The organism is Corynebacterium sp. NML130628, from assembly GCF_001875665.1.
GTDB lineage: Bacteria > Actinomycetota > Actinomycetes > Mycobacteriales > Mycobacteriaceae > Corynebacterium.
The window spans coordinates 1-56,957 of sequence record NZ_MLAL01000023.1; the positions used below are offsets into that span (position 1 = coordinate 1).

General features: G+C 63.7%; 49 protein-coding genes, 4 tRNA genes and 4 pseudogenes (1 of these 57 running past the window's edge). 31 read left to right on the forward strand and 26 right to left on the reverse strand.

Going from position 1 to position 56,957, the window contains the following annotated elements; genetic code table 11:
• A pseudogene (locus BJP07_RS06375) lies at positions 1-245 on the forward strand (IS481 family transposase); the annotation flags it as partial.
• Positions 246-339: 94 nt separating this feature from the next.
• On the opposite strand, the gene BJP07_RS06380 reads toward BJP07_RS06375, so the two are convergent.
• The 3 genes from BJP07_RS06380 to BJP07_RS06390 all read right to left on the reverse strand — a co-directional run bounded on the left by BJP07_RS06380 (position 340) and on the right by BJP07_RS06390 (position 674).
• Positions 340-415 (reverse strand) — tRNA-Arg (locus tag BJP07_RS06380).
• Between the two features lies 1 nt (position 416).
• A tRNA-Ser gene (locus BJP07_RS06385) sits at positions 417-508 on the reverse strand.
• Between the two features lie 81 nt (positions 509-589).
• Positions 590-674, reverse strand: a tRNA-Ser gene (locus BJP07_RS06390).
• Positions 675-736: 62 nt separating this feature from the next.
• Here BJP07_RS06390 and BJP07_RS06395 point away from each other — a divergent pair.
• Positions 737-1,726, forward strand: coding sequence for an NAD(P)H-quinone oxidoreductase (locus BJP07_RS06395; protein WP_071566676.1), 990 nt, complete (start codon positions 737-739; stop codon positions 1,724-1,726).
• Here the strand turns inward: BJP07_RS06395 and BJP07_RS06400 are convergent.
• Positions 1,723-2,952: an aminotransferase class V-fold PLP-dependent enzyme gene (locus BJP07_RS06400; RefSeq protein WP_071566677.1), complete on the reverse strand. Its 1,230-nt coding sequence runs from the start codon at positions 2,950-2,952 to the stop codon at positions 1,723-1,725. The two genes, BJP07_RS06395 and BJP07_RS06400, sit on opposite strands and share 4 nt — an antisense overlap.
• Positions 2,953-3,107: 155 nt before the next feature.
• Here BJP07_RS06400 and BJP07_RS06405 point away from each other — a divergent pair, with 155 nt between their 5' ends.
• The 3 genes from BJP07_RS06405 (at position 3,108) to BJP07_RS06415 (ending at position 6,082) form a co-directional block, all read left to right on the forward strand.
• The gene (locus tag BJP07_RS06405; RefSeq protein ID WP_083584128.1) at positions 3,108-3,959 is read left to right on the forward strand and encodes an ABC transporter permease; all 852 of its coding nucleotides are present in this window, start codon (positions 3,108-3,110) and stop codon (positions 3,957-3,959) included.
• Positions 3,960-3,975: 16 nt separating this feature from the next.
• On the forward strand, positions 3,976-4,764 hold the full coding sequence (locus BJP07_RS06410) for an ABC transporter ATP-binding protein (protein ID WP_071566679.1): 789 nt from the start codon (positions 3,976-3,978) through the stop codon (positions 4,762-4,764).
• Between the two features lie 400 nt (positions 4,765-5,164).
• Positions 5,165-6,082 (forward strand): glycosyltransferase, encoded by a 918-nt coding sequence (locus BJP07_RS06415; RefSeq protein WP_071566680.1) that lies wholly within the window; start codon positions 5,165-5,167, stop codon positions 6,080-6,082.
• Here the strand turns inward: BJP07_RS06415 and BJP07_RS06420 are convergent.
• Together BJP07_RS06420 and BJP07_RS06425 are read right to left on the reverse strand one after the other, a co-directional pair.
• A complete protein-coding gene (locus BJP07_RS06420) occupies positions 6,069-6,461 on the reverse strand; it encodes a GtrA family protein (RefSeq protein WP_071566681.1) in 393 nt (130 codons plus the stop codon). The two genes, BJP07_RS06415 and BJP07_RS06420, sit on opposite strands and share 14 nt — an antisense overlap.
• 5 nt (positions 6,462-6,466) lie before the next feature.
• Positions 6,467-6,910, reverse strand: a complete 444-nt coding sequence (locus tag BJP07_RS06425; protein ID WP_071566778.1) for a hypothetical protein — start codon at positions 6,908-6,910, stop codon at positions 6,467-6,469.
• Positions 6,911-6,941: 31 nt separating this feature from the next.
• Here BJP07_RS06425 and BJP07_RS06430 point away from each other — a divergent pair, with 31 nt between their 5' ends.
• From BJP07_RS06430 to BJP07_RS06465, 8 genes are all read left to right on the forward strand, one after another.
• Positions 6,942-7,160 (forward strand): hypothetical protein, encoded by a 219-nt coding sequence (locus BJP07_RS06430; protein ID WP_071566682.1) that lies wholly within the window; start codon positions 6,942-6,944, stop codon positions 7,158-7,160.
• A 99-nt stretch (positions 7,161-7,259) separates the two neighbouring features.
• Positions 7,260-8,675 carry an FAD-binding oxidoreductase gene (locus BJP07_RS06435; RefSeq protein WP_071566683.1) on the forward strand — a complete coding sequence of 472 codons (1,416 nt, stop codon included), beginning with the start codon at positions 7,260-7,262 and terminating at the stop codon, positions 8,673-8,675.
• 27 nt (positions 8,676-8,702) lie between these two features.
• Entirely contained in the window at positions 8,703-9,467 is a 765-nt protein-coding gene (locus BJP07_RS06440) for a decaprenylphospho-beta-D-erythro-pentofuranosid-2-ulose 2-reductase (RefSeq protein ID WP_071566684.1), read from the forward strand.
• Positions 9,468-9,517: 50 nt separating this feature from the next.
• A complete protein-coding gene (locus tag BJP07_RS06445; RefSeq protein WP_071566685.1) occupies positions 9,518-11,512 on the forward strand; it encodes a galactan 5-O-arabinofuranosyltransferase in 1,995 nt (664 codons plus the stop codon).
• Between the two features lie 11 nt (positions 11,513-11,523).
• Positions 11,524-14,886, forward strand: a complete 3,363-nt coding sequence (locus tag BJP07_RS06450) for an arabinosyltransferase domain-containing protein (RefSeq protein ID WP_369822328.1) — start codon at positions 11,524-11,526, stop codon at positions 14,884-14,886.
• Between the two features lie 97 nt (positions 14,887-14,983).
• Positions 14,984-15,607, forward strand: coding sequence for a cutinase family protein (locus BJP07_RS06455; RefSeq protein ID WP_177222533.1), 624 nt, complete (start codon positions 14,984-14,986; stop codon positions 15,605-15,607).
• Positions 15,608-15,651: 44 nt separating this feature from the next.
• Positions 15,652-17,502, forward strand: a complete 1,851-nt coding sequence (locus BJP07_RS06460) for a M13 family metallopeptidase (protein ID WP_071566687.1) — start codon at positions 15,652-15,654, stop codon at positions 17,500-17,502.
• Positions 17,496-18,293, forward strand: coding sequence for a hypothetical protein (locus BJP07_RS06465; RefSeq protein ID WP_071566688.1), 798 nt, complete (start codon positions 17,496-17,498; stop codon positions 18,291-18,293). The genes BJP07_RS06460 and BJP07_RS06465 overlap by 7 nt, the downstream gene beginning before the upstream one ends.
• 706 nt (positions 18,294-18,999) lie before the next feature.
• On the opposite strand, the gene BJP07_RS06470 is transcribed toward BJP07_RS06465, so the two are convergent.
• Genes BJP07_RS06470 through BJP07_RS06485 form a run of 4 tightly spaced genes read right to left on the reverse strand, consistent with a single transcriptional unit; the run spans position 19,000 to position 21,142 of the window.
• Entirely contained in the window at positions 19,000-19,764 is a 765-nt protein-coding gene (locus BJP07_RS06470) for a VOC family protein (protein WP_071566689.1), read from the reverse strand.
• Positions 19,765-20,052: an RNA-binding S4 domain-containing protein gene (locus BJP07_RS06475; RefSeq protein ID WP_070477226.1), complete on the reverse strand. Its 288-nt coding sequence runs from the start codon at positions 20,050-20,052 to the stop codon at positions 19,765-19,767. It abuts the gene before it with no gap.
• Positions 20,053-20,054: 2 nt separating this feature from the next.
• Positions 20,055-20,387, reverse strand: a complete 333-nt coding sequence (locus tag BJP07_RS06480) for a heavy metal-binding domain-containing protein (RefSeq protein WP_071566690.1) — start codon at positions 20,385-20,387, stop codon at positions 20,055-20,057.
• Between the two features lie 29 nt (positions 20,388-20,416).
• Positions 20,417-21,142 (reverse strand): SDR family oxidoreductase, encoded by a 726-nt coding sequence (locus tag BJP07_RS06485; protein ID WP_071566691.1) that lies wholly within the window; start codon positions 21,140-21,142, stop codon positions 20,417-20,419.
• A 254-nt stretch (positions 21,143-21,396) separates the two neighbouring features.
• Here BJP07_RS06485 and BJP07_RS06490 point away from each other — a divergent pair, with 254 nt between their 5' ends.
• Together BJP07_RS06490 and BJP07_RS06495 are read left to right on the forward strand one after the other, a co-directional pair.
• Complete coding sequence (locus BJP07_RS06490; RefSeq protein WP_071566692.1) at positions 21,397-21,963, forward strand: sugar O-acetyltransferase; 567 nt, start codon at positions 21,397-21,399, stop codon at positions 21,961-21,963.
• Entirely contained in the window at positions 21,956-24,148 is a 2,193-nt protein-coding gene (locus BJP07_RS06495; protein WP_071566693.1) for an ATP-dependent RNA helicase, read from the forward strand. Before BJP07_RS06490 ends, BJP07_RS06495 begins: the two co-directional genes overlap by 8 nt.
• Here the strand turns inward: BJP07_RS06495 and BJP07_RS06500 are convergent.
• Positions 24,114-24,797, reverse strand: a complete 684-nt coding sequence (locus BJP07_RS06500; RefSeq protein ID WP_071566694.1) for a Rib/alpha-like domain-containing protein — start codon at positions 24,795-24,797, stop codon at positions 24,114-24,116. The two genes, BJP07_RS06495 and BJP07_RS06500, sit on opposite strands and share 35 nt — an antisense overlap.
• 53 nt (positions 24,798-24,850) lie before the next feature.
• On the opposite strand from BJP07_RS06500, the gene BJP07_RS06505 reads away from it, so the two are divergent.
• Positions 24,851-26,314: a basic amino acid/polyamine antiporter gene (locus BJP07_RS06505; RefSeq protein ID WP_071566695.1), complete on the forward strand. Its 1,464-nt coding sequence runs from the start codon at positions 24,851-24,853 to the stop codon at positions 26,312-26,314.
• Between the two features lie 16 nt (positions 26,315-26,330).
• Here BJP07_RS06505 and BJP07_RS06510 read toward each other — a convergent pair whose 3' ends face one another.
• Positions 26,331-26,921, reverse strand: a complete 591-nt coding sequence (locus BJP07_RS06510; RefSeq protein ID WP_177222534.1) for a TetR/AcrR family transcriptional regulator — start codon at positions 26,919-26,921, stop codon at positions 26,331-26,333.
• 7 nt (positions 26,922-26,928) lie between these two features.
• Positions 26,929-27,675: a TSUP family transporter gene (locus BJP07_RS06515; protein WP_071566696.1), complete on the reverse strand. Its 747-nt coding sequence runs from the start codon at positions 27,673-27,675 to the stop codon at positions 26,929-26,931.
• A gap of 25 nt (positions 27,676-27,700) precedes the next feature.
• Between BJP07_RS06515 and BJP07_RS06520 the strand changes: the two genes are divergently transcribed.
• Positions 27,701-28,726 carry an AbrB family transcriptional regulator gene (locus BJP07_RS06520; protein WP_071566697.1) on the forward strand — a complete coding sequence of 342 codons (1,026 nt, stop codon included), beginning with the start codon at positions 27,701-27,703 and terminating at the stop codon, positions 28,724-28,726.
• A gap of 13 nt (positions 28,727-28,739) precedes the next feature.
• On the opposite strand, the gene BJP07_RS06525 is transcribed toward BJP07_RS06520, so the two are convergent.
• A complete protein-coding gene (locus BJP07_RS06525) occupies positions 28,740-30,431 on the reverse strand; it encodes a DUF885 domain-containing protein (RefSeq protein WP_071566698.1) in 1,692 nt (563 codons plus the stop codon).
• Positions 30,432-30,574: 143 nt separating this feature from the next.
• Here BJP07_RS06525 and BJP07_RS06530 point away from each other — a divergent pair, with 143 nt between their 5' ends.
• Together BJP07_RS06530 and BJP07_RS06535 are read left to right on the forward strand one after the other, a co-directional pair.
• Positions 30,575-31,645 carry an ROK family transcriptional regulator gene (locus BJP07_RS06530; protein WP_071566699.1) on the forward strand — a complete coding sequence of 357 codons (1,071 nt, stop codon included), beginning with the start codon at positions 30,575-30,577 and terminating at the stop codon, positions 31,643-31,645.
• Between the two features lie 84 nt (positions 31,646-31,729).
• Entirely contained in the window at positions 31,730-33,022 is a 1,293-nt protein-coding gene (locus tag BJP07_RS06535) for a dicarboxylate/amino acid:cation symporter (RefSeq protein ID WP_071566700.1), read from the forward strand.
• Positions 33,023-33,027: 5 nt separating this feature from the next.
• Here BJP07_RS06535 and BJP07_RS06540 read toward each other — a convergent pair whose 3' ends face one another.
• Entirely contained in the window at positions 33,028-33,651 is a 624-nt protein-coding gene (locus BJP07_RS06540) for a TetR/AcrR family transcriptional regulator (RefSeq protein ID WP_083584130.1), read from the reverse strand.
• 14 nt (positions 33,652-33,665) lie between these two features.
• Entirely contained in the window at positions 33,666-34,253 is a 588-nt protein-coding gene (locus BJP07_RS06545) for a TetR/AcrR family transcriptional regulator (RefSeq protein ID WP_177222535.1), read from the reverse strand.
• A 51-nt stretch (positions 34,254-34,304) separates the two neighbouring features.
• Between BJP07_RS06545 and BJP07_RS06550 the strand changes: the two genes are divergently transcribed.
• Both BJP07_RS06550 and BJP07_RS06555 read left to right on the forward strand, forming a co-directional pair.
• Entirely contained in the window at positions 34,305-35,624 is a 1,320-nt protein-coding gene (locus BJP07_RS06550; protein ID WP_071566781.1) for a M20/M25/M40 family metallo-hydrolase, read from the forward strand.
• A 41-nt stretch (positions 35,625-35,665) separates the two neighbouring features.
• Entirely contained in the window at positions 35,666-36,196 is a 531-nt protein-coding gene (locus tag BJP07_RS06555) for a hypothetical protein (RefSeq protein WP_071566703.1), read from the forward strand.
• Positions 36,197-36,199: 3 nt separating this feature from the next.
• Here the strand turns inward: BJP07_RS06555 and BJP07_RS06560 are convergent, their stop codons facing one another.
• A complete protein-coding gene (locus BJP07_RS06560; protein WP_071566704.1) occupies positions 36,200-37,369 on the reverse strand; it encodes an alpha-amylase family protein in 1,170 nt (389 codons plus the stop codon).
• 50 nt (positions 37,370-37,419) lie between these two features.
• Here BJP07_RS06560 and BJP07_RS06565 point away from each other — a divergent pair, with 50 nt between their 5' ends.
• Together BJP07_RS06565 and BJP07_RS06570 are read left to right on the forward strand one after the other, a co-directional pair.
• On the forward strand, positions 37,420-37,995 hold the full coding sequence (locus BJP07_RS06565) for a TetR/AcrR family transcriptional regulator (RefSeq protein WP_071566705.1): 576 nt from the start codon (positions 37,420-37,422) through the stop codon (positions 37,993-37,995).
• 33 nt (positions 37,996-38,028) lie between these two features.
• On the forward strand, positions 38,029-40,116 hold the full coding sequence (locus BJP07_RS06570; protein ID WP_071566706.1) for a hypothetical protein: 2,088 nt from the start codon (positions 38,029-38,031) through the stop codon (positions 40,114-40,116).
• A 189-nt stretch (positions 40,117-40,305) separates the two neighbouring features.
• On the opposite strand, the pseudogene BJP07_RS11485 reads toward BJP07_RS06570, so the two are convergent.
• Positions 40,306-40,683 (reverse strand): annotated as a pseudogene (locus BJP07_RS11485) (SRPBCC domain-containing protein); the annotation flags it as partial.
• A 36-nt stretch (positions 40,684-40,719) separates the two neighbouring features.
• Positions 40,720-41,961: pseudogene (locus BJP07_RS06575) on the reverse strand (glutaminase); the annotation flags it as partial.
• 318 nt (positions 41,962-42,279) lie between these two features.
• Here BJP07_RS06575 and BJP07_RS06585 point away from each other — a divergent pair.
• Positions 42,280-43,440, forward strand: coding sequence for a globin domain-containing protein (locus BJP07_RS06585; protein WP_071566708.1), 1,161 nt, complete (start codon positions 42,280-42,282; stop codon positions 43,438-43,440).
• Here BJP07_RS06585 and BJP07_RS06590 read toward each other — a convergent pair.
• Positions 43,412-44,110 carry a metalloregulator ArsR/SmtB family transcription factor gene (locus BJP07_RS06590; RefSeq protein WP_083584132.1) on the reverse strand — a complete coding sequence of 233 codons (699 nt, stop codon included), beginning with the start codon at positions 44,108-44,110 and terminating at the stop codon, positions 43,412-43,414. The genes BJP07_RS06585 and BJP07_RS06590 overlap by 29 nt on opposite strands.
• Positions 44,107-44,763, reverse strand: a complete 657-nt coding sequence (locus BJP07_RS06595) for a metalloregulator ArsR/SmtB family transcription factor (protein WP_083584133.1) — start codon at positions 44,761-44,763, stop codon at positions 44,107-44,109. The genes BJP07_RS06590 and BJP07_RS06595 overlap by 4 nt, the downstream gene beginning before the upstream one ends.
• 553 nt (positions 44,764-45,316) lie before the next feature.
• Here BJP07_RS06595 and BJP07_RS06600 point away from each other — a divergent pair.
• Entirely contained in the window at positions 45,317-46,621 is a 1,305-nt protein-coding gene (locus BJP07_RS06600; protein ID WP_255365937.1) for a multicopper oxidase domain-containing protein, read from the forward strand.
• Between the two features lie 24 nt (positions 46,622-46,645).
• Here the strand turns inward: BJP07_RS06600 and BJP07_RS06605 are convergent, their stop codons facing one another.
• Genes BJP07_RS06605 through BJP07_RS06620 form a run of 4 tightly spaced genes read right to left on the reverse strand, consistent with a single transcriptional unit; the run spans position 46,646 to position 51,039 of the window.
• On the reverse strand, positions 46,646-47,956 hold the full coding sequence (locus tag BJP07_RS06605) for a hypothetical protein (RefSeq protein ID WP_083584135.1): 1,311 nt from the start codon (positions 47,954-47,956) through the stop codon (positions 46,646-46,648).
• Positions 47,957-49,423: an MFS transporter gene (locus BJP07_RS06610; protein ID WP_071566710.1), complete on the reverse strand. Its 1,467-nt coding sequence runs from the start codon at positions 49,421-49,423 to the stop codon at positions 47,957-47,959.
• A 9-nt stretch (positions 49,424-49,432) separates the two neighbouring features.
• The gene (locus tag BJP07_RS06615) at positions 49,433-50,431 is read right to left on the reverse strand and encodes a S66 peptidase family protein (protein ID WP_071566711.1); all 999 of its coding nucleotides are present in this window, start codon (positions 50,429-50,431) and stop codon (positions 49,433-49,435) included.
• The gene (locus tag BJP07_RS06620; RefSeq protein ID WP_071566712.1) at positions 50,431-51,039 is read right to left on the reverse strand and encodes a hypothetical protein; all 609 of its coding nucleotides are present in this window, start codon (positions 51,037-51,039) and stop codon (positions 50,431-50,433) included. The genes BJP07_RS06615 and BJP07_RS06620 overlap by 1 nt, the downstream gene beginning before the upstream one ends.
• A gap of 467 nt (positions 51,040-51,506) precedes the next feature.
• Between BJP07_RS06620 and BJP07_RS06625 the strand changes: the two are divergent.
• Positions 51,507-52,451 (forward strand): annotated as a pseudogene (locus BJP07_RS06625) (IS256-like element IS1249 family transposase); the annotation flags it as partial.
• Between the two features lie 160 nt (positions 52,452-52,611).
• Positions 52,612-53,790 (forward strand): IS1249 family transposase, encoded by a 1,179-nt coding sequence (locus BJP07_RS06630; RefSeq protein WP_071566713.1) that lies wholly within the window; start codon positions 52,612-52,614, stop codon positions 53,788-53,790.
• A 107-nt stretch (positions 53,791-53,897) separates the two neighbouring features.
• Here BJP07_RS06630 and BJP07_RS06635 read toward each other — a convergent pair.
• A tRNA-Leu gene (locus tag BJP07_RS06635) sits at positions 53,898-53,981 on the reverse strand.
• Between the two features lie 137 nt (positions 53,982-54,118).
• On the opposite strand from BJP07_RS06635, the gene BJP07_RS06640 reads away from it, so the two are divergent.
• The 4 genes in view from BJP07_RS06640 to BJP07_RS06655 are tightly spaced (at most 45 nt apart) and all read left to right on the forward strand, a layout consistent with a single transcriptional unit that may run on beyond the window.
• Positions 54,119-55,024, forward strand: coding sequence for a DUF3662 and FHA domain-containing protein (locus BJP07_RS06640; RefSeq protein WP_083584137.1), 906 nt, complete (start codon positions 54,119-54,121; stop codon positions 55,022-55,024).
• Positions 55,025-55,069: 45 nt separating this feature from the next.
• On the forward strand, positions 55,070-55,525 hold the full coding sequence (locus BJP07_RS06645; RefSeq protein ID WP_071566786.1) for an FHA domain-containing protein: 456 nt from the start codon (positions 55,070-55,072) through the stop codon (positions 55,523-55,525).
• Entirely contained in the window at positions 55,522-56,910 is a 1,389-nt protein-coding gene (locus BJP07_RS06650; protein ID WP_071566714.1) for a PP2C family serine/threonine-protein phosphatase, read from the forward strand. The genes BJP07_RS06645 and BJP07_RS06650 overlap by 4 nt, the downstream gene beginning before the upstream one ends.
• A 2-nt stretch (positions 56,911-56,912) precedes the next feature.
• Positions 56,913-56,957 carry the beginning of an FtsW/RodA/SpoVE family cell cycle protein gene (locus BJP07_RS06655; RefSeq protein ID WP_071566787.1) on the forward strand. It continues 1,308 nt past the right edge of the window, so the window shows 45 of its 1,353 coding nt (coding positions 1-45); it begins with the start codon at positions 56,913-56,915; its stop codon lies off the right edge, out of view.

Consider the following 56,957-nt stretch of genomic DNA (forward strand, 5'->3'; position numbering starts at 1 on the left):
AATGGCGCATCCGCCAAGACATCGTCGGAACCAACGGCAAAGTCACCATCCGCTACGCCGGAAGGCTCTACCACTTAGGAATTGGACGCGCCTACGGCGGCAAACACATCCTGATGGTCATCACCGATAACCACGTCACCACATCGCTAAAAGAGACCGGCGAAATCATCACCGAGCACTACATCGACACGTCTCGCAATTACCAAAAACCATACTGGCGAAAAGGCCAACCCCCACTGGCCTAAAAACAAAACCGGTGCCTCGGAAAAATAAAAACCAAGGCACCGGTTTGTCCACCATGTCGCGACTGAGTTGTCAACTATGTCGCGACTGAGGACATGGTGCGCCCGGAGGGATTCGAACCCCCAACCTTCTGATCCGTAGTCAGATGCTCTATCCGTTGAGCCACGGGCGCGTGGCGGAGACGACAGGATTTGAACCTGCGGCCCTCCGCAAAGAGGGCAACTCCTTAGCAGGGAGCCCCATTCGGCCACTCTGGCACGTCTCCAGACCTTCGCCTATAGTACACACTCCTCGAACGGGGAACAAAACGAAGGCCCCTCACCAACCAGTAAGGGGCCTTCACTTGCGGAGACGAGGGGATTTGAACCCCTGGAGGTGTGACCCTCGCTGGTTTTCAAGACCAGTGCATTCGGCCGCTCTGCCACGTCTCCAATGTTGCGTGATTCTACCGCACCCTCTTGCTGAACGCGAAAATTCAGTACGCTGGCCCGGTATGAGCACACAGGACACGAAAACTATGCAGGCCATTGTCCAGACCGACACCTCGGACCCGCGAGCCCTCGAACTCGCAACCGTTCCCCTCCCGGAGCTTCAAGAGGGTGAGGTGCTGGTGAAGGTACGCGCCGCGGGTGTGAATCGTGGGGATCTGATGCAGGCGAAGGGGATGTATCCGCCGCCGAAGGGTGAGTCGGAAATTATGGGGTTGGAGTGCGCGGGCACTATCGCTGACTCGGGCACGACGGGCCGCCAGCCGGGCGAAGAGGTGGGCTGCCTGCTGGCGGGCGGTGGCTACGCCGAGTACGTGGCGGTGCCGGAGGGCCAGCTTACGCCGAAGCCGTCCAACCTCACCCTGACAGCAACCGCCGGCGTTGTGGAGGCGGCCGCCACGGTGTGGTCGAACCTTGGGATGGTCGCCGGCCTACAGCCCGGGGACAAGGTGCTCATCCAGGGCGGCGCGGGCGGCATCGGCTCCTTCGCGATCCAGCTGTGCAAAGCCATGGGCTGCGAGGTCGCCGTGACCGCTGGTAGTGCCGAGAAGCTTGAGTACTGCGGGGAACTCGGCGCTGACAGGCTCATCAATTACAAGGAGCAGCGCTTCGAGGAGGAGCTCGCTGGCTGGGCGGACATCATCCTGGACGTCATGGGAGGCTCCTACTTGGAGGCCAACATCAAGGCACTGGCGGTGGATGGCAGGCTCGTCGTCATTGGGCTGCAGGGTGGACCGAAGGGCACGCTCAGCCTGGGCCGCATGCTCACGCGCCGCCAGTCAGTCCACGCGACCACGCTGCGCGCCCGCCCTCGCCCCATGAAAGCTGCGATCGTGGCAAGCACGGTGGAGCACGTGTGGCCACTCATTGAGGCAGGCCACATCAAGGCAAACATCTCCCGGACCTTCCCCCTTATCGACGCCCCCTCCGCCCACTTACACCTCGACTCCGGCGAGCACACCGGCAAGGTTGTCCTGGAGGTCGAAACCGCTTAGGCCAGGGAGGCCACGGTGCGGATCAGCTGCTCGATGTCCACTTCCGTATTGAAGGGACCGAGGCCGACGGCGACCGCGCCGCCCATCTCGGCCACGCCCATGTCCTGGAGGAGCGGGGTGGTCGGGGCGAGCGTCGATACGATGCCGTTGGCGAACAGCCGCTGGTGCACCGTTTCCGCAGGCACGCCATGTACCCCAAAGACCAGGCGCGGAGTGCGCTCCATGTGTGCGCCCTCGGCGGCCTCGCCGGACACACCCACGATGTGCACCGACGGCAGGGTGCCCAGGAAGGTGTGCAGGTCGTCGCGAAGCCCGCGCATGTAGCGCTGCGTCAGCCCCATCGAGAACTCCAGCCGGTTGCGGCGCGTCTTGCGGCGCCCCGGCTCCTCCACCAGGCGCGCATAATGGTCGACGATGGCGGACACCCCGCCGGCCAGGCCCGTCGACACCTCAAGGCGCAACGCCGACATATCCAGCCTGCCGAACATCGCCTCATCCCGGAACACCAGCGCCGCCACCTGCGGGCCACCCAGCTCCGCGACATCAATGCCCAAAATATCCGCACCGAAACTGTCGAAATCCATCAGGTGATACGGCGCGTACGCCGAGACGTCCGCAAGCACCCACGCCCGGGAACGCTCCCGCACCGTGTCCGCAATATCGGCAACGCCCACCACCGTGCCCAGCACCTCGTGCGCCGCCGGCACCGCCACCAGACGCGTCGAGCCGTCCACCAACTCGCCGAACTGCCAAGCAGGCACATCGCCAGTTGCCAAATCGGTCTGCGCCCAACGCAACTGCGCATCCCCCGCACAACGCGCCAACGCGTCCGTCAACACCGGGCGGTCAGCATTGCACACCACCACCGACGAACGATGCCGGAACAGCGGACGCATCGCCAACACCAACGCCGAATACAGCACCGGCAACGACGGCCCCAACACCACACGCTCAGGCGACACATTGCACAGGTCGGCGATGGCGGAGCGGGCGTCGAAAAGAAAACTTTGCCCCTCGGGCACACCGACAGCCGGGCGAGCATGCGAACCGACCCGCGGCTCCGGGCGCGCCACCGCCGTCGACATACGGAACGAACGCGCAACCGCCGCCGACACCCGCTCCGGGATCTGCGGACAATCATGCGCATTCATGTACGTCCAGCCGTCAGAAAGAGAGGTGTACAGCCCACGCACACTAGCAACGTCATACGACTGCAACGACACCATGACCTCCTCCAGGCAACACTTCCAATCATTATGCACTCCCAAACACCGCAGCGCACGCTACCCGCAGCATGCTGCCAAAACACCGCCAACCGCCCGTGCAAGCTAGGGTATGAACCGTGCACAATACAAACCAGCTCCGAAACGACGTCGCCAGGATGACCTCCGAGCCACACCACGACGACGCTCCGAAATCACAGTCGAAAACACTGAAGCTGGCATTCCGCGACCTCATCCGCGGATGGGGCCAGCACGAACTCTGGCTCCAACTAGGCTGGCAGGACATCAAACAGCGCTACCGACGCTCCACCCTCGGACCGCTCTGGATCACCATCGCCACCGGCGTGATGGCGCTCGCCCTCGGCCTCCTCTACTCCATGCTGTTCCAAATCAGCGTGCGCGAATTCCTCCCGCACGTCACCGTCGGCTTCATCATCTGGGGATTCATCTCCGGCTGCATCAAAGACGGCGCGGAAGTCTTCATCGAAAACGAAGGCCTCATCAAACAGCTGCCGTCGGCTCTGTCTGTCCACGTGTACCGGCTCGTATGGCGCCAACTCCTCTTCCTGGCGCACAACCTGGTCATCTGGGTCATCCTGGTCCTCGCGTTCCGCATCGACCTCGGCTGGCAAGTCCTCCTCGCCATCCCGGCGATGGCGCTCCTCGTGGTCAACGGCGTGTGGGTGACCATGCTCTTCGGCATCATCGCCACCCGGTTCAGGGACGTCGCCCCACTCCTGGAAGCGCTTGTGCAACTGCTGTTCTACGTCACCCCGATCGTCTGGACCACCCACACGCTCAAAGTGCAAGGCGGCGACGTCGCTAAACGAGCCATGCTCGCCGAAATCAACCCCCTCTACCACTACCTCGAGATCGTGCGAGCCCCCATGATTGGCCAGGAACTCGCCGGCTACCACTGGATCGTCGTCGGCGTCTGCACCATCATCGGCCTGCTGCTCGCACTGCTCGCCATGCGCCAAATGCGCTTCCGCGTGCCGTACTGGGTCTAAGGAGAAGAAGTCACACATGGTTTCCATCGATACTTACAACGCCTGCGTCGACTTCCCAATTTTCGACGCCAAGTCCCGCTCACTCAAAAAGGCAGTCATGTCCTCCGCCGGAGGCAAGATCGGCAAGAACGCCTCCAACACCGTGGTCGTCGAAGCACTCAAAGACATCAACCTACATTTGCGCGAAGGCGACCGCGTGGGCCTGGTCGGCCACAACGGCGCCGGCAAATCGACGTTGCTCCGTTTGCTCTCCGGCATCTACGAACCAACCCGCGGCGTCGCCGACGTCCGCGGCCGCGTCGCCCCCGTCTTCGACCTCGGCGTCGGCATGGACCCCGAAATCTCCGGCTACGAAAACATCATCATCCGCGGCCTCTTCCTCGGCCAGACCCGCAAACAGATGAAAGCCAAAATGGACGAAATCGCCGAATTCTCCGAACTCGGTGACTACCTCTCCATGCCACTACGCACTTACTCCACCGGCATGCGCGTGAGGCTAGCGTTGGGCGTGGTCACCTCCATCGAACCCGAAATCCTGCTCCTCGACGAAGGCATCGGCGCCGTCGACTCCGCCTTCATGGCAAAAGCCCGCGTCCGACTCGCCGAACTCGTCGAACGCTCCGGCATCCTCGTCTTCGCCTCCCACTCCAACGACTTCCTGGCACAGCTCTGCAACACCGCCCTGTGGGTGGATAAGGGCGAAATCAGGAAGGCCGGCCTGGTCTCCGAGGTCGTCGGCGCCTACGAAGGCCCCGAAGCCGGCCAATACGTCGAAGACCTGGTCACGCGGTTCCAGACGGAGTAGGCCGGCGGGCGGCGGGTTCTGCGGCGGCCTCCGCCCTCCTCCCCTCCTCGTCCACCCGGAACGGGCCAGAAACCCCAAAAAGTTCCCCACTGCACAACAAGGCGCTGTCTTTTGCCTGTGAAGGCGGGCGGGTTAGACACCAAATTCCTTTGTGCCGGGGTTGCGACCTGGGCAAACGCGGGGTTGTTTTCCCTAAAACAAGGAATTTGGTGCAGCCCCTGGATTAGCACGCACCAAATTCCGGCCCGGGCCTCTGGCGACCTGGGCTTTTGCAACCCACCCTGCTGAAAACAAGGAATTTGGTGCAGCACCCTGGGCGTGGGAACTTTTTCACGCCACCAACCACACCAAAACCCCGCGAACCACCACCCCGCCCTGCCGATGGTGCACAATATGAGGCATGACTGGAACTGGAACGGCACACCTGGCAAGTAGTGGTTCGACGGCGGCGGTGATCGTGACGCATAGGCGTGTCGAGATGCTGCGGCATTCCTTGGAGCAGGTGGTGAACCAGACGCACCCGGTGCAGTGGGTGATCGTGGTGGATAACGGCGCTGAGCAGGCTGTTCGTGAACTACTAGAGGAGTTGGCTGGGGATCGGGCGGTGTATTTGCCGTCGAAGACGAATCTGGGCGGAGCTGGCGGGTTCGCGTATGGCTTCTTGACGGCGCTTGCGTTGGGGGCGGACGCGATTTGGTGCGCGGACGATGATGGTCGTCCGGCGGATCACGGTGTGTTGGAGGAGCTGTATCGGGTGGCTGAGCAGCACCGGCTGCATGAGGTGAGCCCGGTGGTGGCGAATATTGGAGACCCGGCGAGGTTGGCGTTTCCGTTGCGGCAGGGCTTGGAGTGGAAGCGGACGACGGCTGAGTTGGAGGGGGATTTCTTGCCGGATTATGCGTCCTTGTTTAATGGGGCGTTGATTTCGGCGGAGGCGATGGAGCGGATTGGTGTGCCGGATTATCGCCTGTTTATTCGGGGTGATGAGGTGGAGTATCACCGGCGTTTGTCGCAGTCGGGGCTGCGGTATGGCACCGCGTTGACGACGAAGTATTTGCACCCGGACGGGTCGGGCGAGTTCCACCCGATTATGGGTGGTCGGGCGCATGCGCAGTGGCCGGATAATGAATCGAAGCGGTATTTCACATACCGGAATCGCGGGTACATCATTAATCAGCAGGGGATGCGGAAGATGAAGCTGCAGGAGGTGGTGCGCTTCGGGTGGTTCTTCTTGGTGGAGCGGAAGGATCCGAAGGGCTTCCTGCAGTGGTTGCGTTTGCTGAGGATGGGGGCGCGGGAGGACTTTAGGCGTCCTTGAAGATGACTTTGCTTTGGAGGACGAAGTTGGTCACGGTGGCGACGCCTTGGGCGATGACGAAGCTGATGCCGTCTTTCCAGGGGTTGTGGAGTCCGAGTGCGATGAGTGGCGGTTCGGTCCATTTGTAGAGCAGGACTTGGACGGCGAAGGTGCAGGCGTAGAGCACGAAGACGGCGCCGGCTTTCTTGGCGCTGACTTCGGATTTGAAGGCGTAGCGCGAGTTGAGCACGTAGGCGGTGGCGGTGCCGAAGACCCAGCCGATCATTTTGGCGAGGTCGCGTTGGAGCTCGGCACCTTCGGTGAGGGTGTAGGTGATGCCGAAGTCGATGACGGCGCAGCCGATGCCGATGATGAGGAATGGCAGCACCTGCTGCTTCATTGCGCTCACAGTTGTTTCGCCCCGAGGTACGCGAGGGCTGCGACGGTGCCGATCGCCACGTTGGGCTTTGCGACGCCCCTCCGGCCCAGCCAGCCTGCCAGGTGCTTCTGCGCCTGCACCCCGGCGGCGAAAGCGCCGACGGCAGCTACAGCGATGCCGCCGATGGTGAACCAGGTGGTGGCGATGGATTCGGCTTCGCCCTGTTCGGATTCGAGGACGGCTGTGAGGTCGTTGCGTGGGTCCTCGTCGAAGGCGTTGAAGGCGGCGATGGTGGCGAGGTTGGCGGCGCCGAGGAGGGTCCAGGCCAGCGCTTTGCGCTGGGTGAAGTCTGGTACGGAGGCTGTGGCGAGGATGTAGGCGGCTTGGATGCACTGGCCGCCGAAGGTGTCGTCGAGGGCGTTGTAGTCGATGGTGGGCTCGTCGACAAGTGATTGAATCGTGTCAGTCATGGTGTCCAATGCTACTAGTAGGGTGAAAAGCATGAGTAAGCACGAGGAGATTCATGAGGCGGCGCAGCGTGTTGAGGTGCCCCTGTCTGATTACATGGTGAGGCTGTTCGCGGAGGAGCTGCCGTTTGTGGATTCGATGTCGCGTGGGCGCATCTATGAGCTGCTGCGGGAGCATAAGGCGGCGGGGAAGCCGGAAATTACCTCGCAGGAGGAGTTGCCTGCAGAAATCAGGGAGCTTATGGACCTTTAGTATGATACTTTTATAGGTTTTTCGACTTACATCATTTAGACTCGAACCAAATGTCTTCGCACCTCGGCGAAGCTACGACGACAAGAAGAAGCGAAAGAGATGGAACTACACACCAATCTTAAGTCACTCTATGGCTGGGGCCGCACCGCTCCGTCGACCGCGCATGTCCTGTCTACGCCTGACGTGGAGGTCATCAAGGAAGCCGTCGCGCAGGTTGCACACGATAACGAGAGCCTGCCGGAGCACGCTCGCCGCGGCATCATTGCCCGCGGCCTGGGACGCTCCTACGGCGACCCGGCACAGAACGGTGGCGGCCTGGTCATCGACATCAACGCGCTGAACAAGATTCACTCGATCGATCCGGAGTCCGGCATCGTCGACGTGGACTCGGGCGTCAACCTGGACCAGCTGATGAAGGCAGCCCTGCCGTACGGCCTGTGGGTTCCGGTCCTGCCTGGCACCCGCCAGGTCACCATCGGTGGCGCGATCGGTCCGGACATCCACGGCAAGAACCACCACTCCGCGGGTTCCTTCGGCGACCACGTGGTCTCCATGGAGCTGCTGGTGGCGGACGGCCGCATCCTGCACCTTGAGCCGGAAGGCAGCGCTGACGACCCGGACGGCACGCTGTTCTGGGCGACGGTCGGCGGCATGGGCCTGACCGGCATCATCCTGCGCGCCCGCATCCAGATGACGAAGACGGAGACCGCGTACTTCCTGTCTGACACGGATCGCACCAGCACCCTGGATGAGACGATCGCGCTGCACTCGGACGGTTCCGAGGTGAACTACACCTACTCCTCCGCATGGTTCGACGCTATCTCCGCACCGCCGAAGACGGGCCGTTCCACCATCTCCCGTGGCTCGCTGGCGACGCTGGCGCAGCTGGAGGAGTACGCGCCGAAGCTGGCGAAGGATCCGCTGCGCTTCAAGGCGCCTCAGCTGATGACGGTGCCGGACATCTTCCCGTCCTGGACCATGAACAAGCTGACGCTCTCCGCCATCGGCGAGGCCTATTACATGATGGGTGCGCCGAGCAAGAACGACATCAAGAACTTGACGCAGTTCTACCAGCCGCTCGACTTGATTGGTGAGTGGAACCGTGGCTACGGCAGCGCGGGCTTCCTGCAGTACCAGTTCGTGGTGCCGACGGATGCTGTGGAGCCGTTCAAGGACATCATCTACCAGATCCAGTCCTCCGGCCACTACACGGCACTGAACGTGTTCAAGCTGTTCGGCGAGGGCAACCGCGCACCGCTTTCCTACCCGATGAAGGGTTGGAACGTCTGCGTGGACTTCCCGATCCGCCCAGGCCTCAACGAGTTCCTGGACCGCCTGGACGACCAGGTGATGGAGTTCGGTGGCCGTCTCTACCTGGCGAAGGAGTCCCGCACCACGGCGGAGAAGTTCCACAAGATGTACCCAGGCCTGGAGGGCTGGCTGAAGACCCGCCGTGAGATCGACCCGACCGGCGTCTTCGCATCCGACATGTCCCGCCGCCTCGAGCTGAACTAGCTGAACTACCTGAAGGAGAATTTTCACATGTTGAATGCAGTAGGCCAAGCGCAAAACATTCTGCTCGTGGGTGGCACCTCGGATATCGGTCTCGCCATCGTGCGCGAGTTCGTCACCCGCGGCGGCAACCCGAATGTCACCCTCGCAGCTCGCAAGAGCTCCCCGCGTATCGACGCCGCCGTCGCCGAGATCACCAACGCAGGTGCAGCCTCCGTTGAGGTTGTGGACTTCGACGCAACCGACTTCGCTTCCCACCCGGACGTGATCAAGCAGGCGTTCTCTGGTGGCGACGTGGATGTCGCCGTGGTTGCCTTCGGCACCCTGGGTGACCAGGAGCAGCTATGGCAGGACCAGGCGGCGGCCGTTGAGTCGGCGCAGGTGAACTACACCGCGTTCGTGTCCGTCGGTGTGCTGCTGGGCCAGGAGATGAAGCGCCAGGGCCACGGCACCATCATCGCGATGAGCTCCGTTGCGGGCCAGCGCGTGCGTCGTTCCAACTTTGTGTACGGCGCGTCGAAGTCCGGCATGGACGCCTTCTACCTCCAGTTGGGTGAGGCGCTACGTGACTCCGGCGTGAAGGTGACTGTGGTTCGCCCAGGCCAGGTACGTACCAAGATGACGGACGGGCTGGAGGAGGCTCCGCTGACCGTCGATAAGGAAGAGGTGGCGCAGACTGCCGTTGAGGCGGCGCTGAAGGGTGAGTCGAGCGTGTTCGTGCACAAGCTGTTCGGCCCGATTTCTTTGGTGCTGCAGCACATCCCAGCGGGGATTATGCGCAAGCTGAACTTCTAGTTCCCGGCGGGGAACATGGTGGATGCGCCGCGATGTGCCAAACTGTGTGCATGACAGATACATCCATCCAACCCACGCTGGAGTTTAAGACCGTCGACTACGGGCCTGACGCTGTGTCATGGACGTCGGCGGTCTTTCGCATGCTTGCGGTCGGGGCCAGCGCGGCGCTGGTCACCTTGGCAGTGTGGTACGTGCTGCACTCCACGTCGCTGCCTGCGTTTAATACCTCGATGGTGACGCGCGCCCTGTCCACGGGTGGCTCCTTCGTCGTGGTTGTGTGTGCGGCGGTGGCGTGTTGGGGCTGGGCGCGCGGGCGCCTGTCACGGCCGCTACGTGTTCTGTGCCAGGCTGTCTGCGGGCTGGCCCCGGCGGGTCTGGTGATGACGGCGTTGGGGATCCCTTTGGCGTCGACACGCCTGTGGTTGGACGGCATCCAGGTGGACCAGGGATTCCGTACTCAGTTCTTGAGCCGGATGACTGAGGTGGCCACCAACCAGGACATGAACTACCTGGACCTTCCCACCTTCTACCCGATTGGTTGGTTCTGGCTCGGCGGGCGCCTCGCCCACCTGCTGGGCATGGAGGGCTGGGAGGTGTACCAGCCGTGGGCGCTGGTGTCGCTGGCTGCGGCGGCGTGCGCGCTGGTGCCGATTTGGCGCAAGCTGTGCGGCTCGCTGCCGGTGGCGACGCTGGTCGCTTTAGTATCGACGGGCATCGTGCTCACCGAGACGCCTGATGAGCCGTACGCGGCGATCGTCGCGCTCTTCGCCCCCGCGGCCGCTGTCACCGCGTACAAGGCGTTGACGGGCTCCTGGCAGGCCACGGTGGTGCTGGCGCTCTACCTGGGCGTGTCCGCCCTGTTCTACACCCTATTCACCGCGATTGCGGCGCTGACCGTTGTGGTGATCGCGTTGCTGTTGTGGATCCGGCGTCGATTTGCGCGTGGCCCGGTGGTGCACCTGCTGGCCTCCGGCGTGGGCGCGCTGTGCATCGCGGCGGTTGGCTGGGCTCCGTACCTGTACCAGTCAGCCTTCGGCGGTTTCGACGTCCGCCACACCGCGAACCACTTCCTGCCAGAGCAAGGCACGATCATTCCCCTGCCGTTCTTCTCCCTGTCCATCATCGGCGTGCTGTCCGTGCTGGGCCTGATCTTCATGGTTGGGCGCCTCCACGTGCCTGAGGTGGCGGCGCTCGCCGTGATGGCGGTGGTCTGCTACGGCTGGGTGCTCATCTCCATGTTTGCGTCCCTGCTGGGGACGTCTCTGCTGGGGTTCCGCATCGAGGTGCTGTTGATGCTGCTGTTTTCCACCGTCGGTATTTTCGCGGTGGCGGACTTGCGCACTGCTGGCGTCGATTATTACTACCCGGGCCATTTCAAGGAGCGCACGCAGCGCGTCATCACCGTGGTGCTCATCATCGTGTTGGCAGCGGGCACACTGTCCTTCGTGCAGCGCATCCCGGCGGTCAACGAGGCGCACATTGACCAGGCGTATTCGGACACCGACGGCTTCGGTGAGCGCGCCGACCGCTTCCCGCCCGACCCGGGCCGCTACTACGGCGACATCGACGAGTTCATCCAATCCCACGGCTACACCCCGGGGGAAACCGTGGTGTACACGGATGAGATCAACTTCATGGCGTTCAAGCCCTACCACGGCTTCAACGCGTTCACCAGCCACTACGCCAACCCGCTGGGTGAGTTCCACCTGCGCAACGAGGCGCTGTCGCAGTGGGCGAAGCTCTCCTTCGACGCCCCCGAGGAGCTCGACGCCGCGATGCAGGACGCGAAGTGGACGGCGCCGCAGGCGTTCATTTTCCGTGGAACCATGAGCGAGGACCCGCGCGAAGACCGTGCTGATGCCACCGAGAACCGGGATGCAGCGTGGAAGACGCACATCGGCCACAACATCTTCCCGAGCGAGCCGAACGTGCGCTACGAAGGCTTGTTCTTTAATCCGAAGGCGTTCCCGCGCTCGACGTGGGACGCGAAGCAGATTGGTCCGTTTGTCGTGGTGGTTCGCAATTCCGCCACGCCTGAGAAGTAGAGTATGCCCCTGTGACAACTGAGACATCCGTGACATCCGTGAATCCCGTGAACCCCCAGAGCACGCCGAGCACACCACAGCCCCGGCGCGCCCCGCGCCAGCTGGTGCTGACGACCGTCGTGTCCGGCTTCATCGCCTTCGTGTTGCTGCTACTGACTCCGCTGCTGCCTGTGACCCAGGTGCAGTCGTCGGTGCAGTGGCCCCAGGGCGGCTCGGTGGGGTCGGTGAACGCCCCGCTGATTTCGCTGGCGCCGCAGGAGATTGACATGACGGTGCCGCTGGAGGCGACGCGTCACCTGCGTGAGGGCCAGAGCATCATTGTGTCGACGCTGCCTGCCTCCTCGGAGGAAGCGACCGACCGCGGCCTGTTTGTATCCGCGCCCGATGGTGGGCTGGTGGTCAGCTCGGTAAATAAGGTGCTCTTCGAGTTGAGCCCTGGCGAGCTAGCGGGCCTTGGCCCGGATAAGCAGCTGCGGGTGCATATCACGGATGAGCAGGCGGAGATTTCGGTGCCGGGCACCAGCTTCGAGGAAGTCCTCGACGACGATGATTATCGCCCGCAGCTCAGTGGCCTGTACTCGGAGCTGAAGGAGGAGGCATCGGCGCAGCTTATCGACGCCGGGCTCGCCGCCAACATCGAGATCAACTCGCGGTTTACGTCTAGTCCTACCCTGGTGAAGTCGCTGGCGATGTGGCTGGGGCTGGCTGCGATGGCGGTGAGCCTGTGGGGGCTGTGGCGCCTGGATCAGCTGGATGGGCGTCGTATCCCGCTATTCAACCGGCGTTGGCGCACGTTCAAGCCGCTGGACGCGGTGGTGCTGGCGGTGCTGGGGTTCTGGCACGTGTTCGGCGCGAACACCTCGGATGATGGCTTCTTGCTGACGATGGCGCGGGTGGCGAACGATTCCGACTACATGGCGAACTACTACCGCTGGTACGGCGTGCCAGAGGCGCCGTTCGGTTCCCCGTTCTACGACGTGTTGGCGTTGCTGGCGAAGGTGACGACGGCGTCGATGTGGATGCGTCTGCCGACGCTGCTGGCCGCTATTTTGGTGTGGTGGCTGATTTCGCGTGAGCTGCTGCCGCGCTTCGGCTCGGTGATTGCGGACCGCCGCATGGCGTACTGGACGGCGGCATTCGTGTTCCTGGCGTTCTGGTTGCCGTACAACAACGGCACTCGCCCGGAGCCGATTATCGCGATGGGGTTGACGCTGACGTGGGCACTGTTTGAGCGCACGATTGCGACGAAGCGGCTCGCCCCGGCGGCGCTGGGCACGGTGGTGGCGGCGTTCACGCTGGCGTGTGGCCCGACTGGTCTGGCGGCGGTGGGCGTGTTCTTGATCTGCCTGCCTGAGGTGTTCCGCATTATGAATAAGCGGCGCGCGATTGCCCCTGGGATCGCGTACGTGGCGGCGTTTCTGGCGGCGGGCTTCGCCGTGATGGTGCCTGTGTTCAAGGACCAGACGCTAGCGACTGTCCTGGAGGCCACCAAGGTGCGTGGCGAGGTCGGCCCGGCGCTGTCCTGGTACTCGGAGTGGGTACGTTACGGCACGCTGTTCCAGGAAGCTGTAGACGGCTCGCTGTCGCGCCGCTTCCCGATGCTTGTCTTCGCGTTCTGCGTCGCCCTCATCCTGTTTTCGATGGCACGCCACGGCGCGATCCCTGGCACCCCGGCGAAGCCGACGCAGCGCCTGATGCTGATTATCGGGCTGTCCACGTTTTTCCTGATGTTCACCCCAACGAAGTGGACGCACCACTTTGGTATCTACGCGGGCATCGGCGGCGTGGTCGCGGCGCTCGGCGCCGTGGTACTGTCCCACTTCGCGCTGCAGTCGGCGCGGAACCGCTCGTTTGCGATCGCCGCTGTGCTCTTCCTGCTGTCTCTGAGCCTGGCGGGCTGGAACGCTTGGTGGTACGTGTCCTCCTTCGGTGTGCCGTGGTGGGACAAGAACATGCAGGTCAACGGCATCGAGGCGAATACGGTGCTGCTGGGGGTCACGCTGGTGGTTGCCCTGGTGGGCGTCGTCCAATGGCTGCGGCCGCGCTCCGGCTCCCCTGATTCTGTGCCGGCTGTGTCTTCTGTGTCAGAGCGCGCGGCGGCGTCGCGCTGGGCGGGCGTGATGTCCGCGCCGATCGCCGTCGCCGCGATCCTCATGGTGGCGTTTTCCTGCCTGACCTTCGTGAAAGCGTTTGCGGACCAGGCCCCAAATTACTCGGTGGGCATGGGCAACGTGAAGACAATTAAGGGCGATATCTGCGCCCTGGGCGGCGAGATCTTGCTGGAGACCGACACGAACGATTCCTTCCTCACCCCTGTCGACGGGGTGCCGCTGGGCCGCTCGCTGGACTCCGGCGTGAACCGCGCCTTCCACCCGGACGGCGTGCCGGCCACGATCGCGGACGACAACGCGGATACCACGGATACCAAGTCGGGCGATGACACCGCCATCGAGACGGTCCAGTCGGACGCGAACGAGGAGCAAACGCTCTCCTCAGATGCCCGCAGCACGGAGGGCAACCGTCCATACACGCTGCGCGGCGTCAACGGCTCGACGGTGCGCCTTCCGTTTAATCTGGATTACAACCGCATTCCGGTGCTCGGCACGTTCGACGAGCGCGCAACACGCACGGCGTACCTGGAAACCACCTGGTTCGAGCTACCGCAGCAGCGTGACGACGCCCCCCTGCTTGTCACGTCCGTGGCCGGCAAGATCGCGCACCACGACATCAACGGTGTGGAAGAGGACGGCGCCGATCTGGTGCTGGAGTACGGCGTCCGCAGCGACGACGGCTCCATCACCACCCTCGGCGAGGCGGAAATGCTGGACCAGGGACCGACGCCGAAGTGGCGCAACCTGCGCTACCCCATCGCCGACTTGCCGGAGGAAGCGAACGTGGTGCGCCTCGTCGCCGAGGACGCCTCCCTCGCGGAGGATGACTGGATGGCGCTGACCCCGCTGCGCAACCCAACGCTGCAACCGCTGAACGAGATGTTCAGCTCGGACACCCCGGGCCTGCTCGACTGGTCGGTGGCGTTCCAGTACCCGTGCCAGCGCACGTTCAACCACTTCGCCGGCGTCACCGAAATCCCAGAGTTCCGCATCATGCCTGACGCACCGGGTAAGCAGCAGCTCTCCGGCTTCATGGACTTCTTGGGCGGTGGCGCGCTGTCCACCGCAGAGGCTGTGAACTACTCCTACCAGGTGCCGGGCTACATGAAGGGCGACTGGCAGCGCGACTGGGGTTCCCTGTCGCGCTACCAGCTGCGCACGAACTCCGTCGGCGAGGTGCCAGCGCTCGCTGAGATCCAGCTGGAGGAGGTCACCCGTTCAGGGTGGTGGACCCCAGGACCTATGAAAATTCGGGAGGTCTAGGGGCTAAGATGAGGCGCCATGCGCGCTTGCTCATCCCTCCGCTCCGTTCTTGCTGCCGCGCACCCTGCCGCACGGCGGAAATGTGTGGCTCACAGGCGTGCCCCAGCTGTATTCGGGTGGGCAGATTCAGCCACTGTGGGTCGCGTACGACGCCGCTCCGTTCGCCACCACGCAGTACCGGACGGCGTCGAATCGTGGCTACGCGGAGGCGAAGAAGACCGTCGCGAGCATCGCGAACGCCTGCCCGAACGCGCGCTTCAGTTTCACCGGCTACTCCCTCGGCGCGGATATTGTGTCGCGGATGCTCAATAACATCTCGCACGATCGCGGACCGATTGCGAAGGAGCGCGTCGCCTCCGCTGCCCTGTTTTCCTCCCCGTACCAGGGCGGAAACGGTGCGGTGCTCTCGGCGGGGACATCGCCACACGTGCGGGGCGCACTCGGTGAGCTTGAGGGCGGCTACGGCGAGTTGGGCGAGCGTGTGCTGGAGATCTGTAACACCGGCGACATCGTGTGCTCCCCGTCAAAAGAGCAGCGCGAGATCGTCGACCCGGCGATGGACGTCAACCTGAGCAGCGGCACGGTACCGGACTGGGTGCTTGACATCGCGCGCGCAAACGACGGACGCACGAGCAGCATCGTCCGCTCGATCGGCGCGCACGGCTCCTACTCGCTGGCGCAGCAGCATGAGGCGGCGAACTGGATCACCAACCACCGCTAGTCCCGCCGACGCGCATGTGCGCCCCACACGTTAGAGTTGTGGGCATGCATGATCTTTTTCATCACGTAAACGGCGAGTGGGTTGACTCCCACGAGATCCCGGCGGACCGCGGCATCGACGGCTCCTTCTACGCCCTGCGCGACAAGGCGGAAGAAGACGTCCACGCGATCGTCTCGGAGACCAGCGACCTGTTCGCCTCTTTTATGGACACCGACGCCATCAACGCTGCAGGCACCGCGCCCCTGCAGCCGGACCTGGACCTGATCGCGGTGAAAGACATCGAAGAGTTCGCCCACAACCTGGGCGTGCTCGACCGCACGGGTGTTGGCTCCCCGCTCGCGTTCTGGGTGGAGAAAGACTCCCAGGGCGAGGACAGCGTGCCCTACCTGGTGCAGTCCGGCCTGGGCCTGCCGGACGAGGCTTACTACCGGGAGGACGCCCACGCGGAAACTCGCGCCACCTACCAGAAGCACGTGGCCCGCATGTTGGCGTTTCTGGACCCGGCCTATCTGCTTGGCCTCACGCCCGAGCTGGCGGCACAACGCATCATGAACCTGGAGACTCAGGTGGCGGCCAGCCATTGGGATGTGGTGCGCAGCCGGGACGCGATGGCTACCTACAATCCGGTGGAGTTGGCGGAGTTGCCGTCGATAATTGTGACGCTGCTGCGCGGCGCCGGGCTTCGCGACGGCCGCGTGATCAACATGATGCCCTCCTTCACCGAGGACTTAGCGACGATGCTTCGCCCCGAAACCCTTGCCGACTGGCAGCTGTGGGCGGCGTGGACCGTGCTGCGTTCGCGCGCGAGCGTGCTCACCGAGGAGATCGGGCGCGCAAACTTCGAGTTCTACGGCACGGTGCTGTCCGGCGCGACGCAGCAGCGTGACCGCTGGAAGCGCGGCGTCGGGCTGGTGGAGTCGCTGGTCGGCGAGGAGATCGGTAAGGAGTATGTGGCGCGCCACTTCCCTACTGAGTCGAAGGAGCAGATGCTCTCGCTGGTGGACTACCTGGTGCGGGCCTACGAGCAGCGCATCAGCGACCTGCCGTGGATGACTCCGGCCACGCGCGAGCGCGCCCTGGAGAAGCTGCGCCTGTTCCAGGCGAAGATCGGCTACCCGGAAACCTGGCGCAGCTACGAGGGCCTCACCTTTGATCCTTCCGGTGCGCAGCTGGTGGCCAACGTGCGCCGCGGCGCCGCGTTCGAGCACGACTACCAGCTGGGCAAAGTCGGCAAGCCTTCGGACCGTTCCGAGTGGGTGACCACCCCGCAGACCGTCAACGCGTTCTACAACCCGGTGGTCAACGACATCACCTTCCCGGCCGCGATCTTGCAGCCGCCGTTCTTCGACCCGGAGGCGGACCCGGCGCGCAACTTCGGCGCGATCGGCGCGGTGATCGGCCACGAGATCGGCCACGGCTTCGACGACCAAGGCTCGCGTTACGACGGCTACGGCAACCTCAACTCCTGGTGGACCGACGAGGACCGCGCCCACTTCGAGGAGCGCACCGCGAAACTGGTGGAACAGTTCCAGGGCCTGGTGCCTTCTGTGCTGGAGGGCCAGGACGTGGCGGGGGTCAACGGCGAGTTCACACTCGGCGAGAACATCGGCGACCTGGGCGGACTTGGTATCGCGGTGGTGGCGTACCAGCTCTACTGCGAGGACAATAACGTCGAGCCGCAGCTGGCGGAGCTCTTCCTGGCGTGGGCCCGCGTGTGGCGCTCGAAGGCGCGCCCGGAGATGGCTGCGCAACTGCTGGCGATTGACCCGCACTCCCCGAACGAGTTCCGCTGCAACGTCATCGCCTCCAACGTTGACGAGTTTTACGAGGCCTTCGACGTGGAGCCAGGCTCCGCGATGTGGATCGCCCCAGAGGATCGGGTGAAGATATGGTAGACGAATCGCCGTCGCTGCAGCCCGGCGCGGAGGGCGCGCACTACCCGCTCAACGAACAGGGTGCCGAGGAGTTCCAGGTCGGTGGCGTGGAGCGCACCCTGCCGGAGTCCGAGCAGCTCGCGCAGCTGGTGTCCTACATTGAGGCGTCCTACGAGGATTCCCCCCAGTACCTTGCGTTGCTGCCGGACCGCATTACGCACGCCGCGATGCTGATGCTGGGCGCCGCGGTGGACCACCAGATGCCGGGCGTGGCCCTGACGGGGAACGTCTCCGTCGAGGACGCCCCGCTGGGCCAGGTATTCACCTCCTCCGAGGCGCCCGTCAAGGGAGGCGTGTGGGTGGTGTCCTGCTACGACGGGCCTGCCGATGCCCGCGAGTTCTCCTGGCGTCCCGAGGTTGCCGCCTGCGCTGAGCAGGCCGGGGCCCGCGCCTACGACGTGGACGACCCAGCCGACGTCGCCGCCGCCGTGCATGCCGCGCGCCAGGAAGGCGCAGACGTGGTTGCTGTGTGGGGAACGGGCTCCTCGTGCGCGCTACTGCCCGCCGACGCGGACGCTTACGTGCTCACCTTCCCTGCTGAGGCCGCTGGGGCCACCTGGGACACCGCGCCTGGTGACGCGAAGGTGCTGCTCCAGCGCGCGTCTGACGCGACGTGGGAACAGCCCTCAGTCGAGAGGGCGGAAGTCAAAGAGTACGTCTCTACCGGGGTGATCGCCACCCCTGCCCAGCACCGGCGCAAGGTCCTCGATGCCGCGGAGTTTCTTGCCGGACTTGCTACGGCCGAAGGCTGACGCTGGTGTGGCATCGTGGCGCTGCACAATGCCGCGCCGCACGTCCACCGTGTTGTGGTAGGCGCTGCCGTTCGTCAGCGCCGCCACCGCCCACGTCTCATCCAACGTGGTGCCCCAAGACACCGAGGCGGTTGCGGTGGACGCTTCGTTCGCCCACCCCATCTTGGAGCCCCCTACGCCGCGCAGACGAGCCGTGCCAAACTGCTGGCCAAAGCCATCACTTGCCACCAACGACTGTCGACGCATCCCCTCCAGCAGCGGCTCAGCCACCGGGTCCCACAGGATCGAAGCGATGAAGGTGGCCACGTCCCTCGCCGACGTCAACGTGGTACCCCACGCGCCGACGCGCTGCGTGCGCTCCAGCTCAAAGTCGGCAGCGATCTCATCGATGGCCTGCGGGTAGCGGGCGTCGAGCTCCTCCGCGATGGCGTCGTTGGACAGCCGCACCATCTCCTCAACCTGCGCCTTCTCCTCCTTCGTGCCGTTGTAGAGCACCCAGTAGCCAAGGTAAAGCTTGGCCAGGGATAAGGCGGCGCGGGGCTCCTCGCCGGCCGGGGAAATCGACACCCGGCCGTCCGGGTGCACCACCGCCAGCGCGGTGCGCTCCCGCGTATAGCTGGGGTTCACGTGAAAGCCCTGCAACGCAGGCATCAGCGCGCACACCAGCAGTGCCGCAATCCACTTCTTCAACACGGTGCTTCGCGCCCTAGAGATCCAGGATGGAGTCCGCTTCGCTGACGTCCTCGCTGAACGGCTCCGGTACCTCACACAGGTACACGTTTGCGCCGGTGGCGTCCTTCGCCCCAAGCAGCGGGCCGAACGGGCTCACCGTCGGGCCGGCCAGCACCTGGCCTCCACCCATACGCACCGCGTGGGATGCCGCCTCAACGTCCTTGACGCCGAAGTAGGAATGCCAGACTGCCGCGAGGCCGTGCTGCTTTAGGCGCGGGTCCAGGCGCAAGCCCAAGAACGCCGAGCCCTCCTCCAGCGCAATGTAGTAGCCGGTCTCCTTGCGCATCTCCCAATCGAAAAGCTCGCCGTAAAAGTCCACGGTGGCCTCATCCGGCGCCACGCACTCGTACCACACCGGCACCCCCGGCTCACCAGCAGCGACGAAGGCGTCCTCCCCCGCCGGACGCATCAGGCCGAACAGGCCACCGGATGGGTCGGCGCACACCGTCATCACCCCGAAGTCCACCTCCTGGGAGCTCAGCACCTTGCCGCCCAGCGACTCCACACGCGACTCAATCGAGCCATCCGCGTCCATGAAGTACGTCACCCACAGGTCCCGCTCCTGCGAAGTCGGCACGAAGCCCGCCACCGGCAAACCGTCTTTCCGGGCAACCCGGTACGTCTCACCCGTGACTTCCCACCCAAGCACCTTCGAGTAAAAATACGCGGACTTCTGCACGTCCTTCGTCAAGCAGTCCTGCCAGTACGGCATCCCTGGTGTTCCCTGAAACGCAGGCATTTACATGTTCCTCCACTTCTCCGGATCGAAATCATCGTTGGCGGTACGCTCATCGAAGTAGTCGCCGTCATCACCGCCAGTGCTCACGGTCGCTGTCTGGGTGCCGACGGTGACGGAGTCGGCGTCGAAAAGCAGGTGGCCGCGCGCACGCACCACCTCCCCATTCACACTCACCTCGCCAGCGTTGATGAGCTCCTTCGCGTGCCCGCCGGACTCCACAAGGTTGGCCACCTTCAAAAACTGGCCGAGCTTAATACTCTCCCCCGAAATCACCACATCAAACGCCATGACTACACCACCGGCGGAGCAAGCTTAACCGCAGTCCCCACCGCGGACACCAACATCATGCCGCCGTCAGCGCCCATGGACTCATAATCCACCTTCACGCCAACCACCGCGTCAGCCCCCATCTCCGCAGCGCGGTGCCACAACTCATTCAAGGCCTCCTCGCGGGCGCGGACCACCTCGCTTTCCCACGCGGCGGCGCGGCCACCCACAATGTTGCGGATCCCGGCCGCGAAATCCTTGAACACATTCATGCCGACGATCGCCTCGCCGCCCACGATGCGCATGTACTCAGCGATGGTGCCCCCATCAACGGAATTTGTAGTGCTTAGAATCATGCAGCCAGTCTAAGCCACAGCCCAGACACTTAGCGTTCAGCCTGGTCAGTCGGCATGATCGACAACGTATCGATGTTCACGTGCGCCGGCAGACTCGCCACCCAACGCACCGCCTCCGCAATATCCTCCGCGGTCAAGTTCAACTTGCCCTCGTACACCGCGTCCGCGCGCTCAACATCACCCGCGAAACGGTTCAGGGAGAACTCCGTTTTCACCCGCCCCGGATCAATCTCCGTGACGCGGATATTGTTCTCCGCCTCCTCCCGGCGCAGCGCCCGCGTGATCCCGCGCAGCCCGTACTTCGCCGCGTTATAGCCACTGCCGCCCTTATATGCGTCGGTTGCGGCCACGGACCCAATGTTCACCACCAGCCCGGACGCCTCCAGCAGGCGCGGGTACAGGGCCTTCGTCACCCGCATGGTGCCGAGCACGTTCGTCTCGTACATCCACTGCCAGTCGGCGGGGTTGGCGTCGCGAAGCATGTCGAGGCCCTTCGCGCCGCCCGCATTATTCACCAGCAGCCCCACCGGCCCCTCAATTATCGACGCCAACTCCGCCACACTCGCCTCATCCGTCACATCGAGGCGCACCGCCACGCCCCCGATCTCCTCCGCAATGGCCTGGCAGCACTCCAACCGGCGCGCCGCCACGTACACCTTCCAACCATCCGCGGCGAGCGCCCTCGCGCACGCTTCCCCGATCCCGGCGGAGCCACCCGTTACTACGGCTACTTTCGTTGTCGTTGTCTCTGTCATGGGTGGCAGTGTAGCGCTCGTGCGGGCTGGGCTCGGTCCGATGCTCGTTGAAATAGTTCCCGCGCTCGGGAACCATTTTGCGTTTCAGGCTCACTCCCGTCGACCAACTGCTGGGTTTCCCCAGGTGGCGACGCATGTCCACGAAAATCGTTCCCCGAATCACGTGGCTCTTGGGAACTTTTTCCGGGCACGAGGGGGCGGGAGGAGCGGTAGGCGGGGCCGTAGGGGCTACACACCCCGGTACCCTGGCTGGTATGTATTCGATGGAGCAGATGCGTTCAGGTCAGTGGTACCTGCCCGGCGGCGAGGAGGCAGACGCCCAACACGCCCGAACATTCGAGCTGATGCGCCAGGTCAACGCCCTGGGCAACACCGACCAGCCGCGGGCGGCGGAGCTTTTGCGCCAGGTGTTTTCCAACAGTGAGCACGTGCCGGGCCTGTTCGCGCCGCTGCATGTGGAGTACGGGGTGAACACCCGGTTCGGCAAGGGGTGCTTCATGAACTTCAACTGCGTCATCCTCGATATTGCGGAGGTGACCATCGGGGACGGGTCGATGTTCGGGCCGGGCTGCCAGCTGATTACGGTGGGTCACCCGGTTGAGGACGCGGCGAAGCGGGCTGAGGGGTGGGAGATCGCGAAGCCGGTGCGGATTGGGCAGGATTGTTGGTTTGGGGCGGGTGCGATGGTGATGCCGGGTGTGACGGTGGGCGATCGTTGCGTGGTGGCCGCCGGCACGGTGGTGACGAAGGACGTGCCAGATGACTGTCTGGTGGCGGGGGTGCCGGGCGTCGTGAAGCGGAGGTTTAGCAAGGATGCCTGAGCGCGCGTTTGACCTGGGCAAGATTGGGGAGGGGCTGCCCGTCGCGAAGGTAATTGGGGAGCTGCCGCGGACCGGGCCGCTGGTGGTGGAGGCGCCGCCGGGGACGGGTAAGACGACGCTGGTGCCGCCGGCGGTGGCGAACATGCGCGGGAAGACGCTGGTCACGGCGCCGCGGCGTGTGGCGGTGCGTTCGGCGGCGAGGCGTCTGGCGGATCTGGATGGGTCGCGGCTTGGGCAGCGGGTGGGTTACTCCATCCGTGGTGAGCACCAGGATGGTTCGCTGGTGGAATTCGTGACGCCGGGCGTGTTGCTGAACCGCCTGTTGCAGGACCCTGGCCTGGAGGGCGTCAATGCCGTCATCATTGATGAGGTGCACGAGCGCGGCCTGGACACTGATCTGGTGCTGGCGATGTGTATGGAGACTGCCCTGTTGCGCGATGATCTGTACCTGTGCGCAATGTCGGCGACGCTGGACGCGCGCCGCTTCGCCGACCACATGGGCGCCGAGGTGCTGTCCACGGAGGCCGCGACGTACCCCGTCGAGGTGTCTTATGCGCCGCACGCTGGCCGGATGCAGGGTTCGCGCGAGTTTTACCGGCATGTGGCTGCCCTCGCGGAGGCGCCCGAGCGCACACTGGTGTTTGTGCCGGGGGTGCGGGAGGTGGAGCTCGTCGCCAGCTTTCTTGACGACGCCGCTTTGCTCCACGGCCGTTTGTCCTCCGCGGAGCAGGACGCCGCGCTGTACGGGGATGCTGCGGTGGTGGTGTCGACGAACGTCGCGGAGTCCTCGGTGACGGTGCCGGGAGTGCGCCGCGTGGTGGATGCCGGGTTGAGCCGGGTGCCGCGGCGCGATGCGCGCGGGATGACAGGCCTGGTGACGGTCTCTGCGGCGAAAAGCAGTGCGGATCAGCGGGCGGGACGCGCGGGCCGCTTGGGGCCTGGCACAGTGGTGCGGGCCTATTCGGAGGCGGACTACCAGCACTTTCAGCCGGATGTGGCGCCGGAGATCGCCACGAGTGACCTTACGCAGGCAACGCTGCAGTTGGCGGCGTGGGCGTCGCCAGACTTGCCGCTGCTGGATCCTCCCCCGGCGCACCACCTGGCCGCTGCGCAGGAGACGCTGCGGCTGATTGGCGCGCTGGACGATGGGCACCGCATCACCGCCCTCGGCGAAAAACTGGTGCGGATGCCGGTGGATCCGCGACTGGGGGCGGCGCTGGTGAAGTTCGGCTCGGGGGCGGCGGACACGGTAGCCAAGCTTGCCGAACAGCCCGCGAAACGCCTGGCCAAACTGGTACACAGGTCAGCGCCGGTGCCGCCGGGCGACGTGATCGCGGCGGCGTACCCGCAGTGGGTGGCCAAGCGCGACGGGGGCGAGTACCTGCTTGCTTCGGGAACGAGGGCGCGGCTGGACGCGCCGATCGGCACCCCGGAGTGGATCGCGGCGGCGGAGGTACAGCGCACGGCGCGGGGTGCGGTGATCCGCGCGGCGGAACCGCTCGCGATGCCGGAGGAGCGCGTCGAGGAGCACGTGCGCGCATCACTCGTGGACGGGAAAGTGCGCGCACGCAGGGTCAAAGCCATCGGCGCCATCGAGCTGAGCGCCACACCGATCCGCCCCGAACCCCACGAGGTGGAAGAGGCACTGCGCGACATCAGCTTCGAAGATTTCACGCTTGACGACGCCGCCACGACCCTCAAGCAGCGCCTCGATTTCCTGCACGCCACCATCGGCGAGCCGTGGCCGGACGTGACGAAGGGCGACTACTCGCTGGAGGTGGCGCAGTTGGCCAGGGGGGCGTCGATAAGGGAGCTGGACATGCGGCAGGCGCTGATGCGGCAACTGCCGTGGCCGGAGGCCTCAAAGCTCGACGAGCTGGCGCCGACGCGCATCGCGCAAGGCAAGCTCGACTACTCGACGGGCCGGCCGGTCGTGCGGCTGAAGCTGCAGCTGGCGTTCGGGCTGGCGGACTCGCCGGTGGTTGGCGGGCAGCGGGTGCTGTTCCACCTGCTCTCCCCCGCGGGCCGCGAGCTTGCGGTCACGGACGACCTGCGTAGTTTTTGGAACGGGCCCTACCAGGATGTGCGCAAGGAGATGCGTGGGCGCTACCCGAAGCACCCGTGGCCGGAGGACCCGTGGACGGCGACGCCTACTTCTCGGACGAAGCGCACGCTGAATAAATGATCCCGCCGCCGAGGAGGCCCGCGGCCGTCAGCACCGTAGCGATACCAAGATCCGCACTCCGGCGATTGTACTGGCGCGGCTTGAGGTGAATCCTCACCGGTTGCGGCAGGTTTGTGATCTGCAAGTTGATGCTGTCTTGCAAGGCGACGATCGGTAGCCCCATTTGGGTGGCGAAGCCGAGCGGGATCATGGCCAGCAGTGGAATACCGACGGCGAGGGAAGTCTTGGAACACTTCGGCGTGATCTGCTCAATGCCGAGCGGTTTCAAGAAGCCTGGCGCCGCGCCTTCGTCGGTGCCGGGGTTCGTCACAGTGACGCGGACTGGAATGATTTCAGTAGATTCGTCGCCGTAGTGGGCGACGACCGGCCACTGGTAATCGCCAGGGTCGACGTCAAATGAAGGTGCGAGCTCAATTGCACCATCAGCCTCGGAAAGGTGCGCCCAGCTGGGGATACTCGTACCGCTGAACCAGGCTTGGCCCCTCGGCAGTGGTGGGGGTAGGGTTTCCGTGCTCCCAATAGTTACGGTTGTAACGGGGTAATTGCCCTGCACGATCGCCTGTCCGTGTGCAGTTTCTACCGCCACGGCGTGTGGGGAGGTGCAGGCAAGCATGACTGCACACGCAGCTGCTGTTATCCGGCCACGCATGACCGACCTCCTTCGACGCTTCACGGCTCTCATCATAAGGTAACTTATTCTCCATGACTAATGCCCCTTCACACACGGTGACCATGTGGACCTTGGTGTCACTCATTATTGGTTCCACCATTGGCTCCGGCATCTTTGCGTTGCCGCAAAATATTGGTTCCGTGGCAAGCCCCGGCGCAATGCTCATCGGCTGGGTGATCGCCGGGGTGGGCATGCTCTCCATCGCGTTCGTGTTCCAGATCCTGGCGCGGCGCAAACCGCACCTGGATTCGGGCGTGTACTCCTACGTGCGCGCGGGCCTCGGCGACTTCATCGGGTTCACCTCCGGCCTGGGCTACTGGCTGGGCTCCGTGATGGCGCAGGTCGGCTACGCCACCCTGTTCTTCTCCACGGTGGCCTACTACTTCGCCCCGCTGAATAACCGGTGGGTGCTCGCCGTGGCGGTCTCCGTGATGACGTGGGGCATCTTCATTATGCTGACCCGCGGCGTGAAGCAGGCGGCCGTGATGAACGTGGTCACCACGGTGGCCAAGCTGGTACCGATCCTCTGCTTCATCGTGCTGGTCGCCTTCCTCGGCTTCTCCTGGGACAAGTTCACCTTGGACTTCTGGGGCGAGGGCTCAACCATCCCGTTCTCGCAGCAACTGCAGGGCATCATGCTGTACACGGTGTGGGTGTTCATCGGTGTCGAGGGCGCCTCGGTGTACTCCAAGCAGGCCAAGACCCGCAAGGATGTGGGCCGCGCGACCATCATCGGCTTCCTGTCCGTGCTGTTGCTGCTGGTCCTGGTCTCCACGCTTTCCTACGGCGTGCTCACCCAGGAGGAACTGGCGGCACTTCCGGAGAACTCGATGGGTGCGGTGCTTGAGGCGGTCGTCGGCCCGTGGGGCGGCGTGTTCATCTCGATCGGCCTGTGCCTGTCCGTGCTGGGCGCGTACGTGTCCTGGCAGATGTTGTGCGCCGAACCGATCGTGCTCATGGCGAACGACGGCCTGCTGCCGCAGGTACTCGGCGTAGCCAACAAGGCGGGCTCCCCGTTCCGCGCGCAGCTGATTTCCACCGTGGTGATCCAGCTGTTCGTGATCATCTTCTTCGCCAACGAGACGTCCTATAACGCGATGGTGCAGCTGGCGACCATCATGTACCTGCTGCCGTACATCTTCTCCTCGCTGTACCTCATCCTGCTCGCGGTACGCGGCAAGGGGCTGACGCACCCGAACGCAGGTATCCGTTTCGACGACTCCGGCCCGGAGGTCAGCCGCCACGACAACCAGCGCCACCTCATCGTGGGCGCCGTCGGCTTCATCTACTCGATGTGGCTGATCTACGCCGCCGACCCGGTCTACGTGCTCTTCGGCGCACTCGCGGTGGTGCCGGGCATCATCCCGTACGCGTGGACGCGCATCGCTAACAAGGAGCGCCTCTTCAACAGTTTCGAGTGGGTTGTTGTGGCGATCGTGATCGCAGGCGCGATCGCGGCCGTGGTGGGACTGACCAACGGCTCCCTGCAGCTCTAGTCGGCTCTAGTCGGCTCTAGTCGTTTCTGCGGTCCGGGTCCACGGCGAGCTGTGGCCACAGGACCGTCGCGGTGTTTTCGGCGTGCCGCTCCGCGGACGCCTCGCTGAACGCCTGGCGCATGACAATGCCGCCGAGCAGCATCCCCACGAATGCGTACGGGTTGATGTTCGGGTTATACAGGCCCTTATCCATCCCCTTTCGGATCCCCTTCACCATCTGTTCGAGGATCTCGGTCTCGAGGCGCAGGCGCCACTGGGACACGAAGGGCTCCGCGCTAGCGATGATGGAGCCAATCAGCCGCACGCCCAGCTGTTCGTCGAGGTAGTGCTGCAGTTCAATCATGTATTTCACGAACTCGGCGCGTGTGGTGGGGAGGTAGATCGGGATCTGGATCGCGATCGAGTCCAGCGCCGCGGTGATCATCTCACGGCGGTCAGCGTAGCGGCGGTAGATCGTCGTCTTTGCGACGCCGCAGTCCGCCACGACTTCGTCGATCGTTACAGAATGCAAACCCCGATCGCGGGCGATGCTCAGCACCGACGCGAAAATTTTCTGCTCGGTTGCGGCCCTACGAGCCGGCCGAAGAATCTTCTGCTTCTGTTCCACGCCGTCATTATTGCACGAATTCTTGCCAGCCAAGCCGGGCGCAGAGAACAACGACGAGCGTCAACAAGGCGATACGGACCAATTTGGACCCGCCGTGCAGCACGGTGCGGGCCCCCAGCTGCGCGCCGATCACGTTCGCAATCGCCAGCGCGATGGCCAGCGACCAATCCACGTAGCCGCCAGCGATGAACACGCTGAGCGCTCCGATGTTCGTCGCCGTGTTCACCACCTTCGCCATCGCCGCGGATTCCAGGAAGGTCTGTGAGAAGACGGCCGTGAACGCCATGATGAGGAACATGCCGGTACCTGGGCCGAAGATGCCGTCGTAACCCCCGATGAGAAGTGCCACTGCGACGCCGAGCGCTACCCGGCGCGGGGTGATGATGCGGGTGCCTTCCGCGCCGAAGCTGGGCTTACACACGACGAAGATGCCCACTGCCAGCAGCAACACGATGATCAGTGGGCGCACCACGGAGTCGCTGACGAGCGCGACGGCGAGCGCTCCGCCCGCGGAGGCACACATTGCCGCGAGGGCGAACCCCCACGTGCAGCGCGGCACGCCGACTTTGCGCACCATGGTGACCGCGGCGGAGGAGGTACCGGTGAACGCCGCGAACTTATTCGTCGCCAGGACGGCGGCGGCAGGCATGCCGGTGGTCGACATCAACACCGGGATAAGCACCAGGCCGCCACCGCCGATGACGGCATCGATCCACCCGGCAACGAACGATGCAATCAGCAGGGCGATAATCATGCACTAAAGAGTAGTATCAACACCCATGCTTCGTTGGTGTGTTGTCGTTCCGATGTCTGTTGCTCTCGGTTGGGCGTTCAACGCACTGCATTTGCCGGCGGCGTGGATCCTGGGGGCGATCGTCGCCTCGGGAGCGGTGGCGCTGCGCAGTGGGCGCGACCTCCCCATCAACGAGTATTTGTTCCAGTTCACCCGCGGCGTGATCGGGGTGCTGGCGGCGCTGCCGCTGGTGGGGATCCCTCCGGCGCAACTCCTGCCGTTCCTGCCTCCTGGCCTGATGGCTGCGGCGAGCATGATCGGGTTGGCGTACGTGGGCGGCGCGGTGCTCGCGCGCAAGGGGGTCTCGCAGGAGACGGGGGTGTTGTCGCTGCTCGCGGGTGGTGCGTCGCTTATGCCGGTCATCGCGAAGGAGATAGGTGCCGACGTCCGCTACGTCGCCCTCACGCAGTACCTGCGCCTGCTCGTCGTGTCGATGACGCTGCCGGTGGTTGCCGGGCTCCTCACGACGACGCAAGGCTCCACCGCCGGGCACCTGGACCCCTACTGGTGGATGTGGCTGCTGGTGCCTGCGCTGGTGGTGGCGGGCCAGCCGATTGCAAAGGTGCTGCGGATCCCGAACCCTTCGATTTTCGGCCCGATGATTCTCACCGCCGTGGTGGGTTCCTTCATGGATGTGGTCATCGTGCCGCCGGAGCCGCTGAACATCGCGGCGTTTCTGTGCCTCGGGTGGGCGTGCGGCGGTGGCCTGTCGGTGCCGGCGTTGAAGCAGTTCTCCCGCCTGCTGCCGATCACGATCGGCTACATCGCGGGCCTCATGGCGGCCTGCGCCGGCGTGGGGTGGTTGCTGGCGCTGTGGCTGAATATCAGCTTTTACGAGGGCTACTTGGCCACCACGCCCGGCGCACTCGAGACGGTGCTGGCGCTGACCGCAGAAGGCGGGGTTGGCCCGGCGGTGGTGGCGATCCAGCTGATCCGCCTGATCTGCATCCTGCTGTTCGCCAGCTACCTGCCGAAGTTGGTCGGCAGGCAGAAGCGCAAACGGCAGCGTTAGAAGGGCTAGCGGCCTAGTTGTGGTGGTTGAGCACCTCGTGGGCCAGCATGTCCATCGGCATCGACCCGAGCTTGAGCGCCTTGTCGTGGAACTGGCGCAGCGTCATGCCCTGCTCTAGGGCGCTGTCGCGCAGGGAGCACCAGTCGCGGTAGCCGATGGCGTAGCTCGGCGCCTGGCCGGGCCAGCCCAGGTAGCGGTCCAGTTCGAAGGCGATGTGGGATTCGGGCATTGCGGAGTTGTCGCGCAGGAAGGCCTTGGCGTAGGCGGCGTCCCACACGCCGGTGCCGTCCGGGGTGGTCTTCTTCAGGTGGACGCCGATGTCGATCATGACGCGGGCGAGGCGGAGCCGGCGGGCGTCGAGAAGCCCCATGCGGAAGCCTGGGTCGTCGAAGTGTCCGTGCTTCCCCATGAGCTCCTCAGCGTAGAGTGCCCAGCCCTCGCCGTGCGCGGCGTTCCAACATGCGGTGCGGCGCCACAGGTTGAGGTCGTTGCGCTGCATGATTGCGGTGCCGATCTGCAGGTGGTGGCCCGGCACACCCTCGTGGAAGACGGTGGTGAGCTCCTGCCAGGTGTGGAAGACTTCTTGGCCTTCCGGGACGGACCACCACATGGTGCCGGGGCGGATCATGTCGTCGGATGGTGGGGTGTAGAAGATGCCGCCGGAGCCAGCTTCGTCGATCGCGCACTCGACTGTGTGCAGGCCTTCCGGGATGGTGACGTCGACGCCGTCGAGGTCCTGCATGACGGTCTCGTTGACGGAGTTCATCCACTCCAGCAGCGCGTCTGTGCCGCGCAGCGTGTAGCGCTCCTCCTCGTTGAGCCGCTTGTAGGCGCCCAGGATAGTGGCGTCGGGTCCGTAGAGCTTCTGCGCGAGCGCGCGCTGCTCAGCGACGGTTTCCTTCAGCTGCTCCTTGGCCCAGGTGTAGGCCTCGTCGAGGTTGATGTCGCGGCCGAGGAAGAACTCGGAGAAGAGCTCGTAGCGGTCGCGGCCGACGGCGTCGTCGTGGCGGCCGTGCGGCGCGAGTTCGGTGGACAGCCAGGTGGCCATCTCGTCGAAGGCCGCCTTCGCCTTTTCGACGACGGCCGAGTCCTCCGGCAGGCCGAGCTGGTCGAAGACGCTGTCGTCGTCGGCCAGATCACCGCACTGCTTGATGACGGCCTCGATCTGGCGATAGGTCGGCACGTTGCCTGCCGACGCCGCCTCCGAAAGCGACGTGCGGTAGCCCGCGAGCGCCGTCGGCACCTTGGACAGGCGTGACTCGATGTGCTCGAAGTCCTCCTTGCTCACCTTCGGCATCAGCGCGAAGGAGTCGCGGATGGTTTGGACCGGCGAGTCGATGTTGTTGAGCCGGCGCAGGTCTTCGCCCTGGTGGTGCAGCTCAAGTTTGAAAGCCATCCGGTCGCGCAGCAGCGCGGCGGTGAGGTTGTCGACGTCGTCGAAGTCGTCTTCGTCGTCGGAGACGTCCGTGGAGTCGTTGAGGGCGTCAACGTCGGCGACGACGTCGCGGATCCGGTCGGCGACGGCGTCGTGGTACTCCGGGCTGAAGTCCTGCAGGTCACCGTCGTGGCCTTCGAGGCCGATCTCCGTTGCCAGGGTGGGGATCAGCTCGGCGAGGTCGTAGAGAAAGTCTTCGCAGGTGGCGTCGAGAAGCGATGGCTCGCGTTCGGACTCGGACGCGTGCCCCTCAAGCAAAGGATTGGTCATGGGTAGGCAGTGTAACCGAGGGAGCCGAGTTCCGCGCACCCCTGCACCTCGGGCGCCACGGACAAACCGCATTGTCTACTAGGAGACCTCACTCCACCTTGGATACTGGACAAAGCGGTCTAGTTCCGGGTACATATATTCACATGCCCGCGACAAGGACTGCGTTCCATCACCCGACAACACCGGCCGCCAAGTGCCTGCACCTCATTCGCCTGCAGGAACAGTGCGTACGCCGCGACCTCATCGCAGCCACTGGCCTTTCGCAGCCAACTATCACCCGCGCCGTCGCCGCGCTGGCACAGTCTGGCTACATCGTGGAGCGCAGCGATCTCTCCGAGCCGGCCGGCCGGGGCCGCCCCACCATGCCCCTTGAGCTCGGGGAACCGAACTGGCTGTACGCCGGGGTGGCCGTCGGCACCCTGAGTACCTACATCGCACTTTTTGACCTCAAGGGGCGCACCCTGCGCAGCATCGACGTCGACATCCCGGTCGCACAGATGAGCCCGGACGACTTCGTGCAGCACATCATGGCGGGCCTGCACCGGCTCACCGCAGGAATGGGCCGCAAACTCGCAACCGTTGGCGTGACCGCCTCGGGCACGGTCAACGAGGACGGCGAGGTCACCGCGGCGAACCTCGGCTGGCACGGGGTCCCCATCCGCCAACAGATGCGCGAGCAATTCGGCGTGCCCGTCGAGGTCGCCTCCATCAGCCAGGCAATCGTCGGCTCGGAGATGCAGTCGAGCCTGGAGATCGACACCCCACCAGTGATGGCGCTGTTCGCCGACGACTCGCTGGCCTGCGCCATGTCAACGCCGACCGGCGTGATGCCCATCGACGTCGCCAGCGACCACCTGACCACGCAGGGACTCCTCAACTCCATCGGGCAGCCGACGATACAGTCGCTGCAGGAGGCCGTCGCGCTCGCAGAACAGCAGCCGACCACGCGCCAGGCGCTCGAACGCCGCGCCCGCGGGCTCGGCTCACTAGTGGCTACGCTTGCCGACGCCCACACCCCCAGCACCGTCGTCATCGCCGGAAGCGCATTCATCGACGACCCCCAGGCGCCCACGACGTTTGCCCGCACTGCGCTCAGCGAGGCCACGCACACCCCGCAGCTGCGCATGATCCCTTCGCACCGCGAGATCGTGCGGGACATCGCGCGCGCCGTCGCACTGGACAGAGTGCTGCGTGAACCGCTCTGTCTAGTCTAGATTTGACGCGTTTATAGAGGCTAGGTGTAGTGTTTAGCTTCGTTTAATACCGATTAGTCTATAAACCTACACCTGGAGAGCTTTATGCACCTTCCGAAGTGGATGACCGGGTTCGGCGCCCAAGTGATCGCCGGCCTGATCATCGGTCTCATCCTGGGACTCCTCGCCGCGGCCAACGACATCACCTGGCTCAGCGAAACGCTCAGCTGGGTCGGCGGCGCCTACGTGCAGCTGCTGAAACTGCTCATCCCGCCACTCGTGTTCACCGCGGTGGTCACCTCAATCGCGAACCTGCGCAAGGTCACAAACGCCGCGCGCCTCGCCTGGCAGACCCTGCTGTGGTTCGCCATCACGGCGTTCTTCTCTGTGGTCATCGGCATCATCGTCGGCGCCGTCATGCAGCCCGGCGCGAACTCGTCTGTCGACGCCTCCTCCGCCGCCGAACCAAGCGGCTCAGGTTCCTGGCTCGGCTTCCTCAACACCGTCATCCCCTCGAACTTCTTCGGGCTGGGCGCGAAGGTCTCAGAGACGAGCGCGTCGGTGAACTTCAACGTGCTGCAGATCCTCGTGATCTCCCTGCTCATTGGCATCGCCGCCATCAAGGCCGGCAAGGCGGCGGAGCCGTTCCTGCAGTTCTCCGCGTCCTTCCTGGAGGTCATCCAGGTGGTGCTGTGGTGGATCATCCGTCTGGCCCCGATTGGTTCCGCGGCGCTTATTGGTAAGGCGGTGGCCACCTACGGTTGGGAGGCGCTGGGCAACCTCGGCCAGTTCGTGTTGGCGATCTACGTGGGTCTCGCCCTGGTCATCTTTGTGCTGTACCCGGCTGTGCTGGCCGTCAATAAGGTGCCGGTCGGCGGATTCTTCCGACGCGTGTGGCCGGTGACCACCCTCGGCTTCGTCACGCGCTCCTCGATGGGCGTGATGCCGGTGAATCAGCGCACCGTTGAGGAATCGATGGGCGTGCCGCGCGAGTACGCGGCCTTCGCCATGCCGCTCGGCGCCACTACGAAGATGGACGGCTGCGCTTCCATCTACCCGGCGATCGCGGCACTGTTCGTCGCGCAGTTCTACGGCGTTGAACTGGGCGCGACGGACTACTTGCTCATCGTGATCGTTTCCGTGCTGGGCTCCGCGGCAACCGCGGGCACCACCGGCGCGACCGTCATGCTCACCCTGACGCTATCCACCCTTGGCCTGCCGCTGGCGGGTGTGGGCCTGCTGCTGGCCATCGAGCCGATCATCGACATGGGCCGCACCGCCGTCAACGTCACTGGTCAGGCGGTTGTCGCCGCCGTCGTGGCGAAGCGCGAAGGGATTTTGGACGAAACAATTTGGGACGCCGCACAAGACGGCGCCCCAGCTCCTCAGCGAGTGTAACAAGCTTACTGCTCGATATCCGCCCCACCGCTCGTCGCGCGCAGCGCGCCGATCACAAGCTCGAGCGCCGAACGGACGTTTTCCACACGTCGAGCAGTCTCCTCGTTCTCACGGTCGCGCAACATGCCGTCGATCAGGATGTCCTGCGTGCCTGCCGCCAGGAAGCGGGCGGTGTCGCGCTGCGTCTCCTCCGACAGCTCGATAGGGTTCCCCGCCTCGATCTGCGCAAAGATCTTCTTCAAGTAGGCGTCCGCCAAGATCTGGCAAATCTTTTCATTGAGCTGGCCATGCACCGAAGAGTTAATCAGGTGCTTCACCGCCTTGTCATAGCGCCCCAGATGATCTACCAGCCGTGCCACCTGGTCTGGGTACGTCTCGTCGATCACGATGTCGTCGACAAACGATTTGTACGCGGGCAAACAGATCTCGCAGGCTGCTGCCAGAATGAGCGCATCCTTGTCACGGAAGTGCTCATAACACGCCTGGCGGCTCACCTGCGCATACTTCACAATCTGGGAAAGCGAGAGCTCATCCACCCGGTAATGGAGCAGCAACTCCTTCGTCGCACCAAGTAATGCCGTCCGCGTACGAACCGCGCGTGGGTCCGTACTAAGTTCGCGTGATGTCATACCAGCAGGATACCTCACTGGGGCAGACCCATTGCCCTAGCAAACACCCCAAATACACTCATCGCGCGGCGCACCGCCTCGTCGTAGTTTTCCGACTCCGTCGCCGACTTCATAAAAATCGAAAACGCGCCCGAGCACAGGTAGGAAGCCACGTCAGCAGCCTCCTCATCAGTCATCGGAGTGACCTCGGAGCGCATCGAGTTCACCATGTCGTGCAACATCGGCATCTCAGGAGTGGTGAAGCAAGCCATCAGCGTGGCGTGGGCAGGGCCGTTAATCACATGGCTCAGCAGGCAACGCACCTCTGCGAGCTGCGTGAACAGCGCCTGCAGTGCCTGCGGCATCTCATGTGTCTTGTTGTACGTATCAATGTAATCGTTCACCGCGGGAGCCAGCGCACGCTGAATCGCGGCCTTCACGGCGGCGTCGCGGTCCTTGAAGTGCTCATAGAACACCTGACGGCTCATCCCAGCCGCAGTCACAATCTGGGACACCGTGATGTCCTCAACTCGACGCTCATTCAACAGCTCGGTAGTCGTTCTAATGATTGCGTTTCGCGTCTTCACAGCGCGAGGGTCCTGGCTGAGTTCCCTTCTCGCCATCGGACACCAACTCCTCTCCCAATCGACCGCAAAACACATAATATGCCAGTCATGGACCTACATAGTGCAACAGTGGATCTATTACAAAACCTCCTCCAAAATACGTGTGTCAACGACTTAACCCCCACTTCGGGGGGAGAATACCGCAATGCGGCCGCCCTTGAGGAGTTCTTTGAGGGTACTCCCGTGCGGGTCCAAAAGTTTGAACCCGCAGCTGGGCGCGTCTCCATCGCGTTCACCATCGAAGGCACCGACCCGACCGCAGAACCCCTCACACTGCTCGGGCACACCGACGTAGTGCCCGTCGATAAGGAGCAATGGACCAAGGACCCCTTCGGCGCCGAGATTATCGACGGCCGACTCTACGGCCGTGGCGCCACCGACATGCTCTACATCACGGCCGCGATGGCCGCCGCCACCCGCGACGTGGCACTCAGCGGGAAGCGCCCGCGGGGCACGCTGACCTTCGTGGGGGTGGCGGACGAGGAGGCACGCGGCGGACTCGGCGCCGGGCACCTCTCGCAGCTGGACCCGGAACCGTTTAGCTGGAAGAACTGCCTCTCGGAGGAAGGCGGTTCCCACCTGCCGGTGCGTGACGGCTCGGACGCGATCGTCGTCGTCATTGGTGAGAAGGGTGCGGCGCAGCGCCGCCTCGTGGTGCGCGGGGACGCAGGACACGGCTCCACCCCGCACGGCCGCGACATGGCCGTCACCAAGATTGGGGAGGTGGCTCGCCGCATCGCTTCGGTGCAGCCCTCCGTGACCACGGAACAGCCCTGGCCTGACTACATCCGCGCCTGGAAGTTCGACCCCGAGACCGAGGCCGCTCTGCTGCGCGGCGAGGGATACGAGGCGCTGGGCGATCTGGCGCGCTACTCGCACGCCATGAGTCACCTGAGTATTGCGCCCACGGTGCTGCGCGCGGGCGAGGCTATCAACGTGCTGCCATCCGTGGCTTACATGGAGCTGGACATCCGCCCGCTGCCCGGCCAGAGCCAGGAGTGGATCGACGAGCAGCTGCGCGAGGCGCTCGGCGACCTGGCGGACGAGGTAGAGATCCAGCACCTCATCACCGAGGACGCCACCATCTCCCCCACCGACTCGCCACTGTATGAGGCCATTTGTGACACCTACGCCGAGTTCTTCCCCGACGCGGTGGTGGTCCCGACCATCGCCGCCGGCGGCTCGGACCTGCGCTTCGCGCGCCGCAAGGGCGGGGTGGGCTACGGCTTCGCGCTGCACGCCCGGGAACGCCACCTGGGCAAGGTGCTGGACCTGTTGCACGGCCACGACGAATACGTGGATATCGAGGACGTTCACCTCACCGTGGACGCCTACCGCAGCCTGATCCGACGCTTCCTCGGCGCCTAAACGGGTGTGACAGGTGGGACTGGTGTGACATACTGGCGGGCATGAAAATTCGTACAGCTGCACTCACTGCACTCATGGCAGCCACGCTCTCAACTGGTGTGGCAGGCGCAGACGCCATCGACGACGCCCTGGCCAAACTGCCCGCGGGCCAGATCTCCTGCGACCAGGCATCCCGCTACTGGACCAACGACGCCGACTTCAACGCCAAGAAGCGCCAGGCCCAGACCATCGCGGCCTTCGACCGCCGCGGCCCCCAAATCCAGGCCGCGCTCGGCCGCGTAGAAGAGGCCGCCAACCGCTGCGGCCTGCGCGGCACCAGCGGCAGCCCGGCAAACACGCAACGCCAGCCTGCACAGCCCGCCCAGCCCGCTCCAGCCCAGCCGACCCCGGCACCGGCACCCGCGCCGGCCCCAGCGCCGCAAGGCACACCCGTGATCACGCTGGCGCCCGCCAACGTGCCCACCTTCGATCTGCCAGTCGCGGGTGCGGTCACGCTGCGCCTGCCGGACCTGGCCGTCATCGTCCAGGAACTGCTGGCCAAGCACGCAGCTGGTTCCTCCCTGCCGTTCTAGCGGTTAGACAGCGGACCACTCGTAGCAGGTCTCGCCCCCAGCCATGATTCGCACGCCCGGCGCGGGATCGAGCCAGGCGGTCACCGACGCGCGTTCCGAACCGGATTCGAGCGCCACGGTGATCGCCTCGTTTGTTTTGTCGGTCACTTCGAGGGTGGCGGTTTCGAGCCAGCGGTGGTTGCGTCGAAAAGCGATGAGCTTCTTGTGCTCCTCGAAGATCCACTGACCCAGGCTCGAAAGCTCCGCGGGGCTGGCTGGCAGCGGCGGACGCACCGAATCGTCGGCAGCGAAGCCCTCCGCGCGCAGGCCCTCGAAGCCCTGCTCATCGCCGTAGTAGATGCTGGGCATGCCGGGCAGCGCCATGAGCAGCGCCGTGGCCACGAGCGCGCCGTCCTGCCCTACCTTCGAGGCAATCCGGTCCACGTCATGGTTGCCGACGAACGTATTCGGCACCATGTGCTCGCACAGGTCACGGTGGCGACCCAGCGCGTGGTCGAGCTCCCAGAAGTTCACATCCTTGATAGAAGACCACAGTGCCTTCCACAGCTCGTACTGGGTGACGGTGTCCAAGGTTCCTGCGGCGGCGATCTCCGCGTAGTCGCCGTGGATGACCTCGCCCAGGAAGAGCGCGTCCGGGAAGCGCTCGCGCACGCGCGCCAGGACGGTGCGCCAGAACTCCGGCGGCACTGAGTAGGCAACGTCCAGGCGCCAGCCCGTGATGCCGCGCTCGAGCCAGTAGCACATGACGTCGGTGACCAGGTCCACCACGCGCGGGTCTTCGTGGTGCAAGGTGGCGAGCTCGCCGTGGCCCTCCCAGTTGGTGTCGCCGGCCAGGCCCTGCTGCACAAGCGGGTGGGTGCACGCGACGTGGTTGAACACGCCGTCGAGCATCACATGGATGCCACGCTCGCGGCAGGCGGCCATGAGGTGGTCGAAGTCCTCGTTGGTGCCCAGGCGCGGGTCGATCTGGAAGTGGTCAAGGGTGTCGTAGCCGTGGGTGACGGAGGAGAAAATCGGGCCGAGCAGCAGCCCATTGCAGCCGAGCTCGATCAGGTAGCCCAACCAGGACTCGAGCTGACGCAGGCGCGGCGCTGCGTCGTGCTCCTCGCGGATCGGTGCGCCGGTGGCGCCCAGGGGGTAGACGTGCCACCAGATGATGTCTGACGTGGACAAGTTCCTCACACTTTCTATTGAGCAAAACTCAGTACTGTAGGGTGGTGTCCATGACTCAACAACGACGGAGGCTCAGCGTCGAGCAACGCCAGGAAGAAATCCTCGCCGCTGCCACGGACATCTTCTCCACCACACCTTACGTGGAAGTTTCCACCCAAGACATCGCCGACGCCTGCCAAGTCTCCCAGGGCCTCCTCTTCCACTACTTCGAATCCAAGGCAGGGCTCTACACCGCCTTCCTCAAAGCACACTCCCAACCGCTTTTCGACGCCCACCTCGACCCCAAAGCCGACACCCCTGAAGCCCTCCGCAGCACCCTGGAGCGCTACCTCGACCACGTCGCCGAGCACCCATTCGTGTGGCTCGCCGGGCGCCGCGGCGGCGCCGAACCCACCGAAGCCATCAACCTGCGCATTGAGATGCGCGACGCCTCCGTCGAAACGCTGTGTACCCTGTTGGGAAGCCACGACGAGCACACCGAACGCGCCGCCTCCGGAATGCTCGGCTTCCTCGACGCCGTCTGCATCGACTGGGTCGACGAAGGCTGCCCCGCCGCCGAACGCGACGACATCATCGACACAGCCATCGGCGCACTCACGGGGGCACTCGCCACTACACGCAAGTAGTACTTCAAGAGGTCTATGCCCTAAACTTTGCGCATGCACAAGTTGACGTCCGGCGCCCTCGTCGTCGCCCTCACCGGGACCGCCATCACCGTCCCGGCCACCATCAACCCCACCGCCCACTACGCCGAAGCGCAAGGCCTCCTCGGCCTCGGCGGACAAGCCTTGCAGGCACTCGTCGAAAAGGGCGAAGCAAAAGTCGCCGAACTCGAATCCCAACTATGGAAAGCCGACCTAGCGCTCAAGGGCGCCCAGGCCCTCCTCGAAATGAAACGCTGGGGCGTCGTCCTCGCAATCGGCGAAGAAAACAAAAAGGCCAAGCAAGCCGAATACGATAAACAAAAACTCATCGTTGACTCCGCCGAACTCCTCGTCCGCACCACCAAAACTTCCCTCGACGCGGCACGCAAAACACTCGCCGTCGCCAAAAAGCAGCTCGCTGACTTCAATGGCAAAGACTCCTCCGCCTACGAAGACGCCCCCGAAGCCGACACCAAGCCCGTCGCACTGCCCACCAACCTGCGCGAAGCACTCGGGAGCATCACCGCGCAGCAGGAGGCTGTCGCTAAGCGCCAAGCACTTTTCGACGAAGCCGACGCCACCTATAACAAACGCAAAAAAGAAATCAACAGCGGCTGGTTCAGCTGGCTCTCCCCAGCAAACAGCAAAGAACTCGAAGGGCTGAAAAACCGTCGCGACGCCCGCAAAGCCAAACTTGACCTCGAACAAGTTCGCCTGGATAACATCACCCGCTCCATCGAACTCTTCGAAACCGTCGAAGCCGCAACCCCCTCCCACGAAGGCCACGGCGCCAACCGCTACGACGCCACCACACCCACCGACGTCGCCGACGCTTCTCGACAGCTCGAGTTCGCCAACGCCACCCTCGAAGCCGCCACCCACCGCAAAGCCAACATCGACGCCAACCTCGCCGCACTCACCGGATGGCAAGAACGCAACCCGTTCACCGGCTTCTGGCACAACGCAGACAAGTGGGGCCTCGAACGCGCCCTCCGCGCCGCGGACAACGAAATCGCCGACGCCACCAAACGCATCGCCGACAAAGCCGCCGCGCTGGAAGAGCTGAAGAACGCGCCCGCGGAGACGCCGGAGGTTGAGGCACCGTCTGAGACAGTGGAGCCTTCCGTGGCTGCCGAGCCTTCGGCGGCTGTCGAGCCGACCGAGGATTCCGCCGCGCGGACACCTGAACCGTCGGAGTTACCGGAACCATCGGCCTCTGAAGCTCCCACCGAACCTGAATCCCCCACGACTTCCCCAGAAGAGTCCGCCCCGCGGACACCCGAGGCTTCTGAAAGCGTCGAACCCGCGGACACATCCGCCGAACCCGAAGACCAAATCGACATCGACGAACTCACCCAGAACCTCGACGAAGCAAAGAAGCTCGAGCAGGACATGCTCGATCTGCAGAAGCTGCTGCAGCAGTACATCAACAAGCCCGAATCCGAGACGACCAAGCCGTCCGAAGCATCGGAGCCTTCCGAGACTGAGGTGTCCGAAGCTGAGGTGTCCGAAGCTGAGGTATCGCCAACGACCGTGACCGAAGTGTCCACGGCAACCTCGCTACCAGCAACAACCGCTGCCCCAGCCTCATCCGAGACGTCCGCCGCGCGGTCAACGGAAGCGAAGGAGCCGACCGTTGAAGATTCCGCCGCGCGGACAACTACTTCGGCAAAGCTGTCCACGGTAGCCGTCGTCCCAGCAACCTCGTCGAAGGTGTCCGCCCCGCGGACAACCGAGGCGAAGGAGCCATCACCGAAGCAGTCCGCGGCAACCTCGCTACCAGCAACAACCGCTGCCCCAGCCTCATCCGAGGCGTCCCGCGCGCGGTCAACGGAAGCGAAGGAGTCGTCGACGAAGCAGTCCGCGGCGACCTCGGTACCTGCAACAAAGCCGGGAAATTCCGTCCCGCGGACAACTGAGCAGGCGCCGGAAACCACGGAGCAGGCGATACCAACGCAGCAGATGGAAAGGTCTGCGAGTGGGGCGGAGGGGTCGTCGGCAAGTAGTTGGTTGTGGCTGATCCTGCCGCTGCTGCTGGCGCTTGGATTCGGCGGTGCGGCGTACGCGGACCTGATTCCGGGCGTGCGGCTGCCAAGGATGTAGCGAACGCGCACCACATTCCCCAATTTCCCCTAGGTGCGCTCGGCGTTTCCCCAGGTCACCGAGCGCGCAGGAGGGAATTTGGTGTCAGGCTGGCCAGCGCACGCACCAAATCCCTAGATTTAGGGAGACGGGTTTGCAAAAGCCCAGGTCACCTAGGGCGCGGGAGGGAATTTGGTGCGCAGACGCAGACTACTCAGATTTGCTCTCGCGCTTGATTAACGGCTGCAATTTGTCGCGGAGGCGAGCCTTCCAGTCGGCGGCGGCTTCTTCGTAGCCGTCCTCGTGGGGGTGCATGCCGCGGTGGGTGAATTTGACGCGAGTGTCGCCGTCGGGGGCGTCTTCGAGTTCGAAGATGATGTCGGTGTCGTCCCACTCGGGGTCCTCGAGGAGGTTGCCGGTGGGCTCGACGCGCCAGACCAGGCGGTCGCCTTGCTCGGCTTCGGAGACGTAGAGTTCGGCGAATTGGTCGTCATTTTGGAAATGGAATTCGCCGCCGGCGGTGTCGGCGGAGCCTTCGATGGAGTCTTCCCACCACTCTTGTGGCCTGGTGATTGCGCGGAAGACTTCGGTGCGGCTCGCTGGGACTTCGAAGGAGGTGGAGAAGTCTTTGACGGCGCGGAATTTGGTGCCGTCGGAGAATTCGTAGTCGGGCATGGCGCCGTCGGGGTCGTAGATGGAGACGTCGAAGCCTTGGTCGCGGATCTGCTTGATGCCTTCCTTGATCAGCAGGCGTCCGGCTTTGTTGAAGGAGGTGACGTGGGAGACGTCGAGCACCAGGCGGTTGCCGGCGAGGCGGTATTCGCCGAGGTCGTGGAGGATTTTCTCGGCGGCGGTGAAATTGATCATACCTTGGAGCTCAACGACAGTTTTTGCTTCTCGACGATCCACCGTCCGGATACCGGGCGCCGCGTAATAGTCGGCGCTCATCAGGTTAAGGCCGAGGGATTCGGACAGCTCGCGGAAGATCTTCACGCCGCGTACCGAGTTGCCCTGCTTGTCCAGGCGCGGGCTGAGTGACGCGATGCCGAGCTGCCCCGGCATCGTTCCGATGAGGCCACCGGCCACGCCTGACTTGGCGGGGATGCCCACGTTGACCATCCAGCGGCCGGAGCCGTCGTACATGCCGGCGGACGTCATCACGGCTTGGGTGACTCGGCTGGCTTTGGCGGACATGATGCGTTCGCCGGTGATCGGCTGGACGCCGCCGTTCGCCAGGGTGGCGGCCATGACGGCGAGGTCGCGGACGGTGACCAGGATGGAGCACTGCTGCGTGTAGGAGTTCACGGCGTCGTGGGCTTGGTCTTGGACCATGCCGAACTCGCGGAGCAGGTGTGCGATGGACAGGTTGCGGTGTGCGGTGGCGAGCTCGTCCTCGAGGATATGTTGGTCGATGCGCAGCTCGCGGCCCGCAAGTCGGGAAAAGAACGACCGAATCTTTTCGACGCGGTCTTCGACGCTCGAATCCGCCCCGTTGATGAGCTGGTTCACGGCGATGGCGCCCGCATTGATCATGGGGTTTGAAGGGCGGTTGGTGGCGTCGTCAAGTGAGATGGCGTTGAAGGCCTCCCCTGAGGGCTCAACCCCCACAATCTTGTGTACTTCTTGGGCGCCGAGTTCCTCGAGCGCGAGGGCGTACACGAACGGCTTCGAGATTGACTGGATGGAGAACTCGTAGCTGTCGTCGCCGACGGAGTAGAGGTGGCCGGACGTGGTACACACGGCGAGGCCGAGCTTGTCCGGGTCGGCGGTGCGCAGCGACTCGATGTAGTCGGCGAGCTCGCCGGCGTCGTCGTCGCGGACGAGGTCAAGGATCTTATCGAGGTACGCGGGCACTGGAGTTGGCATGCCGACCAGCTTACTTCCCACATAACATCCCACATGTGGGATGTTGGGTGGTATGTTGAGTCCATGCAGGTAGAAGACCTTCCTACCACTAAGGAGCCCTGGTCCACTACCGAACTCGTGGCGGAGACACAGCTGAGCCGAACAGCGGTCCAAAACGCACTCAACCGCCTGGTAGACGCCGGAGAGGCGGAGCGAACAGAGCCTCACAAGAGCCCCCGCCAGCGCTACCGCGCAACATAACATCCCACATAACATCCCACATGTGGGATGTTGGGTGGTATGTAGGACAACCGAATAAACACGGGTATATTCGTGTTTATGTTCATTGACGAGAAACCGAATCCGAAGCAGGCATACCTGAGCGACGAGCACGCCGAGATCATCAAGGCGACGCTCCCGCCGGTCGGCGCGAACATCCAGACGATCACGAAGACCTTCTACAACAAGATGTTCACCGCCCACCCTGAGCTCATCGCCGACACGTTCAACCGCGGCAACCAGAAGCAGGGCGCGCAGCAGAAGGCGCTGGCGGCGTCGGTGGCGACGTTCGCCACGCAGCTGGTGGACCCCGACGCGCCGGACCCAGTGATGATGCTGGACCGCATCGCGCACAAGCACGTCTCGCTGGGCATCACGGCGGACCAGTACCAGATCGTCCATGACAACCTGATGGCCGCGATCGTCGAAGTGCTTGGCGACGCCGTCACCCCGGAAGTCGCGGAGGCCTGGGACAAGGTGTACTGGCTGATGGCCGACGTCCTGATCAAGCACGAGGGCAAGCTCTACGAATCGGACGACGTTGAGCCCGGCGATGTGTTCCGCACCGCCACCGTCACGGAGAAAACCCAGCTCAGCGACACCGTCTACGCCTACACCTTGGAAGGCAACTTGACTGCGGCGCGCCCGGGCCAGTACACGTCGGTCGGCGTGAAGCTGCCGGATGGGGCGCGCCAGCTGCGCCAGTACTCCATCATCGAAGGCGACGCCTCCCACTACCGAATCGCCGTGGAAACCGAGGGCGAAGTCTCCACGTTCCTGCGCGACAACGTCAACGTCGGCGACACCGTCGACGCCACGCTCGCCGCCGGTGACCTGGTGCTGCAGACCGGCACGAACCCGGTGGTGCTGATCTCCTCCGGCATCGGGTCCACGCCAATGACCGGCATTTTGGGGCACCTCGCAGCAGAAGGCTCGCCACGCAAGGTCACCGTCGCGCATGTCGACGAATCTCAGGAGTCGTGGGCGCAGGCGGATGAGATGCGGATGCTCGTCGAGAAGCTTGACGACGCCTCCCTGCACCCCTACTTCCGTGCCGAAGGTGAACGCCTCAACGTCGCTGACCTGGATGTTTCCGGCGCCGATGTGTACCTGTGTGGTGGCGAAGGCTTCCTGCAGTCCATCCGCGACGACCTGGCCGAACTAGCCCCAGCGAACGTGTACTTCGAACTATTTAGTCCGAACGACTGGCTGATCGGTTAACCAGCCGGGCCCCGCACTGCCCCGTCTCGTCAAACGGCATGAAGTCGAGGTGGTGGGGGCCGATGGTGGCGTCGATAAACCCTTGGTGTAGTGCGCAGATCGTGGCTGCGGGCCGGGTGCCGTCGGCTGCGACGAACGGGCAGGCCTGCAGGCCGACCTCCACCGAGGCGTCGCCGTCGACCTCGCGGACGAGCGGGTCGAACCCCATCTCGCGCAAGGAGCGCAGCACCGTGGCGGCCACCTCCTCGAAATCCTCCGATGGTTCCCCGAAACGGTCAGCGCTGCGGCGCGCCCACGCGCGCCCAAAATCGCGGGCGGCGTCCAGGTCATCACCGGCCAGCGTCTCCGTGAGCGTCTCGACGAGGGCGACGTACTCATCCATCACCGCGTGCTGCTGCGGGGTGCGCACGTGGTACACGTGCGAGGGGCGACCGCGGGTGGAGCGGCTGGCCACACGCCAGCCCACCAACCCACGTTCCGCCAGCTCATCAATATGCCCGCGCACGGTGTTGACGTGGATGCCCATCTCCTTGCCCAGCTCACTGAGCAGGGCGCCCTCCGGGAAGGAATCGAGCGCATCCAACACCTCGCGCTGCTTCGGGCTCAACTCGGCGGTACGGCGCATGAGTACTGCGGTAGGCAGGGGGACGGTCGCGTCGTCGATAATCATAGTTCGATCTCGCACTGCGATGGGCGGCTGTATGGCACCAATCTGTGCATCATGCCGCCACTGAGTTCCTCCAGGAAACCGGCGTGCAGGGCACAGATGACGGAACTCGGCGCGCTCACGCCCACCGACGTGAACGGGCAGGCGTTGAGGCTGATATTGCCGGACGGATTCGGGTAGGAAGGGTCGAAGCCGAGGTCCCGCAAAATGGTGATGAGGGCGCTGAGCTGGCTCGACCTTGTGGAGCCCGCCTGCATCTCGCGGCCGTCGTGCGTCTGGCGCGCCCACAGGCGACCAATCTCCTTCGCCTTCTCCTCATCGCCCTCCGTGAGGCACTCCGCCATCGTCCTCACCAGACCGATGTACTCCCGTGTCACCATCGAGTGCTGCGGGGTACGCGTGTGGAAAATCTTGCTCGGGCGGCCACGGCCCTCGCACGGGGCCGTCGTGACACTGATCAGATCCCGCGACAGCAGCTCCTCCAAGTGCCCACGGATCGTGTTGGGGTGCATCCCCATCCCCTTGGCAATGTCGTTGACCTGCGCACCGTGCGGATACATAGCGAGCCGGTCCAATACCTCGCGCTGTTTCACGCTCAACTCAGCTGCGCGGGCCATCAGGTCCGTCGTCGGTTGAGGCGGGGTCGCCGAATCCACGTGTCCTCCTTCGGTCAGAGCTCTTCACCAGCTTAAACCGAAATTGCCGATTTTCCCTATTTCAGGCCGTATTAAATGAAAGAACGTAGCTAAGAGACTAGTCCACGCTTTCTTGCTATAACACCCGGAACTTCACGGTTGGCCACCAACACAGGGGCTAAGTCAGCATCAATCATGCGGGCGAGCGACCCCCTAATGTCGTGGGGTTATACACTCATCTAAGAAAGCGCATAGACCAGCATCACATCCTGGCATGCCATTCGTAGAGGTGGTCCGCATTTTTGTCGTCACCCAAAGACTCTTGCAGGTAAGGGGCAAACCTTGGGGCAGGAAGGATGCCATCGCGCACAAGTTCGCTTGCAGATACCATGTGTTAACTGTACACTATATAACGAATGCCCTGGATCGGGTCTCTGCTGAAGGCATGCTCCCAGGGCTTTTAAACTGTCTTCTTGCAGATGGGGGCTTAAGGAAGAAAGTCAGATGACGATACGCTTAAAGCTTAAATTCCCGATTTTCCCTATTCCGAACCATATTTATTACGATCGAGCCCGTGAATAAAAAAGGGCAGACCTCCGACGGCCTAGCGTGGGGCATCATCGCCGTATTCGTGGCACTCGTGGTGGCGTTCAGCGCGTTGAGCTCGACCGCAGGCGACGACCGCGCCGCAGAACCGCTCGACGCCAGCGGCGCCACCACGCTCGACGTCGACATCCAAGGCATGGCATTCACGCCAAATCGTATCGACGTCCCCTCCGGTACCCGCCTCATCCTCACCATCACCAACTCCGACAACCAACAGCACGACCTCAAGCTGGGCACCGAATACACCGGTCGCATCGACCCCGGCGACACCGTCGTCCACGACTTCGGCGTCTTCACCGAGTCCACGCAGGGCTGGTGCACGATCGCCGGGCACAAGGCAATGGGGATGGTGTTCGACGTCGTCGTCGGGTCCGCGAGCCCGGGTGCAACGCCGAACGCCGCGCCCAGACCGGTAGTCGCCGCCGACGGGCCTGACTCCGGCCTCGTCTACCGCGACCCGGCGCTGCCGCCCGCGCCCGCAGAAACGGTCCACGAACATACCTGGCACGTCACCGAAGGCGAGCGCCAAGTCGCGCCCGGCGTCACCCAACCCGTGTGGACCTTCGACGGGGAAATGCCAGGGCCCGTACTGCGTGGGCGCGTCGGTGACCTGTTCCGCATCACCATCGTTAACGACGGAACAATGGAGCACTCCATCGACTTCCACGCCGGTGAAGTCAACCCCGATACGAATATGGCCCAGATCGCCCCGGGCGAATCGCTCACGTACGAGTTCGAGGCCCGCCGGTACGGAATCTGGATGTACCACTGCGCCACCATGCCGATGAGCCTGCACATCGCCAACGGGATGTTCGGCGCCGTCGTCATCGACCCACCGGACCTCACGCCTGTCGACGCCGAATACGTCCTACTCTCGCACGAGATCTTCATCGGCGAGGACGGCGCCGACCCCGAGCGAGTCGCCGCCGGGCTCTACGACCTCACCGCGTTCAACGGCTACCCCAACCAATACCAGCAGCGTCCGATCCCGGCCCGGGTCGGCGATACCGTCCGGGTGTGGCTCTTCAACGTTGGCCCCGACAACCCCCTGAGCTTCCACGTAGTCGGCGAAATCTTCGACACCGTATTCAAGGAAGGCCAATACCAGATCCGAAATGCCACAGATACCGGCTCACAGGCGCTCGGGCTCCTCGCTGCCCAGGGCGGGTTCGTCGAGATGACCTTCGACGAACCCGGCACCTACACCTTCGTGAACCACCAGATGACCGACGCCGAAAAGGGACAGCGCGGCCAGTTCGTGGTCACGCCCTAAGAGAGCCGGCTCAGGCGATCCGTCTCAGGCGATCCCGCCGAAGGCCGCCACCACAGCGGCCACCAGCGCCAGCGCCAGGGCGGACTGCCCAGCGGGGCGCTCCACGTGGGCGCCCGCCACGGGAGCCTCGCGCTGCCCCCGCAGCACCGCCACCTGCGCCTTCACCGCCCTGCGCAGCAGCGGCAGGTACGCCACCAGCACGGCGAACACGAGCAGGCTCATCACCACCCGCAGCCAGGACTGCTCCGTCACCAGCCACACCGTTAGCGCGAGGTTGTACAGCACGACCCGGAAGTAGGTGCCCCGGGACAGTTCGAGCAGCCCGGCGCGCACCGCCTTCGGCCCGCCGCCCATCGTGGTGGGCAGCAGGTAGCTCATCGTGCCGATCAGCAGCGGCGCTACGAAGCCGAGCAGGAGCGCCAGCGTGGGGATCTCCGGGACGGTCTGCACGAGCCCCACGGCGTACCAGAGCATCGTGCCGATCAGCCAGAACATCGCCACGAAGACGGAGAGGCCCGGGTAGGTGATGCGGTCGCGTGGGTCACGCAGGACGTCGATAACGTTGACCAGGAACCCCTGGAAGAGCCACAGCCACGCGCCGACGTAGACGAACGCACCAACCGCGACCACCTGCGAGATCCCCAGCAGCGCGCCGAAGACGGCGCAGACAATCGCGGCCACCGCGCCCCAAATGGCCACGCGGGTGCGGTCGCGCATACCGTTGATCCTCCACATCGTTGGGAACAGCACGCTCAGGCTCGACATCGCGGCCAAGCCCACAAAGCCGCCAACGTTAGTGAACAGGTGCGCCTGGCGGATCTGCTCCTGCCAGGTGCCAGGCAGGCCCATCGATAGGGCCGCGCCGAAGCACACCCCTACCAGCAGGCAGGCAGCCGACGCCACGTACCCAATCGCGGCGGGTCGGTGCCGCTTCTCCGGTCCGGCGTCACGCACCAGCCGGGCGAGCACCACCGCGTGCCACAGCACCGCACCGGCCACCAGGCACCCGCCGACCCAGGTGACCAGCCAGTGCAGCTCCCACCAGCTGGCCACGACCTGGCCCACGAGCACCAACACGACGCCCGCGTTCAGGATCCAGGTGCGCCACAACTGGGCGGGGCGCGCCTCCTCGGGAAGGCGCTGCTGCAGGAAACGTTCGGTCAGGTTGACGCTCCACAGCACAATCGAGTTCGCCACAATCCCGAGCGTGAAGATGTGAATCAGTAGCCACGATGGTTCGGGGAACAGCGTGTGCGTCAGCCCGATCAGGATGAACACCCACATCCAGATGCTCACCGGCTTGGACGCCTTCCTATGCCACGTGCGCGCGCTCATCTAAGCCACCACCTTCGCGTCGCCAGACTTCGGGTTGTCGTGGAAGCACCACCAGGTCACCGCGCCGAAGAACAGGGCCGCGCAGGCGATCATCACGAGGACGTTGTGGTACGCCCCGGCGTAGGCGGGGGCGGCAAGGGCGTTGGTGGAGGCGTCGTAAATTGCGTCCATGCCGAGAGACTGCAGCTCAGCGGGCAGGTTGCGCACCATCCACACCGGCAGCAGCGAGCCGGTCAGCGCGACGGTGACCAGGGTTCCGAACTCGTAGGAGACCTCCTCGACGCCCGCCGCCATGCCGGAGCGGTGCAGCGGCGCCGCGCCAATAATCGCGATGGAGGACACGCTCATCACCGAGCCCGCCGAAAAACCCATCACGGCCAGCGCCGCGATCTCGATGCCGAGGCTGCCCGCATCCGACCCCCAAATCAGGGCCGCGGCACCCGCAGCGGCGCCCAGAAAACCGCCGCCAATCAGTGGCAGGAAGCCAATCTTGTGCAGGTAGGCACCCCCAAGTGTCGACGCCGGAATCGCCGCCGCCGCCATCGCGATGATGGTGGCACCGGCGTGGAGGGGGGAGAAGCCGTCGACAAGCTGGAGCTTCTGCGTGGTCATCAGCTCGGCGCCGGCCATGAAGAACATGCCGCCAGCTGCGGCGACGACACCACCCGTGAACATGCGGGACTTGAAAATGTCGAAGGTGAGCAGCGGGTCCGAAAGCTTGCCCTGCCGGCGCACGAACAACACCGCGCCGACGACGCACAGCACCGCCGCCACCACGAACAGGGACCAGCCGGAGTTCGGGTTCACCAATTCTTTGATAGCCATGGTCAGGCCCGACAGCGCGAACAGTGCGTACACCGAGGAAATGAAGTCCCAGTACTTCGCCGGGTTCGGCATGTTCTCCGGGGCCAGCCAGAACGTCAGGCCCAGCGCGATGAGCACGATCGGCACATTAATAAGGAAGACGGAGCCCCACCAGAACGCCTCCAACAACGCGCCGCCGACCAGCGGACCCAGCGCCGCGCCCACCACGGCCACCGACCCCCAAATGCCGATCGCGGTGTTGCGCTCCCGCTCGTCCGAAAACGTCAACCGGATCAGCGCGAGCGTCGCCGGCATCATCACCGCAGCACCCATACCGAGCAGCCCGCGCGCACCCACGAGCAGCCACGCCGACGGCGCAAACGCCGCCGCCAACGACGCCACCCCGAACACCACCAGCCCCACAATGAACATCAGGCGGTGCCCCAGCTTGTCGCCCAGCGTGCCCGTGCCCAGCAGCAGCCCCGCCAGCACCAGCGGGTAGGCGTTAATAATCCACAAGCCCTGCGTCGGGGTGGTGTGCAGCTGCTCGTTGAGCTCCGGCATCGCCGTATACAGAATTGAATTATCCAGCCCGATCATCAGCAGACCGAGCGATATCACTGCAAAGAAAGTCCAGCGCTGACTTGGCGTCGAATCAGTCATAGCAACAAGCTACACCCGAGGAAAGCTAATCGACGCCTCTCCCCCCTCCACCGAAACATCCACACGGCCGCCCACCGGGAACGTCAACAAGGGGTTCGTGTGCCCAAACGATGCGTTCGCCACAACCGGCTTCCCCCTCAACTCAGGTATCGACGCCACCATCTCCTCCACCATCAACCTCGTGACACGGCTCGCAGTCTGGAAACGCCCAATCACCAACCCCTCAATCCCGTGACCATCCGGGGCCTGCAACAACGACACCAACTCACGCCGGAAATCCATCACCGTGTACTTCCCCGTCACCTCCGCAAACAGCACCGCATCATTCAACGACGGCATAAACTCCGTGCCCGACAACAACCCCAACGTGCCCAAATTCGACCCAAGCGCAATCCCCTCAGCGAGGCCCTCCTGGATCACCCACCAGCCATCATCCGACTCCTGCACCCGACCATCCTGGTTAATAAACCAGTCATCGTCCGTGAACCAGTCCCCCGGCTCCCACACGATCGGCCCGTCCGTAAACGCCGCCTGCACAAACGCATCCCGCGTCACCTCCCCGAAATCACGCATCCCCAACGTCGACCAATGCGGACCCACGTACACCACCTGGCCCGTCTTCGCATACACCGCATTCGCCAACGCCGACACATCCGAATTCCCACACAAAAACTTCGGATGCTCCGCAATCACATCAAAATCCAGGTGAGGCAGAATCTCGTTACTGGTAAAGCCGCCGATCACGCTCATGATGCCGTCGACGGATGGGTCGGAGTAGGCGTCGATAAGATCCTCAGCCCGCAACTTGCCCGGCGCGGACCAAAACATGTCCGACACCCGCACATTCGCCCCAAAACTCACCGACAGGCCAAGCTCCTCCAACCGGCGCGTCGCCAACTCAGCCACAAAACGACCCGCCGGCCCCTGCTCCACATACGCCAACGAACGCGCCGGAGCCACCACACGCACATGATCGCCCACCGACAACGGGCGAGGATACAACGCCATCAGTACAGATACACCGACGCATTATTACCGCCCTGGCACCGGGCGCCCCCACCCGCCGGCCAGCACGACATCGTGTACGTCTGCCCCGTCACCGGGCTATACACGCTCAACGAGCCAGGGAACTCACCCGTGGCCGCAGCCCGCTCATTAAATACAGCCAACACGTTGCCCGCGAACTCCGACGACGTATTCCCGGTCTCTGCCGTCGCGTTCGAGAACCCCGCACTCGACCCCATCGGCTCACGCCGGTTCACGTTAGGCTTGCTGCCCTGGTTGTTCTGGCCGTTCTGGCCGTTCTGGCTTTCTGGCGCGACCGTCTCAATCTCCGTCACGATCACCGGATCCTGCTGCTCCCTATTCGACCCATCGGAACGCACGAACAAAAACGCCACCGCTCCAGCCAGCGCCAACAACACCAACGTCCCCAACACCGACAGCGCCACCACCAGGCCAGTATTGCTCTTCTGCTGCTGCGGCTGGTACGGAGGCTGTGGCTGGTATGGCTGTTGGTAGTACGGTTGCTGGTACTGCTGTTGTGGCTGCTGTTGCTGAGACGCCCACTCGTCAGTGCCGGGGTGGGTGTCGTCGGGCTGGTACGGATTCGTCATGAGGGGCTTCCTTCAGGGATATGCAACAATACTGCAGCTCACCTTACTAGGTGTGCGCTGCTGATATGGGGCGCGGACGCTCCATCTGGAACTTTCCACCAGATTCCGTGTCGGCATTTTCGCGACCTAGGGGAACGCCACGCAGGTTTGTTGAAAACCGGGATTGTGGTGCACAGCCCACTCGCAGGAGTGACAAATCTGACATCGATAATTATCTAGCACTTTTCTGCCCTGGCGCTTTAAATGGATGGGCCAATTCGGGTTGCGTCTTTTGTCACTCACCCCACCGACGCAGCCATGAAAGGGGGGTTAAGGGTCAAAAAGTGTGTCCGGAATCGCGGATTTTCACGGATTGACCTGTAGGTTTCCGGAAAGTATATGCTCCGGAAGCATATATCTAGCCCCCGACGGGAAATCCTCGGTGTGGCAGCCGTGATGTGCTATGCGCGGCGTGGTGTGGTGTCGCAATGTCGAAGAACCAACCACGCTGCCACTGCGGCGGTGAAATGAAACGCAACGGCACCACCAGCAAAGGCACCACCAGATGGCGCTGCAAACAATGCGGCGCCTCCAGCGTCAAACGTCGAAACGACATCACCAACGCGGCAGTGTTCACCCAGTTCATCGAGCATTGCACCACCGCAATATCACTCGACGACCTAGCCAAACGAAACGGTGTTAGCCGCGCCACCATGAAGCGGCGCTTCAAGTGGTGCTGGCTCGTTGATGTGCCTGACCCCACCGCCGGCCACCACAAGCGGATCTACGACCAGGTATTTCTCGATGGCACCTACACCGCCGGTGGCTGCCTGATCGTCGCGGCGACCATCGACCACGTGATCGCCTGGCACTGGTGCAAACACGAAACCACCCGCGACTACCAACTGCTGCTTGAACGCATCGAAGCCCCACTCATCGCCGTCATCGACGGCGGCCAAGGCGCATACAGCGCAATCAAAAAGTGCTGGCCGACTACGAAAATTCAACGCTGCCTCGTCCACGCCCAACGCGTGGTCCGCCGCTACACCACCACCAACCCACGCACCGATGCCGGGCGCACCATCTACCGACTTGCGCTGAAACTGACCCGGATCACCACACTGGATGAAGCCGCCGCGTGGGGTGTGCAACTGCACGAGTTTTCAACGATCTACCGGGAATGGATGAACGAGAAAACCATGATCAAAGACCCCAAAACAGGTGCATGGACCCGCGTGTGGACCCACCACAACGTGCGCAAGGCCTACAACAGCCTCAACCATCTTTGGCGGTCCGAGATGCTGTTTGTCTACCTCAACCCGCCAGCAGGAGTCCTTGCGCCCGAGCGGATCAAATCCACCACCAACAGCTTAGAAGGCGGCATCAACGCCCAGCTCAAACTGCTCGCCAGAACCCACCGCGGCAGATCAGGGGGTTAAGGGTCAGAAAGTGTGTCTGGGATCGGCGATTTATAGTCACTGTCCAGTGTGATTGTTGAAAGTATAGGCTTCACGACCGTATATCGCTGTCCTTGACGGTAAATCCCCGGTGTTTCTACCTGGATGTGGTAGGCCCTGGTGGTGTGGTGGCTTGATGCCGAAGAATCGACCACGCTGCCACTGCGGCGGCGACATGAAACGCAACGGAACTACCAGCAAAGGAACCACACGATGGCGATGTAAAGCCTGTGGGGCATCAGGCATCAAACGTCGCCCCGACGTCACCAACGCTAGAATTTTTGCGGATTTTATCGAGCATTGCACCACCACAATCTCGCTAACTGCACTGGCTAAACGCAACAATGTAAGCCATTCCACTATGAAGCGCAGATTTACATGGTGCTGGCTTATTGACGTACCGGATCCCACCGTGGCACATACAGGCCGAGTCTATGACCAGATATTTCTCGACGGTACCTACACCGCTGGCGGATGCTTGATTGTAGCTTCCACCCTCGATCATGTTGTTGCTTGGCACTGGTGCAAACACGAAACCGCTCCCGATTACACACGCCTGCTCGAACGCATCCCCGCCCCGTTAATCGCAACGACAGATGGCGGGCAAGGAACAGCAAGTGCAATAAAAACCTGCTGGTCAACAACACATGTGCAGCGTTGCCTCGTCCACGCACAGCGTGTAGTTCGCCGCTATACAACCTCACGTCCGCGCACTGATGCCGGCAAAGCTATCTACACGCTAGCGCTGAAACTCACCCGAGTGCGAACTAAAGAAGAGGTAGCTGACTGGGGTGTATTGCTCCATAACTTCAACACTGTCTACCGCAGGTGGATGGACGAGAGGACCAGGGTTAAAGACCCTGATACAGGAAATTGGACATGGGTATGGACACATTCCAACGTGCGAAAGGCCTACAACAGTCTGAACCATCTATGGCGCCAAGGCATGCTCTTTGTCTACATCAATCAACCTAAAGGCGTCTTAGAACCTGCCCGCATCAAATCTACGACCAACAGTCTTGAAGGCGGGATTAACGCTCGCCTGAAAGAGATTGCGCGTGCTCACCGGGGCAGAACAAATGAACACCAGCGCAAAATGCTGGACTGGTGGCTGTACCTAAAAACAGAACTGCCCGACGATCCACTACGCATCGCCAGACAGTCCCACTGGGGCCAGGACCAACTCGCCAAAGTATCCATCCTGACCCACACCGAGAACCAAGCCGACCACGAAACAGGACGACCAGCCCTCTACGACAACGGTATCGACACCGAGTACACCCACTCAATCGGCATCCAAAAAGGCCAAATCTAACCCCAGCGACACGCCGAGCCAGACACACATTTTGACCCTTAACCCGCCCTAGGCACAGCACAAACACAAAAAGAACCGGCCCTCCCGAAGGAGGGCCGGTCCGTTTGTGCCCGGGGGGGGACTTGAACCCCCACGTTCTTGCGAACACTGGCACCTGAAGCCAGCGCGTCTGCCAATTCCGCCACCCGGGCGGGCACTGGAACAATATAACACCCTTACATAGAGAAGTGCCAAATCCGCATGTCATTGGGCATAAAGGTGTTTCACGCTAGGTTGTGTCGGAATGCGCACCTATACTAACGGGGTTAAAGAAAGGAGGTGCATGCGGATGGGAGTCATGGATCGATTGGCAAAACTGGACAGTTCGTTGCAGCGTGGCCTGGATAATTCGATGGCGGCACTGTTTGGCGGCAAGGTGGTTCCGGCTGAGATCGAGGAGCTGTTGAAGCAGGAGGCGCAAGACTCTGTTGTGGTGACTGACCATGACGAGTTCGTGGTGCCGAATGTGTTTGCAGTCGGTGTTTCTTCGAAGGATTTGGAGAACTTGTCGCAAGACCGTGACCTGCCGGTGCACCTCGCGGAACAACTGACGCGGTATGTGCGCAATCAGGGTTGGTTCTTTGATGGGCCGGCGGTTGTGCGGATCGCGGAGGAGTCAGGGCTGCGTACGGGCCAGTTGCGGGTCAGTTCTTATATTGATCCGCAGCCGGAGGTCGCGAGTGGGTTTGATGCCATTGTGGCGGAGCCTACGAAGCGGTCGAAGGGCGGTAGGCACCGTCATGCGGCAAACCGGGATCAGGAGGATCACATGCATGAGCCAAATACGATGACGCCGGTGGAGGGTGGCGAAGCGACTGTGAGCCTGCTGTTGCAGGACGGGTCGTCGCGCACTTACTTGGTGCATGAGGGCTCGAATATTTTGGGCCGTTCGAATGATGCGGATTTCCGCCTGCCGGACACGGGTGTGTCGAGGCAGCATGCGGAGATTACGTGGGATGGCCAGGTTGCGGTGTTGGTCGATTTGCAGTCGACGAACGGTACGACGGTGAATGATGAGCCGGTGGAGAACTGGATGCTTGCCGACGGTGACGTGATCACCCTGGGCCATTCCCACATCGAGGTGCGCATTGTGGAGCCGAGGGCGTCGACCCCGGCGACGCCGGACCCGGAGGAGGGCGCGCCGCGCTACACGGATGCGGCGTCGCACCCTCAGACAGAATTTTTTCAGGCCTAACGGCACAACAGGCTGAACAAGCCCCGATTTGAAGGAGTTCCTTTGTTGGATTCCGCGGTGATCCTGAGCGCACGCTTCGGGCTGCTCGCGCTGCTCTGGCTGTTCATTCTGCTGGTGTTGTGGGTGCAGCGGAAGAATGTGCGTGAGGTGGGTGGAACTGGGCGTCGACAAGTGAAGCAGGCGGGGAAACCGCTGCAGTCGCGTGAGAAGGTCCGGCAGATTGCGGTCGTTGAGGGGCCGCTGCAGGGCTCGCACATGGAGATTGCGAGTGTGGAGCATGTGACGCTGGGCCGCTCGCCGGATAATGACTTCCAGCTTGGGGACGATTTTGCGTCCTCGCGGCACGCGCGACTGTTTCGCCGTGGCAGCGACTGGTTCATTGAGGACCTGGACTCCCGCAACGGCACCTTTGTGCAGGGTATGCGCATTGACCAGCCGGAGCGGGTGTCGGTGGGGACGAATATCAAGATGGGGCGCACGATTGTGAGGTTGATGCCATGACGCTGCGGTTGAATTATGTGGCGGCATCGGACAAGGGTCTGGTGCGTGGAAACAATGAGGATTCCGCCTACGCGGGCCCGCATCTGCTGCTGCTCGCGGACGGGATGGGTGGCCACGCCGCGGGTGAGGTCGCTTCGCAGTTGATGGTGAGCCACATGGAGCACCTGGACCGCGACCCGGAGGACGCCGACATGTTGGCGCTGCTCGGGGCGGCTGCGGACGATGCGAATGCTTCGATTGAGCGTTCGGTGGCGCAGCACCCGGAGCAGGAGGGGATGGGCACGACGCTGACGGCGTTGATGTTCAACGGCGCCGAGTTCGGCCTCATTCATGTGGGTGATTCGCGCGGCTATTTGCTTCGCGACGGCCAGCTTCGCCAGCTCACCGAGGACGATACGTTCGTGCAGTCCCTGGTCAACGAGGGGAAGCTGGACCCGGGGGACGTGTCGAGCCACCCGCAGAAGTCGTTGATTTTGAAGGCGTACACGGGCAACCCTGTGGAGCCGCACCTGGAGATGGTTCAGGTCCGTGCGGGGGACCGGGTGCTGCTGTGCTCGGATGGGTTGTCGGACCCGGTGACGGCGTCGACGATTGGGGAGGCGCTTGCGCAGGGCACGCCGTCGGTGGCGGCGCAGCGGCTGATTGAGCTGGCGTTGCGTTCGGGCGGGCCGGACAACATCACGGTGGTCATCGCGGATGTGGTGGAGGTCTCGGAAGGCGAGGACGCCCCCGACTTGCCGACGTCCCCTGCGTTGGCGGGCGCGTTGGCACCGGAGTTTGAGTCGACGCACCCGGATTCCTCGGCGTCGCGGGCTGCGGCGCTGATGCGGAAGTCGGAGACGATTCCACCGAACCACGATCGTGAGGGCAACCGTTCCGGGTCGCAGCCCGGCGCGGGTGACGCGTCGGCGGATGAGGAGGATGACCCTCAGTTTCGCCGCAAGATAAACATTTGGCCGTGGGTGCTGTCCGCGTTGGCGATTGTGCTGATGTTGTCGCTGGCGGCGGTGTTGTGGACGAACGATAGGCTCAACGACCGCTATTTTTTAGGCACTGACGGCGACGACGGCGACTTCGCGATTGAGCGCGCCGTCGGGACGTCGTTGTTTACGGAGCCGCGCCGCGAGGTGATTCAGCGGGCGTGTATCAATGAGCAGAATAAGTTGCAGATTGTGTCGTCGAACTCGGTGCCGCAGGACTGCGTGATTTTCGGTGTGCATGATTTGCCGGAAAGCCAGTTGCGTACCGTCGAGAATTTCAAGGGCGGCACGTACGACGACGTGTTGGGCATTTTGAACCGGTTGGCTGGTGAGGCGTTGCCGGTGTGCGTCGACAATGATGCTGCGAAGGATGCCCCGCAGGGCGCGTGCCGGGAGGTGAAGTAGCGGTGTCTCGTGTGTTTCGGCGTGCGAAGGAGCTGTTGCTGCTGCTG

What these genes read in the sequence shown, in the direction of transcription:
- BJP07_RS06395 (WP_071566676.1), top strand. Translation starts at nt 737, where the DNA reads ATGAGCACACAGGACACGAAAACTATGCAGGCCATTGTCCAGACCGAC.
- BJP07_RS06400 (WP_071566677.1), bottom strand. Translation starts at nt 2,952, where the DNA reads ATGGTGTCGTTGCAGTCGTATGACGTTGCTAGTGTGCGTGGGCTGTAC.
- BJP07_RS06405 (WP_083584128.1), top strand. Translation starts at nt 3,108, where the DNA reads ATGACCTCCGAGCCACACCACGACGACGCTCCGAAATCACAGTCGAAA.
- BJP07_RS06410 (WP_071566679.1), top strand. Translation starts at nt 3,976, where the DNA reads ATGGTTTCCATCGATACTTACAACGCCTGCGTCGACTTCCCAATTTTC.
- BJP07_RS06415 (WP_071566680.1), top strand. Translation starts at nt 5,165, where the DNA reads ATGACTGGAACTGGAACGGCACACCTGGCAAGTAGTGGTTCGACGGCG.
- BJP07_RS06420 (WP_071566681.1), bottom strand. Translation starts at nt 6,461, where the DNA reads ATGAAGCAGCAGGTGCTGCCATTCCTCATCATCGGCATCGGCTGCGCC.
- BJP07_RS06425 (WP_071566778.1), bottom strand. Translation starts at nt 6,910, where the DNA reads ATGACTGACACGATTCAATCACTTGTCGACGAGCCCACCATCGACTAC.
- BJP07_RS06430 (WP_071566682.1), top strand. Translation starts at nt 6,942, where the DNA reads ATGAGTAAGCACGAGGAGATTCATGAGGCGGCGCAGCGTGTTGAGGTG.
- BJP07_RS06435 (WP_071566683.1), top strand. Translation starts at nt 7,260, where the DNA reads ATGGAACTACACACCAATCTTAAGTCACTCTATGGCTGGGGCCGCACC.
- BJP07_RS06440 (WP_071566684.1), top strand. Translation starts at nt 8,703, where the DNA reads ATGTTGAATGCAGTAGGCCAAGCGCAAAACATTCTGCTCGTGGGTGGC.
- BJP07_RS06445 (WP_071566685.1), top strand. Translation starts at nt 9,518, where the DNA reads ATGACAGATACATCCATCCAACCCACGCTGGAGTTTAAGACCGTCGAC.
- BJP07_RS06460 (WP_071566687.1), top strand. Translation starts at nt 15,652, where the DNA reads ATGCATGATCTTTTTCATCACGTAAACGGCGAGTGGGTTGACTCCCAC.
- BJP07_RS06465 (WP_071566688.1), top strand. Translation starts at nt 17,496, where the DNA reads ATGGTAGACGAATCGCCGTCGCTGCAGCCCGGCGCGGAGGGCGCGCAC.
- BJP07_RS06470 (WP_071566689.1), bottom strand. Translation starts at nt 19,764, where the DNA reads ATGCCTGCGTTTCAGGGAACACCAGGGATGCCGTACTGGCAGGACTGC.
- BJP07_RS06475 (WP_070477226.1), bottom strand. Translation starts at nt 20,052, where the DNA reads ATGGCGTTTGATGTGGTGATTTCGGGGGAGAGTATTAAGCTCGGCCAG.
- BJP07_RS06480 (WP_071566690.1), bottom strand. Translation starts at nt 20,387, where the DNA reads ATGATTCTAAGCACTACAAATTCCGTTGATGGGGGCACCATCGCTGAG.
- BJP07_RS06485 (WP_071566691.1), bottom strand. Translation starts at nt 21,142, where the DNA reads ATGACAGAGACAACGACAACGAAAGTAGCCGTAGTAACGGGTGGCTCC.
- BJP07_RS06490 (WP_071566692.1), top strand. Translation starts at nt 21,397, where the DNA reads ATGTATTCGATGGAGCAGATGCGTTCAGGTCAGTGGTACCTGCCCGGC.
- BJP07_RS06495 (WP_071566693.1), top strand. Translation starts at nt 21,956, where the DNA reads ATGCCTGAGCGCGCGTTTGACCTGGGCAAGATTGGGGAGGGGCTGCCC.
- BJP07_RS06500 (WP_071566694.1), bottom strand. Translation starts at nt 24,797, where the DNA reads ATGCGTGGCCGGATAACAGCAGCTGCGTGTGCAGTCATGCTTGCCTGC.
- BJP07_RS06505 (WP_071566695.1), top strand. Translation starts at nt 24,851, where the DNA reads ATGACTAATGCCCCTTCACACACGGTGACCATGTGGACCTTGGTGTCA.
- BJP07_RS06515 (WP_071566696.1), bottom strand. Translation starts at nt 27,675, where the DNA reads ATGATTATCGCCCTGCTGATTGCATCGTTCGTTGCCGGGTGGATCGAT.
- BJP07_RS06520 (WP_071566697.1), top strand. Translation starts at nt 27,701, where the DNA reads ATGCTTCGTTGGTGTGTTGTCGTTCCGATGTCTGTTGCTCTCGGTTGG.
- BJP07_RS06525 (WP_071566698.1), bottom strand. Translation starts at nt 30,431, where the DNA reads ATGACCAATCCTTTGCTTGAGGGGCACGCGTCCGAGTCCGAACGCGAG.
- BJP07_RS06530 (WP_071566699.1), top strand. Translation starts at nt 30,575, where the DNA reads ATGCCCGCGACAAGGACTGCGTTCCATCACCCGACAACACCGGCCGCC.
- BJP07_RS06535 (WP_071566700.1), top strand. Translation starts at nt 31,730, where the DNA reads ATGCACCTTCCGAAGTGGATGACCGGGTTCGGCGCCCAAGTGATCGCC.
- BJP07_RS06540 (WP_083584130.1), bottom strand. Translation starts at nt 33,651, where the DNA reads ATGACATCACGCGAACTTAGTACGGACCCACGCGCGGTTCGTACGCGG.
- BJP07_RS06545 (WP_177222535.1), bottom strand. Translation starts at nt 34,253, where the DNA reads ATGGCGAGAAGGGAACTCAGCCAGGACCCTCGCGCTGTGAAGACGCGA.
- BJP07_RS06550 (WP_071566781.1), top strand. Translation starts at nt 34,305, where the DNA reads ATGGACCTACATAGTGCAACAGTGGATCTATTACAAAACCTCCTCCAA.
- BJP07_RS06555 (WP_071566703.1), top strand. Translation starts at nt 35,666, where the DNA reads ATGAAAATTCGTACAGCTGCACTCACTGCACTCATGGCAGCCACGCTC.
- BJP07_RS06565 (WP_071566705.1), top strand. Translation starts at nt 37,420, where the DNA reads ATGACTCAACAACGACGGAGGCTCAGCGTCGAGCAACGCCAGGAAGAA.
- BJP07_RS06570 (WP_071566706.1), top strand. Translation starts at nt 38,029, where the DNA reads ATGCACAAGTTGACGTCCGGCGCCCTCGTCGTCGCCCTCACCGGGACC.
- BJP07_RS06585 (WP_071566708.1), top strand. Translation starts at nt 42,280, where the DNA reads ATGTTCATTGACGAGAAACCGAATCCGAAGCAGGCATACCTGAGCGAC.
- BJP07_RS06590 (WP_083584132.1), bottom strand. Translation starts at nt 44,110, where the DNA reads ATGATTATCGACGACGCGACCGTCCCCCTGCCTACCGCAGTACTCATG.
- BJP07_RS06605 (WP_083584135.1), bottom strand. Translation starts at nt 47,956, where the DNA reads ATGAGCGCGCGCACGTGGCATAGGAAGGCGTCCAAGCCGGTGAGCATC.
- BJP07_RS06610 (WP_071566710.1), bottom strand. Translation starts at nt 49,423, where the DNA reads ATGACTGATTCGACGCCAAGTCAGCGCTGGACTTTCTTTGCAGTGATA.
- BJP07_RS06615 (WP_071566711.1), bottom strand. Translation starts at nt 50,431, where the DNA reads ATGGCGTTGTATCCTCGCCCGTTGTCGGTGGGCGATCATGTGCGTGTG.
- BJP07_RS06620 (WP_071566712.1), bottom strand. Translation starts at nt 51,039, where the DNA reads ATGACGAATCCGTACCAGCCCGACGACACCCACCCCGGCACTGACGAG.
- BJP07_RS06630 (WP_071566713.1), top strand. Translation starts at nt 52,612, where the DNA reads ATGCCGAAGAATCGACCACGCTGCCACTGCGGCGGCGACATGAAACGC.
- BJP07_RS06640 (WP_083584137.1), top strand. Translation starts at nt 54,119, where the DNA reads ATGGGAGTCATGGATCGATTGGCAAAACTGGACAGTTCGTTGCAGCGT.
- BJP07_RS06650 (WP_071566714.1), top strand. Translation starts at nt 55,522, where the DNA reads ATGACGCTGCGGTTGAATTATGTGGCGGCATCGGACAAGGGTCTGGTG.